The sequence below is a fragment of the Planomonospora sp. ID67723 genome (assembly GCF_015711605.1).
Taxonomy (GTDB): Bacteria; Actinomycetota; Actinomycetes; order Streptosporangiales; family Streptosporangiaceae; genus Planomonospora_A.
This window is the reverse complement of record NZ_JABTEZ010000003.1, coordinates 1-56447: the sequence shown is the minus strand read 5'-3', so window position 1 is coordinate 56447 and position 56447 is coordinate 1. Positions and strand designations below refer to the sequence as shown.

The window sequence follows — 56447 nt, the reverse complement described above, 5'->3', positions numbered from 1 at the left end:
AGGTGAGGCCGAGGGTGAAGCCGGTGTCCCGGTCATCGTCCGCGACGAGGGGGCCGTGGGCCGCGAGGGCGGGGTAGCGCTCCCGGTTGGCGTGCAGGTGCTCCCGGGCGGCCTGCCGTACCTCCTGCTCGTCGTCGGCCGGCCAGGTGGCCTGCATCAGCCCGGAGCCGATGACGTAGTTGGACAGGCCGTACGCCGCGGCGGTGAGGTGCGGCTCGGTGATCCCGGCCTCCAGGAGGGTGGCGTACAGGAACTCGCTGCGGGCCAGCACGTTGGGGCCCAGCATCGGGCGGCCCAGCAGCGCCGCCGACCAGGGATGCCGCAGCAGGACCGCGCGCCATCCGTTGATCAGTGCGGTGATGTCGGCACGCCATCCCCGGCCGCCCTCCGGCGGGATCTCGACCTCGGCGAAGATCATGTCGAGGGCGAGGTCGAGGACGTCGTCCTTGGTCTTCACGTGCCAGTACAGCGTGGTGGAGCCGGTGCCCAGCCGTTCGGCCAGCCGCCGCATGGTCAGCCGGTCGGCGCCTTCGGCGTCCAGGAGGGCCACGGCCTCTTCGACGATCCGATCCCGGCTGAGCGGCGGGGCGTCGCGTCCCGCCCGCGATGGCCGCAGCCACACGCCTCCTGGCGCTCCTGAGCGTCGTGTTCCCGGCTCCGCCCTGTTCGTGTCCACGGGATGAGTCTAGTATGGCAATCGAGTACCGGATCGTTGGTCTAGTGACTGGAACATCGATCCGGAGGCTGCGTCCGAGCGGAGGGAGGAGCGCGGTGGCGGGGCATGTCGAGGTGGACCGGCTGACCTACGCGCTGCCGGACGGGCGGCTGCTGCTCCACGAGGTGTCGTTCCGCGTCGGTGACGGGGTCAAGGCCCGCCTGGTGGGGCCGAACGGCGCGGGCAAGACCACGCTGCTGCGGCTGATCGCCGGAGACCTGCGGCCGGACGACGGCCGCGTGGTCTCCTCCGGGGGGCTGGGGGTGATGCGGCAGTTCATCGGCGGCGTGCGCGATGGCCGGACGCTGCACGATCTGCTGCTGTCGGTGGCCCCGGACCGGGTCCGAGCCGCCGCCGCGGCCCTGGTGCGGGCGGAGTCGGCGATGGCGGCTCGCGACGACGAGACGGCGCAGCTGGCCTACGCGCAGGCGATCGCCGACTACGCCGACGCCGGCGGCTACGACATGGAGGTCGTCTGGGACACCTGCGCCACCGCCGCCCTGGGCCTGCCCTACGGCGCGGTACGGGACCGGCCGGTGGCCACCCTGTCGGGAGGCGAGCAGAAGCGCCTCGTCCTGGAGGTTCTGCTGCGCGGCCCCGACGAGGTGCTGCTGCTGGACGAGCCCGACAACTACCTGGACGTGCCCGGCAAGCAGTGGCTGGAGGCCCGTCTGCAGGCCACGGCCAAGACCGTGCTGCTGGTCTCCCACGACCGCCGGCTCCTGGCCGACGCCGCCGACCGCATCGTGACCGTGGAAGATCGCGGCGTCTGGGTCCACGGCGGCGGCTTCGCCACCTACGCCAAGGCGCGCGAGGAGCGCATCGCCCGGCTGGAGGAGCGGCGTCGCCGCTGGAACGAGGAGCACGCCAGGCTCAGGCAGCTGGTGCACACCCTGCAGCAGACCGCGGCCAACAACGACGCGGTCGCCTCGGCCTACCGGGCCGCGCGCACGCGGCTGGGCCGATTCGAGGAGGCCGGCCCGCCCGAACGACCGCCCAGGCAGCAGAACGTGCGGATCCGGCTGCGCGGCGGCCGTACCGGCAAACGCGCCGTCATCTGCGAGAACCTGGAGCTCACCGGCTTGATGCGGCCGTTCGGCGCCGAGGTCTGGTACGGCGAGCGCGTCGGGGTGCTGGGCTCCAACGGTTCGGGCAAGTCCTGCTTCCTGCAACTGCTGGAACAGGCCGCCGACGGTGCGGTGCCCGCCGTACGGCACAGCGGCTCGGTTCGGCTGGGAGCCCGGGTGGTACCCGGCCGGTTCGTGCAGACCCACACCCGGCCGGACCTGCACGGCCGCGCCCCGGCCGAGCTGATCACGACGGGCTGCGCGCTCACCCTGAACGAGGCGATGGCCGCTCTGGCCCGCTACGAACTGGCTCCCGCCGCGAACCAGCGGTTCGAGACCCTGTCGGGCGGCCAGCAGGCCCGGTTGCAGATCCTGCTGCTGGAGCTGTCCGGCGCGACCTTGCTGCTGCTCGACGAGCCGACCGACAACCTGGACCTGGCCAGCGCCGAGGCTCTGCAGCAGGGCCTGGCCTCCTTCTCCGGCACCGTGCTGGCCGTCACCCATGACCGCTGGTTCGCCGCCGACTTCGACCGCTTCCTGGTCTTCGGCGCCGACGGAACCGTCTACGAGAGCACCGAACCGGTCTGGCACGAGGGCCGGGTCGAGCGGGCGCGTTGAGGTCGCGAGCCGTCGAGCGGCGCCCCGGAGAGGGCCTGGGATCGGAGGATGGCGGCAGAGCTCCGGCGTCAGGCCGCGGAGCCGGCCAGGAGCCGGAGCAGCAGGTCCCGCAGGAGCAGGCGGTCGTCGCCGGGGAGCGCGAACAGCTGCGCCTCCTCGGCGCCGAGACCGTCGCCTGTCGGCCGGAGCTCAGGAGAAGACGGCGTGCAGCCCGGTGACCGCCTCCGGACCGTAGCTGACCGAGCCCACCGGTACGCGGTCGCCGACTTCCTTGATCACGCGGGCCGTCCATTCCGGGCCGAAGGCCCCGCACAGCTCGATGAGCTGCGCGCCGTCCGCGACGAGCCGCGCCGCCACCGCCGGCCCCTGTGCCGGCTGTCCGAGGCCGACCAGCACGGTGCGGACGGTGCCGGTCTCCACGACGCACACGTCGCGATCAGGGTCGCAGCCGTCGGCGACATAGAGGAATCCCCAGTTGGTGAGTGCCATGCCCTGCCTTCCTTCGAATCGGGCGAACGCCGGCCAGCTAACCGGGGATCCCGGCCGCCCGTCCACGAGGCAGGTCCTCACCGGCATGAGGCCGGGCCTCATCCGCCAGGCGAGCGGCGAGCGCACCGATCGGACCGGCGGCGCAGTGTGAGGGATTCCACACCAAGGCGAGCTGCAGCCTCGGGGCACCGGGCAGCGCAGACCAGACCAGCCCGTCGCCGGCCTCCCAGGGAGGGCGGATCGCAACGATCGGGCCGCCATGGTGCAGCTCGGCCTGGAACAGCCCTCGTCGCGGCGGGCCGGCGCGCACGTTCCGGGGCCGCCAGCCGGCCGTGCGGAAGGCCTCGAGCGTCGCGTCGTGGTAGCCGGGAGCCAGCTCCCGCGCGAACCACAGCAGGTCCTGACCGTCCAGGTCGGCCCAGGCGAGATCGGTGCGTCCGGCCAGCGGATGCCCTGACGACACGAGCATCCCCAACGGTGCGTCCACGACCGTCATGGACCGCAGGCCGGTGCCGTCGACGGGCAGGACGACCAGGCCCGCATCGAGGTCCCCGCTGTGCAGCGCCTCCAGCTGCCGGGACACCGGAAGGTCATGAAGATCGGCGTTCACGGATGCCCGCAGCACGGCGACGAGGCCGGCGGGTGAGCCGGGCGTCACCCCGACGCGCCAGACCTGATCACCGTGGATCGCGAGCCGGACGGCACGAGCCCCGGCCTCGGCGGCCTCCAGCGACCGGACCGCATGCGGCAGCAGCGCCCGTCCCGCGGCGGTGGGCTCCATACCGCGCGGCGTCCGCCGGAACAGCGCGGTGCCGATCTCGCGCTCCAACGCGATGATCTGCTGGCTGAGCGAGGTCGCCCTGATGCCGAGGATCTCCGCCGCACGCGTCAGATGCTCCTGTTCGAGCACGACGCGGAAGTACCGCAACTGCCGCAACTCCACATGATCACTCTATGTGCCGCCGCGGCGCGGGCCGGCGGCCGGGCCCCTTCCCTCCGGAGGGCTCGGGCCGCTCAAAGGAGCGCCGGGGCCTCCTCCGCCGGGGTGCAGCGCCCGACCTGAACGTCCCGGGAAGGAGGAGTCATACCGATCGGACGACAGCCCCGTCCCCGGCGGAGAGGAGAGGGCGCATGACGGGCACGACCCCCTGCGTCGGAGGCGGAGGACTCACGCCCAGGAGCGGACGGGCAGCCCAGCGCGGAGCCGGTCGAGGAACCTCTCGACGACGATTGAGCCGTAGTCGGGGTCGACCACCTCAGGAACGAACCACTCGGCGATGTTGTCCCTGGTGAACTCCGCGTCGGAGAAGGATCCGTGGTTGTCCACATGCCGGGCGCCTGGGGCGGTGATCCGCAGATCGTGATCAGAGTTGATCACCCAAGGCGTCTCGACCCTGCCTGCTTCCAGGATGCCGTGGTTGTAGTACCCGTAGACCAGATGCGTGAAGACGCCGTCCTGGATGTAGATCTCGGCGTCACCGCCCTCCAGTGTCTCGGCCCGGGTGGTGCCCTCTACGTAGAGGCCCGGGGTGTTGTCGTACAGGGCGATCCGACCGCTCACCGTGAGGTCCCCGGTGATCACGACGATGCCGGTCTCCTGCCCGCCGAGTTCGGTGAGGGCCTCCAGGAAGTCCCCGCTGAGCACGACGTCGCCGTCGAAGAACAAGACCGTGTCGTAGTCGCCCTGGAAGCAGACGGACAGGGATCCGTCCAGTCGCGCGTCAGCGTCGGCGAAGGCGAGGCGTTCAGGGGACGCAGCGGCGTTCACGCCCACAACCATAGCCGCTCCCGAATCCGCCGCATGAACGGCCAGGTCGCCCCCTATGAGCTTGCTCCACCCTGTTTCCACAGGCAGAAGACGCTATCTGGCGAGATCCCCCGACCGGTACGGCCTCTGGAAGACCCTGCACGAACGGCTGCGCCGGTGGAGTGCCGACGGCACCGGGGAACGGGTCTCCGAGCGCCCCGGGACCGGCGCCAGGCCGGCCCGCCCACCGCGGGTAGCCCGGGCGGGCGGACCTGATCGGGCGCCGGGCCCGGCGGCATGATGGCGGGCCCGGGTGGCGGGGGGATCGACCGCCACCTCGCACCTCACGACTGCACCTCGGTGCACCAGGCTTGCCGCGTCGGCGAGCAGGCGGAAATCCTTGCGAGGAGTCGCGGGAGAGGCCTTGGGCGGAGCCGTGCAAACGGCGAGATCCCGCCCGATCGAGATGATCGGACGGGATCTCGTCAACGTGCTCCAGGCCGTTTCGAGAACGGCCCTGAAGTGGAGCTATGGGGATTCGAACCCCAGACCTCCTCCATGCCATGGAGGCGCGCTACCAGCTGCGCCATAGCCCCTTGTGCTGTGCGGAGCACCCCTGCGGAGTGCGGCACAGGAGAAATCTTAGCCGACCGCGGGCCGGTCTCGCGCCATCGTTTCCGGACCGTGTCAGCCGGAGAGGATCCCGGGGTGATGTCACGCGGAGAGAGCCGTGATACGTCCTAGGATCATGGCCGTCGAACGCTTCGAGGAACACCGCGACCTGCTGACCGGGGTCGCCTACCGGATCCTGGGCACCGTCGCCGACGCCGAGGACGTCGTGCAGGAGGCCTGGCTGCGCTGGTCCGGTGCAGACACCGCCGCGGTCGACAACGACCGGGCCTACCTGATCAAGGTGACCACGCGGCTCGCCATCGACCGGCTGCGGCGGATCGCGTCCCGGCGGGAGAGCTATGTCGGGCAGTGGCTGCCCGAGCCGGTCGTCACGGCCGCCGACGTGGCCGAGCGCGTCGAGCTGACCACGTCGGTGGAGCTGGCGCTGCTGGTGGTGCTGGAGACCCTGTCCCCGCTGGAGCGGGCGGTGTTCGTGCTGCGGGAGGCGTTCGCCCTGCCGTACGCGGAGATCGGCGAGGCGATCGGCCGCAGCGAGGCGACGGCCCGGCAACTCGGACGGCGGGCCAAGCAGCATGTCGAGGAGGGGCGGCCGAGGTTCGACGTGGACCGGGTCAGGCGTCGCGAGATCACCGAGCGATTCATCGGCGCCTGTTCCGACGGTGATCTGGACGGCCTGATCGCGATGCTCGCCGCAGACGCCACGCTGGTGGCCGACGGCGGCGGGAAGATCAAGGCCCCGCTGCGGACCATCGCCGGCCGCGAGAAGGTCACCCGCTTCCTCACCTCGATCGCGACCGAGGCGGGCGTCCGGTGGTTCATGGACGCCGTCGGCGCCGCGGCGGCCGACGGCCTCACCGTGCAGTTCTCCGACGTCAACGGCGCCCCGGCGGCCGTGGTGACCGCCGGCGGGCGGGTGGTCACGGTGTTCTCCCTGGTCATCAGGGACGGCCTGATCGAGACGATCTACATGATCGCCAACCCCGAGAAACTGTCCCGCCTGTGACGTCACGAACGCCCCCGCCGGCTGCGTCGTGACGGCATGAGACGAGAAATCACCATCATCGGCGGCGGCCTCGCCGGGCTGACCGCGGCCATCGCGTGCGCCGAGGGCGGCGCCGCCGTCACCCTCCACGAGGCCCACCGGGTTCTGGGCGGGCGGGCGCGCTCGTCGGCCGCGCCGTACATCGCCAACGACGGCACGCACGTCTTCTACTCCGACGGCGAGCCGTGGCGCTGGATGGCGGCCCGCGGGCTGGTCCAGCCCTTCCGCAGACCCGCGCTGGGCGAGCTTGCGCGGGGCCGGTTCCGGTACGGCGGCCGCCTCACCCTGACCCCGCCCTGGTCGCTGGTGAACGCACTCACCAAGCGCAGGGTCGTGGCCCCGGTGGACCGGGACTTCGGGAGCTGGGCCACCGAGCGCTTCGGCGAGGAGGCGATGCGGACGGCCTGCGGGCTCGTCGGCGTCATCACCTACGACGCCGATCCGGGGCGGCTGTCGGCTGCGTTCGTCTGGGAGCGGGTGCTGCGGGCGAGCTCGCCGCACTACCCGGCCCCGCGCTACGTCGTCGGCGGCTGGCAGCGGGTGGTCGAGCGCATGGCCGACCACGCGCGCGGGCTCGGTGTGCGGATCGAGACCGGCTCCCGGGTCGACCGCCTGCCGGAGGACACTCCTGTGATCGTCGCGACCTCGCTGGACGCGGCCAGGACCCTCTTGGGTGACGAGTCCCTGCGCTGGGAGAGCGGCCGGGCGGCCCTGCTCGACCTCGGTCTGGCCAGCAGCCCGCGGGACGTGTTCTTCGTCTCGGACCTGGACGAGGGCGGATTCGTCGAGCAGTACGGCATGGTGGACCGCACGCTCGCCCCGGCCGGGCACACGCTCGCGCAGCTGGAGGTGCCGCTGCGGGCGGGAGAGACGAAGGCCGGGGGGATCACCCGGCTGGAGCGGCTGGCCGATCTCGCCCTGCCCGGCTGGCGGGAGCGCGCGACCTGGCGGCGGGAGGCGGTGGCGAACGGCCGGAGCGGGGCCCTGGACCTGCCCGGCACGTCGTGGCGGGACCGCCCGGCGATCGGCCGGGGCAGCGGTGTCTGGCTGGCCGGGGACTCGGTCGCCGCTCCCGGCATGCTCAGCGAGGTCTCCTCGCACAGCGCCCTGACCGCGGCGGCGGCCGCCCTGCGCGCCTCCGGCCTGCGGGTGGCGGCCTGAGCACCCGGCCGCCCGTGTCCTCCCCGCCGCGCTCCGGCCGGCCGGGATCAGGACGGCCGGGATCAGGACAGCCGGGATCAGGACGGGGAGAGGGAGGTGAGCATGGTCAGCTCGGAGCCGTCGGCGGACAGCTCCAGGGCGACGGTGGCCGCGCCCAGCTCGCGGGTGCGCGACAGGTGGGTGCCCCCGCAGGCGATGGCCACCTCGTTCTCGGGCAGCTCGCAGTGCCAGGTACGGCGCGCGGTCAGCTCCGCGCCGGGGCTCTCGACCCGGACCGGGGCGTCGGCCGAGATCCATTCCTCGAGCCGGTCCCCGGCCCGCCGGGCGATCTCCGGGAGCTCTTCGGCCAGGCCCTCGGCGGAGAAGCCCTTGCGGCGCAGGGACTTGCCCAGCCGGTAGACGTCGCGGCTGCCGTACGGCTCGATCCGCGAGGAGGTGATGGCCGTCTGGTCGAAGTCGGGGCTGCCCAGCCCGTCGGCGGGGACCTCCTTGCGCCAGCGGTCGGCCAGCGCCGCGTTGAGTGCGAGGGCGGCCAGGTGGCAGGCGGTGTGCCCGGCCGACAGGGCCTGGCGGCGCCCGGTGTCCACCGCCAGCTCGACCAGCCCTTCCGGCGGGCCCTCCGGGAGCGCGTCGATGACGTGGACGACGAGCCAGTGCCAGCCCGGAGCGCCCCGGCGGACCGGGATGCCCGCGCCGAGGTGGACGGTCTGCCCGCCCTCCTCCACGGCCCCGGTGACGCAGTCGGTCACCGGGATCCCGCCGATCGTGCCGGTGTCGGCGGGCTGGTCGGGCCAGGTGTGGTCGAGGGGGTGGAACGGGGTCTCGGCGACGATCACCCCGTACCGGTCCCCCACCGGCACGATCCCCACGACGGACGAGCGTCCCCGGGTCTCCCCCGCCGGATAGGTGACCAGCGTCGATGTCTCGATCTTCATGCCCTCATGATGCCAGTACGGCCTGCGCCGCCCCCGAGGAGGCGCAGGCCGTACCCCCCTCCCGGAGGGGTCAGCGGACGGGGGTCCGTTCGTCCTCCAGGTAGCGGGCGCGACCTGCGTACCAGCCGACGGCGAACTGCACCGCGATCACCACGAGCAGGAGCGCGAAAGGAGCCGTCCAGCCTCCGGTCGACTCGTGCATCACACCGACGACCAGCGGGCCCGCACCCGCGATGAGGTACCCGGCGCTCTGCCCGAAGGCCGACAGCGCGGCGGTGGCCTCGGGGGTGCGGGTGCGCAGGGCGAGCATGGTCAGCGCGAGCGGGAAGGAGCCCATGCCGATCCCGACCAGGACCGTGAAGAGCCAGGCCCAGGAGACGGGCGCCAGCCAGAGGCCGAGGAAACCGGCCGCGTAGAGCGCCACGAACACCGCCACCACGGGCCGCTGGTCAGCGAACCTCGTGGCGACCGAGGGCACGATCATGGAGACCGGGATGCCGATCGCGGTGAAGACGCCCAGGAGCAGCCCGGCCTGGCCGGTGGTGAGACCGCCGTCGGTGAGGATCTTCGGCAGGAAGCCGAACATGATGTAGGCCACCATGCTCTGGGTGCCGAAGTACGCGGCGACCGCCCAGGCCAGCCTGCTGCGCACCAGCGTCCTCATGCCGAGGCGGGCCGCCCCGGCGGGACGCTCCGGCTCGCTGCGCAGCAGCACGAGCCAGGGCAGGGCGGCGACGGCGGCCAGGGCCGCCCACACCCCGAGCGCGACGTGCCAGTTGCCGTCGGCGGCCCGCTCGATCGGGACGGTCGCGGCGGCGGCGAGCATGGTGCCGACCGCCAGAGCGGTGGTGTAGACGGTGGTCATGGTCCCGGCCCGGCCCGGGAAGTGGCGCTTGACCAGCGTGGGGATGAGCACGTTGCCCACCGCGCCGCCGGACAGCGCCACGGCGCTGCTGACCAGGAAGACCCCGGCCGAGTCCACCATCGCGCGGGTCAGCAGGCCGGCGCCGAGGGCGAGCAGGCCGAGCAGGAGCAACCGGTGCTCCCCGAGCTTTCTCGCCGTCGCCGGGGTCACCGCGCCGACCGTGGCGAAGATGAGCACCGGGAGTGTGGTGAGCAGGCCGACGCCGGCGCCGGACATGCCGAGACCGGCGGAGATCTGGTCGAGGACGGGCCCGACGCTGGTGACCGCGGTGCGCAGGTTCAGTGCGGCGAGGACGATTCCCAGCACGAGCAGCCAGGCGAGGGATCCCGGCGTTCCATCGGTGCGGCCCCGGCTCTCATGGGTGAGCACGCTCATGCGGGTTCAGTCCTCCATACAGTCATAGATTCATGGGATGATTGGCTGACCCAAACTGTAACAGGACTGAAACCATGATTTGTTCCTGATGGGGGAAACCTTGACAAAGTGGAAGCCCGGACCCCTCACCCTTGACAGGGAGGAGCCCGGGCCTGTTATGCCGGGGAATCCGTCAGAGCTGGCGGCCGGAGGTCGGCGGGAGCTGCTCGCCCGGGAGCGGACCGGGCCCCCGGTCCTGCGGCCCGGGGACGTCTCCGCGCCACGCACCCGTCTCGGCCCCGCGGGACTCGATGAACGTCTTGAAACGCTCCATGTCACCGCGGACTCGCAGGCGGACGATCTGCAGCCAGTCGCCGACCGTCTCGGCGAAGCCCTCCGGGTCGTACTCCATCTGGAGCGTGACCCGGGTCGTGTCCGGCGTGAGGTGGTGGAAGGTCACCACGCCCGCCTGGTGCGGACGCTCCACCGACTTCCAGGCCACCCGCTCGTCGGGGTGCTGCTCGGTGATCTCCGCCTCGAACTCGCGACGGACGCCGGCGATCTCGACGATCCACGCCGTGCGGGTGTCACTGAGCTGCTTGACCGACTCGACGCCCTCCATGAACTCGGGGAAGCTCTCGAACTGCGTCCACTGGTTGTAGGCCGTCCTGATCGGGACGTTCACATCGACGGACTGTTCGATGGTGCTCACTATCCTGCCTTCCTGTTGGGGTCGGGAAGGCTGCCTCTGCCCGGTTCGGGACGGGCCTAACCAGATGCCGTCACTTGCGGCGCGAGAGCCAGAAAAGGCCGAGCAGGGGCAGGACCAGCGGGATGAAGACGTAGCCGCTCCCGAACCCGGACCAGACCGTGGCCTTCGGGAAGGCCCCGGGATCCACCAGGCTGAGCGTGCCCACGATGAGCACCCCCGCCAGCTCGACGCCGCAGGCGACCAGCGCCAGCACGCGGTTCCCCCTGGCCAGGGCCACCGCGAGCACGAGGTAGACCAGGGCCGCGAAGGCCGACAGCACGTAGGCCAGCGGGGCGTCGTCGAACTGCCGCGCGATCTGCACGGCCGCCCGCGCCCCCGCGGCGAGAGCGAAGATCCCGTAGACCGCGACCAGGACCCGGCCCGGCCCGGCGCCGACCGTCCCGGCGCCCTCGGTTCCGGAACCCGTGGCTGCGGAGGGCGTGGTGGACCGGGCCTCGCCGGCCTCGTCGACTCGCTCGTTCATGCCGTCCCCTGCCAGAGCTGCAGCATCCGCCCGACCATGCCCGGGATCGCGAAGCCCGCGACCGCGATCACGGCCGGGCCCCAGCGCGAGCGCTCGCCCACGCCCCAGAAGGCGGCGACCGGCGGGATCACCACGGTGCCCGCCATGTAACCGATCAGCGTGGCCGTCTCGGCCGGACCCTCGCCCCGGACCAGCGCGGCGATCAGGAACCCCGCCTGGACGAGCAGGCCGAGCTCCAGCACGCCGAGCGCGATGAGGAGCACGTTGCCCATGGCCTTGTTCATCGCGGTCGTCAGCAGGCTGACCAGCGCGATCACCAGCGCCAGCACGATCAGGCCGGTCGCGAGCGGGCCGATCATAGGGTCACCAGGAGGTTTGCGGACATGAGCAGTAGGGTACTGCCCGTCCACGCCGCCCCCCGATCCGAGGCGCCTACGCTGGAACCATGGAGAGAATCCTGGTCAGCGCCTGCCTCATGGGGCGGAAGGTCCGTTACGACGGGGCCGCCAAGACCAGCGGCGACGCGCTGCTGGCCGACTGGCGGCAGGAGGGCCGTCTCGTGCCGTTCTGCCCGGAGGTCGAGGGCGGGCTGCCCGTCCCCCGCCCGGCCGCCGAGATCGAGAGCGGTGCCGGGGGCGCGGCCGTGCTCGCCGGCGCCGCCCGGGTGCTGACCGCGGACGGGGGCGACGTCACCCAGGCGTTCCTCGCCGGGGCCCAGGCCGCGCTCGCCGTCGCCCGGTCCTTCGACATCAAGATCGCGGTTCTCAAGGAGGGCAGCCCTTCCTGCGGCGCCCTGAGCATCTTCGACGGCGCCTTCCGCGGCCGTCGCCTGCCGGGCCGGGGCGTCACCGCCGCGCTGCTGGAGCTGCACGGCATCGCGGTCTTCACCGAGGACCACATCGCCGAGGCGGGGGCACGGCTCCGCGAGATCGACGGGTCCGCGGAGCCCGCGGCCCGGTGAGAGGGACCCTCCGGGCCGTCCCCCCGCGGGCGGAGGCCGGCCGGGGACCGCGCTCCGCCCGCCCCGCCGTACCGCGACGGGCGGCGGGTCAGTACTCCCAGGTGTCCGTTCGGTTCTCGTGGCCGATGCAGAAGGCCGCCGAGCCGCTGTCACCCTGGACCAGGTCCACCCGGATCCAGCCGTCGGCCTGGGCGATCCTGGTCTGGTAGCCCGAGTTCGGCACGGCGGATACCAGACGGCAGGCGCCGTTCTCGATGGTGAACGAGACCGTTCCGCCCTTGACCTGCACCACCCGGATGTCCTGGTTCGCCGCCGCGGCCTGAGTGGTGGGTCTGGGAGCGGCCGTGGTCGCGGCCGGCCGGGGAGCCGCCGAGGTGGCGGCAGGCCGGGGAGCGGCCTGGGTGGCGGGTCTGGGAGCGGCTGTGCTCGCGGCGGGCCGTGGAGCGGCCAGCAGGGACGGGGTACTGGCCGAAGCGCGCGGCCGGACGGGGTCGGCGGTTCGCGCCGGGACCGATCGGGCCGGCTTCGGCCGGGCGGTGGGCGAGGAATCGCGCCCGGCCTGGCGCTCCGTCTCGGCCAGGGCCGTCGGCGTGCCGAGGAGGGCCACCGGGTCGGCCGACGAGTCCGAGGGCAGCGGGGCCGCGCCCGTCCTGCTGTCGGCGGCGCTGAGCGGCTCGATCCTCACATCGTCGAAGACCCCGCGGTACAACACGTCCCGGACGCCGAACCAGGCGATCGAGATCGCCAGGACCGTGGCGCCGAACCATCCCGCAAGGAAACGAAGCTTCTGCCGCATGCGGTGAATTATTACCCCAAATGTCTCTTTGTTCACTACGGTTACACCTCATGGCGACCGTTCTCGTAGTGGAAGACGACGAGTATGTGCGCTCCGCGATCATTCAGGAACTGAGCAGGCGCCAGCATGCCGTGCGCAGCGCGGGGCGGGCTCTCGACGCGTTGCGGGAGATCACCCAACGTCCTCCGGACGCGGTGATCCTCGACCTCGGCCTGCCCGACCTGGACGGGTCCGAAGCGCTGAAGATGATCCGCAGCGTCTCCGGCGTCCCGGTCATCGTCGCGACGGCCCGCGACAACGAGGCGGAGATCGTCCGGCTGCTGGAGGCCGGAGCCGACGATTACCTGGTCAAGCCGTTCTCCGGCGACCACCTGAACGCCCGGCTGGACGCGGTGCTGCGGCGGGCGCGGACCGCGAGCCCTCCGCAGGTGCTGCACATCGGCGATCTCGCGGTGGACCTGAACCGCCGTGAGGCCACCGTGGGCGGCGCGCCCCTCACGCTGACGCGCCGGGAGTTCGACCTGCTGGCCTACCTCGCCGCGCGGGCCGACCGGGTCGTCTCCCGCAAGGAACTGCTCACCGAGGTCTGGCAGCAGTCCTACGGCGACGACCAGACCATCGACGTCCACCTGTCGTGGCTGCGCCGCAAGCTGGGCGAGAGCGCCTCCGCCCCGCGCTACCTCCACACCGTGCGCGGTGTGGGCGTCATGCTGATAGCACCCCCGCCATGAGACGGACCCTCGCCCTGCTCGCGCTGGCCGGGGCCTCGATGATCGCTCTGGCCTTCCTCGTCCCCCTCGGGCTCTTCGTCAAGGAGAGCGCCGAGGGCCGGGCCCTGGCCGAGGCCGAGCGGCAGGCGGCTGCGCTCGTCCCGGTGCTGGCGATCACCGTCAACCCGCAGCGGCTGCCCCACGCGCTGGTCAGCACCGGCGCGGGGGACCGCATCGCCGTGCACCTGCCGAGCGGCGGCGCGGTCGGCACGGTCCGCGCACCCGCGCCGACCGTGACCGCCGTCTCCCGGCTTGCGCGGGCCGTCACCGCCGAGACCGACACCGGGGTCCTCCTGCTGCGCCCTGTCGCCCTGGACGGCGGCCGGACGGTGGTGATCGAGATCTTCGTGCCCTCCGAGGAGCTCACCCGGGGCGTCCCCACGTCCTGGGCGGTGCTGACCGGGGTCGCGGTGATGCTCGTCGCGGGCTCGGTGCTGGTCGCCGACCGGATGGGCGTGCGCGTGGTGCGCGCGGCCCGCCGCCTGGGCCGGGCCGCGGGCGCGCTGGGCGCCGGAGACCTCACCGTGCGCATCGATCCCGAGGGCCCTCCGGAGCTGGTCGCCGCCGGAGAGGCCTTCAACACCATGGCCGACCGGGTGGTCCAGCTGCTCGCAGCCGAGCGCGAGATGGCCGCCGACCTGTCGCACCGGCTGCGCACGCCGCTGACCGCCCTGCGGCTCAGTCTCGACCACCTGGGACCGGAGGCGGAGCAGAGCCGCCGCTCCCTGAGCCGTCTGGAATCCGAGGTCGACCAGATCATCGCCGCGGCCCGGGCGCCCTCCCGCGCCCCGGAGTTCGTCTCCTGCGACGCCGCGGAGGTCCTCCGCGAGCGGCTGACCTTCTGGTCCGCCCTGGCCGAGGACCAGCAGCGCCCCTGGGAGCTGATCGGCGCGGACGCGCCCGTCCGGGTCCCGGTCGCGGCCACCGAGCTCAGCGCCGTCGTGGACGCGTTGCTCGGCAACGTGTTCCGGCACACCCCTGAGGGCTCGGCGTTCACCGTGACCCTGCACCAGGGCTCCGGCACGGTCGGCATGCTGATCGCCGACGCGGGGCCGGGCATCCCCGACCCCGCGGCGGCGCTGCGGCGCGGGGCCAGCGGGTCGGGCTCCACCGGGCTCGGCCTGGACATCGCCCGCCAGCTCGCCGAGACCTCCGGCGGTGACCTGCGGATCGACGCCTCCTCCCTCGGCGGCGCCAGGGTGCAACTGTGGTTCCGCACCGACCAGCGGGACCGCACGCCGCGCGTGGCCCGGCGCCTGGTCCGCAACCGCTGGTCGCGTGCGGCCCGGCGGGCGATCTCCAACCGCTGGTCGGGAACGGCCCGCACCCCCTGACCGATCGCGCGGGCGCCCCGCCCCGCCCCGCACCGTCGCAGCCCGGCGCGCCGACGGCCCGGGGTCCGGGGTCCGGGGTCCCGCGGCCGTGGACGCGCCGAGCAGGGCGAGCGCCTCCTCGCGGGTCATCGAAGCGCCCCGCGCGAAGGCGTTGCCGAACTCCTCGTCCCCGAGCCGGGCGCGGGCCTCCGCCGTCAGGCGGGCCACGTCGTCGCCCCCCGGCCGACGTCCCGCGCAGCGCCGTACCGGCACCGAGCAGCAGTGCCGCGCGGTCCCCCTCGCCGTCCAGCAGCGCGATCCCGGAAAGCGCCTCGGCCAGCACCGCCACCGTCCCCGTGTTCTGGTGGCCCGCCGCCAGCGCCCGGCGGTACCACCCAAGGGCGGTGGCGGCGTCCCCGCCGGCCTCCCCGACCAGCCCCAGATCGATCATGATGAGGGCGCGGACCTCCTCGAACCCGAACCAGCCCGCCGGACACGCGGCCAGCGCCGCCTCCAGCAGCCGCGCCCCGGCGAGGTCGCCCCGGATCCGGGCCAGCCGCCCCAGGACGTGCTCCGCCTGGGCGAGCACGTCCGCCGCTCCCGCCCTGCGGGCGATCTCCGCCGCGTTCTCGGCGTCCCGGCGGGCACCCTCGGCGTCGCCGGTGCGCGCGCGCAGTGCCGCCCGCCTGCAGAGCCGCTCCGCCACCTCGTCGTCGGCACCCAGCTCGCGGGAGCGCGCCGCGCTCTCGTCGATCAGCTCCAGTGCCCGGCCGAGATCACCGCGCATCTCGGCGATCCTGGCCAGCTCCGCCTGGACGAGTGAGAGGCCCCACCGCTCGCCGGCCGCGCGGAAGCCGTCGAGCGCCTCGTGCAGTTCCCGCTCGCCCTCATCGATCCGCCCGCCGTACAGCAGCATGAGCCCGTCGCCGACGTGGCCCAGCGCCTGGCTCCAGGGATCCGATCCGACGAGGAAGCGCTGGTCGGCCACCGGCTCCAGGGCGGCGGCGTGCGGGTCGGCTCGGGTGATCCGCGATCTGTGACCTCCGAAGTTGCGGTGCCGGCCGACGGGACAGCGGGGCCGTTATCGGGGATGCTCGGACCACAGGCTCCAACACAACGGGAGCTGTTCGGAAGGAAGCGTTCATCATGAGTGCAGCCGAGCTCGAAGAACTCAAGTCACGGCAGCAGAAGACCTGGGCCAGCGGCGACTACGGCAAGATCGCCTGGCTCACCGTCCCGATCGCGGACGTGCTGTGCGACGCGGCCGACCTGCGGGCGGGCTCGACCGTCCTGGACGTGGCGACCGGCACCGGTCACGTCGCGCTCGCCGCAGCGCGCCGCTTCTGCGCGGTGACCGGCATCGACTACGTGCCCGCACTGCTGGAACAGGCCCGCCGCCGCGCCGAGGCCGAGGATCTCGAGATCGAGTTCCGGGAGGCGGACGCGGAGAGCCTGCCGTTCGCGGACGCCTCTTTCGACTACGTGCTCTCGGCGATCGGGGTCATGTTCACCGCCGATCACCAGCGGGCGGCGGGCGAGCTGCTCCGGGTGTGCCGGCCCGGCGGGCGGGTGGGCCTGGCCAGCTGGACGCCGGCGGGCTTCGTCGGCGAGATACTCAGGACCGTGAGCGGCCACGCGCCTCCGCCTCCGGCGGCCCGGCCGCCGACCCGCTGGGGTGAGGAGGGTACGGTGCGCGAGCTGTTCGGCGACGGCGTCTCCGCACTGACGTTCGTCACCGCGCATGTGACGCAGCGGTTCCTCTCACCGGAGCACTTCGCCGACTTCTTCGTCACGAACTACGGCCCGACGCTCAAGGCGGCCGAGCGGCTCGACGACGCGGGACGGCGGGCCTTCCGCGACGACCTGGCCGCCATAGCCGCCAAGTCGAACCGCACCACGGACGGGACCGTGATCAGCGACTGGGAGTACCAGATCTCCGTCGCGACCCGGGTCTGACCTTCAACGGCGCGATCCCGCCCGATCGAGGTGATCGGACGGGATCTCGTCGATCCGGCCCGGCGAGAGGCGTGCGCGGGCCTCAGTCGTGATCTGCAGGGCAGAGATCGCGCGGATCGGTGACTTCCGCTGGCCGCGACGCCGTAGGTCGCGAGCGTGATCCGTCACGCGTCCCCAGACGGCCTGCCCGAAGCCGTACCGGGAAAGCCCCCGCCTGCGGCTTGAGGTTCCCGCGCGGCAAGGTTCTAGATTCGGCGCATGGCGGACGGACCCGAACTGATCACGGTCGGCCGGCTGGCACGTCGTGTCGGTCTGACGGCAAAGGCGCTGCGCCACTACGACCGCATCGGCCTGCTGGTGCCCGCCCTGGTCGAGCCCGGCAGCGGATACCGCTACTACGGGCCTCAGCAAGTCGCCCACGCCCGGCTGATCCGGCTGCTGCGCTCGGTCGACGTGCCCCTGGAGCAGGTACGGGCGTGTCTGGCGGCGCCGGATGACCAGGCCGAGATCCAGCGGGTGCTGGCCCGGCACCGCCGCCGCCTGCAGGCACGTCTGGACCGGACACGCGGGGACCTGCACCGCATCGATCACCTTCTCGAGGACGGAGTCATGATGCTCATGGCAGACCACACGGACCCGCACGGCTTCGCCGAGGCGGCGGGTGGACAGCGGCAGCTGGCCATCGACTTGTTCAACGGAGTATGGCGATTGCTGGAGAAGGAGGGCCGCACGGCCGACGACGACGATCAGATGCTGCACATGGCCCATGCCTCGCGCTACCACTGGGGCCAGGTCGGTGCTCCGGTCAACCGCAGCCGGGGCGAATGGCAGTGCTCACGGGTGTATGCGGTCCTGGGACGCGCCGAGCCGGCACTGCATCACGCCCGCCGCAGCCTGGAAATCTGCCGCGCCCACGGTATCGGGGATTGGGATCTGGCCTTCGGCTACGAGGCCCTGGCCCGTGCCAGCGCGGTGGCCGGTGACCGGGAGCAGGCCCGCGCGTGGACCGAACAGGCACTGGCGGCCGCCGAAGACATCACACAAGACGAGGACCGTGAACTGCTGCTCACCGACCTGGAGACCATCCCCGCCCAACCGCGTTTTTGGTGACACCCCCGCATGCGTGGGGGTGAGCCGCCCTCACGCTCCGGGGAAACGGTGAGATCCCACCGACGCCGCTCGCACCGTGCGGGCCAGGACCGTCCGCTCCGGCATCGCCGTACGGCCGGGCCCGCTCCCCCCGCCCGGCCGGCTCAGCACCTGACCGAGGGCTGCCGGCCGACGGCCGCGCCGTGGGGCAGATCAAGGTCTGGAGCGGGCCGGCAGGCTGCTGATGCGCACCGCGAGCTCGCGCGGGCGATGATCACTGGAGTCCACCAAACCGGCTTGGGCCCCACTCGGCGATCTCCAAGGTTTTGATCGTCAGTGAGCTCCGACCCCACCTGCGGTGATCGGAGAGGTGGTTTCACTTGAGGTGACAGGCTCGATTGCCAGACGACACCAGTCTCCCAGGGAGACGGCCGATCCCTCAGCGGATGAACCGGACCTGCGGGTAGCGAGGCGAGGAGTGCCGGAGCAGGTGGTTGTCGAGGTGACGTAGATGAAGGTCGAAGAACGCTCGCACGTAGTCGCGTTGTGCGTGGATGGCGCGGTATGGGTCGAGGGTGCCGATTGCTTGCGCGACTTGGCTGGGTGTGAGCCCGAGGCTGGGCGCGGCCTGGGGCAGGAGCGTTTCGAGATCGGTGAACGAGGTGTGGGTGGAGCCCATGAGGGCCAGTTCGCGTTTCCAGCCGTGCTGACTGGCCCAGAACTGGTCCCAGCTGGGATCTTCCGGACCCGGACCGGGGTCGCTGCCGAACAGGAGGAAGGGCCGGCCGGTGCCCGCGGTGGCGGGTGATAAGAGGCTGCCATCCAGGTTGACGCCGGCCTGCAGGCGCCGGTCGGCGCGCATGGCGGCGGCGGCCGTGGCGCCGCCGAGGGAGTGGCCGAGTATGCCGACGCGGGGCAGGCGGAACGCGCCGGTGAGGGTGGGGGGCAGGCGCCGCCGCCCGGCGTCGATGTTGTGCCCGGCGTTGAGCGCCGTGAGCCGATCCAGCACGAACCGGGTGTCCGCGGTCCGCACCACCAGGGCCTTGCCGATGAGGGCGTCGTCGACGTCATCGGTGATGGCGAAGCTCTCCACGCGCCCACCGGGGAACTCGACCCGGTCGGCGTCGTAGGTGTGGTCGACGGCCACGACGAGGTAGCCGTGGCTGGCCAACTCCTCGACCAGAAGGGTGCCGAGGCAGCGGTTGCTGCGCAGGCCGGGCGAGTACACGACGACCGGCCGCCCGCACCGGCCGCGGTCCACCGGTGCAGCCACCCGGGCGTGGGAGGTCGGCAGGAGCAGCGTGCCGGGTGGGATGCCCTGTGCCTGCTCGAAGAAGGGGACGGCGGCGGGTGACATCCACGGCGCGAACGGGTGGCCATGGGCGGCGCGCGCGGGGTACCAGAGCTGGACCATGAGTTCCCGGGCCGGACGGGAAGGCTGCCATGGATCGACGCGTGCCCGGTCGACCAGATGTAACCAGACCGTGCCGATCGGGTGGGGGCCGCTCGGTGCGGACAGCGTGAGCCGCACCGGAGCCGGCGTGCGGGCTTCTGCTGCGGGACCGGGTAAAGCCGCGGCGCGTCGGGGCTGGGCGGCGGCCGTGGTGGCCATCGCAATGGGGACGATGGCCGACGCCGCGGCAGCGCCGAGCAGCGAGCGTCGGGTCAGGTTCAGGGGTCGCCTCTCGTTCACCATGGCGAAAATGTAAGGTGTGCCTTCCATCAAGTCAAGGATGCTTGACTGTGTGGAAGGGGTGCTTTACCTTCATGCCATGGCGAAACAGCAGGACCAAGTGACGCGCGCGGCCCGCCGCGCTGTCCTCATCGACGGCCTACCCGTGGCGATCCTGGGCCCTGTGGCCCTGGCCCTGGGCAGTGATCCCGACCAGAGCGCCGCTCAGAAGGCCTGGTGGATTGCGGCTACCGCCGTGTTCACGCTCGCCGTGGCCTGGGTCTTGCTGCGGGCGTTCCGGCGTGCAGACGAATACCTGCGCAAGATCCAGCTGGAAAGCATGGCCATCGCCTTCGCGGCAGTGCTCGTGGCGCTGCAAGTGGCCACCCTCCTCGACGCCGCGGGCGTCATCCAGCTCCATCAGCTCATGCAGCTGATCCTCCTCGGCGGGATGGCCATCTGGCTTGTGCTCGCCGACCTGCGCACCCGCCTGCACCGATGAAGGCGCCGCGCCCGTGAAGAACCGACTACGCGAACTGCGAGCAGCCCGCCGGTGGAGCCAGGCCGACCTGGCCGACCGGTGCCATGTCTCCCGACAGGCGATCAACGCCATCGAGACCGGGCGATACGACCCCAGCTTGCCCCTGGCGTTCACCATCGCCGACGTCTTCGACCTGACCATCGAGGAGATCTTCCTGCCCGACCGGGCGGACACGACGAACGACCCGGCCCGACCCTGAACGCCTCAGGCCGGCTTCCAGCCGGTCGGCGCGAGCGACCGGGCAGGGACGCAGCCACCGTTCTCCGCTGGGACGCCACGTCCAGCAGATTGCAGCGCTGACGGCCACACCCCGCTCGCCTGTTCCCCGGCGGCGGCCGCCGGCGTCACGGTGAGCCGTCGGCGGCCGGGAGGGTGAGGGTGAGGCGGGCGCCGCCGGGGTTGCCGGCGGCCGCACCAGCCGGGGAAACGACGAGATCCCGCCCGATCGAGGTGATCGGACGGGATCTCGTCAACGTGCTCCAGGCCGTTTCGAGAACGGCTCCGAAGTGGAGCTATGGGGATTCGAACCCCAGACCTCCTCCATGCCATGGAGGCGCGCTACCAGCTGCGCCATAGCCCCTGGTCACCGCTCCGAGTGCTCTCGTTGCGGCGCTTCGGAAGCATATAGGGACAACCTCCCGTTCACCTAATCGACGGGCGTACGGCTCGCGCCTGTCATGCGGGATGCGAGCCGTACGCGCGGTCAGGCCGGGATGGCCTCGGGGTTGTCGTCGCTCTGGATCGGCTCCGGCAGGGTCCCCGCGTTGTGCTCGAGCAGGCGCCAGCCCTTGCGGCCCTCCTGCAGCACCGACCACGAGCAGTTGCCCAGGCCGCCGAGGGCGGGCCAGTGCTCCTCGGGCAGGCCCATCAGCCTGGCGATGCCGAGCCGGATCGCCGCACCGTGGGAGACCACGACCAGTAGCCCGTCGGGACTGAGCCGCTCGGCCCAGCGGCGGATCGAGGCGGACACCCGCTTGGCGACGTCGGTGACGTCCTCACCCCCGGGGGCCTCCCAGGCGGCGAACTCCCGGGGCCAGCCCGTGGAGATCTCCTCGCGGGTGAGGCCCTCCCACTCGCCCCCGCCGCGCTCGCGCAGGTCCTCGTCCACGGCCACGGTCAGGCCGGTGACGCGGGCCAGCGCGTCCGCGGTGTCCGCGGCGCGCTGGAGGTCGGAGGCGACGATCAGCTCGGGGCGGAGCGTGGCGAGCATCGAGGCCGCGCGGGCGGCCTGCGCGATGCCGGTCTCGTCCAGCGGGATGTCGGTGTGGCCCTGGAAGCGATGCTCGACGTTCCACAGGGTCTGGCCGTGCCTCAGGCAGACGACGCGGCGGCTCATGCTCCGCCCTCGCCGCGCGCTCCGGGCTCCGGGCGCACCGGGCCGGTCACCCGGACCCCGGCGGCTCGCTCGTGCCGTACCGTCACTGAGCGTCCTCCGGGGCGGTCGTCCGGGCACGCTGCGCGGCGACCTGGGTCACGACGTCCGGCAGGGAGATGGCGGGGCAGTCCTTCCACAGCCGCTCCAGGGCGTAGAAGGTGCGGTCCTCCTCGTGCTGGACGTGCACGACGATGTCGACGTAGTCCAGGAGGACCCAGCGCCCCTCGCGCTCCCCCTCGCGGCGCACGGGCTTGGCGTCGGCCTCGAGCCGCAGCCGGTCCTCGATCTCGTCGACGATGGCACGGACCTGACGGTCGTTGGTGGCGGAGCAGAGCAGGAAGGCGTCGGTGATGACGAGCTGCTCGCTCACGTCATAGGCGAGGATGTCGTCGGCCAGCTTGTCGGCTGCGGCCTCGGCGGCGAGCCTGACGAGCTGAACGGATCTTTCGGTTGCGGTCACGGTGTGGATTAGTCCTCCGGTAGTCGGCTTCGTCACCCCTAAGGATGCCCGGTGTGGCACGCGTTAAGAGCGGGCACGGATACAACGCCTATCGTGTGCCACCCGATTCCGCGCCGCAAACGGAAATCGGCGGCGGGGAGCCGCACCGGGTCAGGCTTCTCCGCGCCGCGGTCGTCCGTGATCGAGCAGCCGTGCCAGGCGCGCACCGTGTGGCGCCGCGCCTGGCCTGGTCACTCGGAGATGACGGCGTCTCGTGGACCTCCGTAGACGGGGTTTCTGTCATAGCGCTCCTCCGTGACGAGAAGGCGGATCACCCCCTTGGCGTTCTCCTCCGCCTCCCAGACGCTCCAGTCGTCACCGACGGGCTCTTCCTGCGTGCGCTCCTCACCGAAGCCCCCGGGATTCCCCGGCGGGATGGCCATGATCAGGAAGACGACTTTCTTGCCGCGCCTCCTCAGCTCCGGCAGGACCTCGCCGACGGTCTTCTCGTCCACGCGCATCCCCTCGAGCGAGCGGCCCTCCACCGTCGCCGTACGGAATTCCGGCGTGTAGACCTTCGGCTTGGGAGCGGGAACGGGTTCGCAGGGCGCCACCGGGCCCTCCATGAGATAGGTGGAGGTGCTGGAGCCGTGCCCGCCCGGAGTGGAGCTGATGGTCCAGACGAAGGTCTGGCCGGGCCGGAACAACCTCGTGTTGATCTGCATCTGCCAGCCCTCCTTCTCTCCGGGAATGTTCTCCGGCAGGCTGTACAGGCCCTGGGGGATGTCCTCCACATGCTTGCCACGCGGTCCGCGGCACACCTGCCCGTAGGGAAGGTGGTCGACGATGGCGGGAACGTTGAGCTCCTTCAACCGCTTCTCCAGCCCGAGGGCATCATGGAAATCACGGACCTGGATGGTCACCATCCCGTCGGCGGTCCGGGTGACGGCATAGGAGCCCGGCACACCGGGACCGTCCTCCAGCAGGCTCGGGCCCACCACGACACCCGCGGCGAGCGCGAACGAGGCCGCCAGGCCCAGGGCCCGCCGCCGGGCGGCGTATCCGCGGGTCCTGACCGGCGCGGCCGGCTCCTCCGAGGTGATCACGGCCAGCAACGCCCGGGCCCCTGCACCGGTCGGGTCTCCTCCCTGCGCGCCGGGCGCGACCCTGGCCAGCGACTTCACCGCGTCGATCTCGTCGATGTTCTTCACAGCGGCCTCTCCGCCGGGACGAACCGGCTGTCTGACGTGAAGTGGACATCCGCCTCGGCGAGCGCTCGGGAAAAGCGTTTGCGGGCACGGTGGAGCCTGATGCGCACGGCATTGCGCGACAGCCCGAGTGCCGTCGCGATCTCCTCGCGGTCCAGGCCCTCCCAGGCGACCAGCGACAACAGCTCGCGGTCGTCGTCGGACAGGGTCCGGAAGGCCTGGCCGATCGCCGCGCGCTCGATCCCGCTGTCCAGGGAGTCCCCGTACAGGTCCGCCAGCTCGGCATCGAGCTCGACCATCCGGGCCCGTCGGCGGTTGTCGCCTCGGTGGTGGTTGGCCAGCACCTTGCGTGCCACGCCGTACAGCCACAGCGTGGCCTCCGCCCCCGCCGGCAGCTCGTCGACCCGGCGCCAGGCGACCGCGAAGGTCTCCGCCACCACGTCGGCCGCGTCCTGCGGCGAATCGCAGCGGCGCGCGGCGTATGCCGTGATCCGGCCGTAGGCCTGGTTGTAGACGGCCTCGAATCTGGCCAGCCGCTCGTCATTCACGGGCGGTTCCCATGGCAGGTCTCCTCATCGGTTCACGTGACGGACACCTCTGTCTATGTACGGCACCGGCTCATCATTTCCGGCCGCCGTGGAAAAGCAGGCCCTTGCGGTGCCTGCGGACCGGGTCGCTTCTGCTCGCCGGCGGGCATCCGCGGAGGCGCCTTCCCGCATACGCGACTCCGGGTCCGCCCTGCCCCCGCGGATCCGGGTGATCTCCGATGCGTGATCAGTCCGCCTGCGAAAACAGCTCGATCATGGAGATGAGCAGCGATTACGCTTGCGGGCGTCTCGCATCGTTTCTCGCCGCTTTCGGCACTCCCGCGGAACAGCGACGGAACAGAGCGGAATCTTGGAGGCGCCCATGGCGATGCCCAGGAAAGGCTCACGGTCCATCAGCGTCGATGGCACCGCCTTCCGCTGGCGCATCCGGCACAGGTCCACCCACTGCCGAGGCAGCGGCTGGAGTCCCCTCACCGTCGCCGTCGAGCGGACCGAGGAGCCAGGATGTGTTCTCTTGGTGTCACTCCCCTGCGCCCGACCGGACAACTGGCTCGGAGAACGGACGATCGCGGTCCGCCCTGCCCTCGTGGCCGGATGCATCCGGCGAGCCGTCGAACAAGGATGGGACCCCGGGCGACCGGGCCCGGCGTTCGCCCTCACCGTCACCGAGGACGAACTAGCCGCGCTCCTGGGCGGGCCGCCTCAGTACCTGATCCCCTTCCTCTGGGGCATGATCCCTGAAGGCGGAGGCATCAGGGACCTCCCGCGATGCACCGAGATCTGGAGCCGAGACGAAAAGAGCACCAGCCGGGCAGCCTCTGACGCTCCATAGGGAAGGGCGGGCACCTCGTCAACGGCGTCTTCGCCGATGCGCCCTCCCTCGGGGGCGGGTGCCGAACGCCCCGGTCAGTCCTCGATCCGCTGGTAGAGCCCGCGCTTGTTGATGTACTGGACGATGCCGTCCGGCACGAGATACCAGATCGGCTCGCCCGCGGCGACCCGCTCCCGGCACTCCGAGGACGAGATGGCCAGGGCCGGGATCTCCAGCAGGCTGACCCGGCCCTCGGGCAGGCCGGGATCGTGCAGGTGGTGGCCGGGGCGGGTGGCGCCGACGAAGTGCGCGATGGTGAACAGCTCCTCCACGTCCCGCCAGCTCAGGATCTGGGAGAGGGCGTCGGCGCCGGTGATGAAGTACAGCTCCGTGTCGGGGCCGTAGAGCTCGGCGATGTCACGCAGCGTGTCGATGGTGAAGGTCGGGCCCGGCCGGTCGATGTCCACCCGGCTCACCGAGAAACGCGGGTTGGAGGCGGTCGCGATGACCGTCATCAGGTAGCGGTCCTCGGGGGCGGAGACCGCCTGGTCGGCCTTCTGCCAGGGGCGCCCGGTCGGCACGAACACGACCTCGTCGAGTTCGAAGTGGTGCGCGACCTCACTGGCGGCGACCAGGTGGCCGTGGTGGATCGGATCGAAGGTGCCGCCCATAACGCCCAGACGGCGCTTCCCCCGGCTGATCGGCGCGTTCATCATGGAACGGACCATACGCGTAAGCCGTACAGAGGTTTTAATCACCCCCCGCGCGTGACACGCGTACCCGACGTAGCATGCCGGACATGACCACCACCCCGGATCGCAACCGCGTGCAGCTTCCCGGCATCAGCTCCCGTGCCTACGAACACCCCGCCGACCGGTCCGCACTGGTCGCTCTCCGTTCGCTCAGCGGGTTCGACACGGTCCTCAAGCAGATGTCCGGTCTGATCAGTGAGCGCCGCCTGCGCCTGATCTACCTCGCCTCCGCGGTGCGCACGAGCGACACCCAGTTCCGCGCCCTGCACGACATGGGCCGCGACGCGGCCTACGTGCTCGACCTCCACCGCATCCCGGAGGTCTACGTCCAGCAGAACCCGCAGGTCCAGGCCAAGGCCATCGGCTTCGACGACCCGTTCATCGTCGTCACCACCGGCCTGCTCGACCTGATGGACGAGGAGGAGCAGCGCTTCGTCATCGGCCACGAGACCGCCCACATCCTGTCCGGTCACGCGGTCTACCGCACCATGCTGGACATCCTCACCCGCCTGGCCACCCGCGTGGCCTGGATCCCGCTGGGCTACATCGGCCTGCGCGCGATCGTCGCGGGGCTGGAGGAGTGGCACCGCAAGTCCGAGCTCTCCGCCGACCGCGGTGGCCTCCTCGTCGGGCAGGACCCCGACGCGGCCCTGCGCGCGCTGATGAAGCTCGCCGGCGGCTCGCGCCTGCACGAGATGAACATCGAGGCCTTCCTCGACCAGGCACGCGAATACGACACGGCGGGCGACGTCCGCGACGGCCTGCTGAAGGTCCTCAACCTGCTCGGCACCACCCACCCGTTCGCGGTCTCGCGGGTCGCCGAGCTCGACAAGTGGCGCCGCAGCGGCGAATACGAGGGCATCCTGCGCGGCGACTACCCGCGCCGCGCCGACGACTCCAGCGCCAAGGTCTCCGAGGAGGTCAAGGCCGCGGCCCGCTCCTACCGCGAGTCCTGGTCGCAGTCGCAGGACCCGTTCATCGGCGTCCTGCGCGATGTGGCCGAGGGCGCGGTCAACGCCGGGGAGCGCATCTTCAACCGTTTCTCCCGACGCGACGGCAACTAGACCGCTTCGCTAGCGGCGCCCCGTCTTCTGCACCGCCAGGGCCGCCTCCCCGGCGAAGGCGGCCTGACGTCCCGATCCGGGGCGGGTCCCGCAGGCCCGCTCCGAACGGGTCACAGGACCAGTGCCACGACCCGTACGGCCGCCGCGCACAGGGCGACGAACCCGCCGAGGACGGCCAGCGCCCGCAGCCCCTCCCTGCGAAGTTCGGGCAGGCCGGAGCCGACCCGCTCCACCTCGCGGCCGATGATCCCGCCGCAGACCACCCCGAACACGACGCCCGCGACGGCGACCGGGGCGGGGCGCTGCCACCAGTCGAGGGGCAGCGCCCCGCCCAGGGCCAGCCAGAGCGCGAAGGCCGCCAGCCCGGCCGCGGGCAACCCCGGCCAGACCGCGGCACTCGCCAGCGATCCCGCGAAGGTCAGGGGGAAGCCCAGGACCCGCAGGGCGCCTCGGACCGGGGCGGATCTACGCTTCCTCACCAGCCAGTGCCCGACCCAGACGGTGCGGGCCAGGACGGCGAAGAACCCGGTGACTGCGAAGGTCGCCACCGGCCAGATCACCGAGGCCACCACGCAGGGCACAGCCAGCAGGGCGAGGACGACCAGCGCCACGTTCCCCGCCGGCAGCGGCCCCGCCGAGCCGGCGGGCGCCGCCTCGGCCGCCAGGGCGCTGTCCGCCTGTCGCCCCCTGGAGGCCGACCGGCTGATCCTCGGCCCCGCCGCGGAGACCCGCCGGGGCTCCCTTCCCTCGGCCACGAGCCGCGTGCCGCGCGAGGGCTCCCGTTCCGGCCCGGGTTCGGCGCCGCCGCTCTCGGTCTTCGTCCCGGCCTTGCGCGTTCCCGCCCGCTCGCCCGTCTTCTCTGCGGCGGGTTTGGCGGGCTTCGGCGGGGACGGCGGCTCGGCGGGGGCGGCCTTCCTGGCGGACCCGGGGACCCTCGCGGGTGCCGCGGGCTTGCGGGGCTCCGGGGACGTCGCGCGGGCCAGGCGCGTGAGACGGGCGGAGAGGAGGGCCGCGGTGGGGCGTTTGGCGGCCTCGCGGTGGAGCGCGGCGCGCAGCAGCGGGAGGAGGGCGGCGGGGACCCCGGCGAGATCCGCCTGGCCGTTGAGGATGGCGTACATCTGCGCTTCGACCGTGCCCCGGCCGAAAGTGGGGCGGCCGGTGGCGGCGAAGGCCACCGTGGCCGCCCAGGCGTGCACGTCGGCGGGTGCGCCCACCGGCTCGTCCGCGAACAGCTCGGGGGCGGCGTAACCCGGGGTGCCGAGGAAGGTGCCGGTCATGGTGAGCCGGGTGGCGTCCAGAACCTGTGCGATGCCGAAGTCGATGAGGACGGGCTCGCTCGACGGGCCGATCAGGACGTTGGCGGGTTTGAGGTCGCGATGGACCACCCCGGCCGCATGGATGATCGCCAGTGCGGCTGCCAGCCCCTGGGCGAGGACGATCAGGTCGGCGCCGTCCAGCGGGCCGGCCTGCCGTACCCGGTCGAGCAGGGTGTCGCCCTCGATGTGCTCCATGACCAGGTAGGGCCGGTCACAGATGAGATCGGCGTCGAGGACCCGGGCGACATAGGGGCTTTCGACCCGGCGCAGCGCGCGGACCTCCCGCTCCAGGCGGATCCGGGCCTCGGAGTCGGCTTCGATCGCGTCGTGGAGCATTTTGAGCGCGACGTTCTCGCCCCGGCGCGTGGTGGCGAGGTAGACCTCGCCCATCCCACCCCTGCCGAGGCGCTCCACCAGCGTGTACGGGCCGACGCGCCCGAGTCTGCCCCGACCTCCACCCATAGGAGACCACACCATAGCGGGCGGGCACGACGAAACCCCGGCGGCGCGCCGTAGACGGGGGAACGGGCCGAGGACGCCGGGAGGCGGGCGCGCTACGACCGGCCCGCGGGCTCGCGGCCCGCGGGGACGAGCAGGCTCTCCAGCTCGGCGACGGGTCCCTCGGACAGGTCCGGGCGCCCCTTGCGCCGCCAGTTCACATGCCCCCGGCTCTCCAGGAACAGCATCAACCGGTCGGCGCCGAGCACCACCACGACGATGAAGAGGAATGCGATCACGATCTCCACGCGGAGAGTCAAGCCCGGCCCGCCGCGATCGCCGCGGACGACACGCGACTACATGCCGTGAACGGCGAGCCGCTTTACCAGATCATCGACGAATCTGCGGAGCACCAGCCTGACCACCGGCCCCTGCCCGGGCAGGCGGCCGCGGAAGCGCGACCGCCACCGGATCGTGGTCCCGCCGCCGGGGAGCGGCTCCAGCGTGACGTCGGCGCGGTAGTCACGGGCCGGGACGCCCTCCAGCAACTCGTAGGCGAAGTGCCAGGAACCGGGGTCGAAGGCGACCACCCGCTCCCGGGTGATCTTGTTCCCGCGCCGGAGCACCCGGACCGCCCCGACGCCGTCGCGCTCGGGGGAGCCGGGCGATTCCAGCTCGACGGCGTCGAAGGGCGCCCACCCGGTCCAGGTGGAGACGTCCGTCAGGACCGCCCAGAGGCGGTCGGGCGAGGCGGGCGAGACATATGCGACGTCGATACGCTGTTCTGCCATGGTCCAGTGATATCCCGTCCGGCTTGCGCCCCGCTTGCCACCGGCTGCACGGGCTCACGGGCCCGCGGCGGCGCTGCGCGTCACGGCTCAGCAGCTCGAGCCGTCTCCCCCGCAGGAGGCGATGACGGTGCCCGTGGAGGTGCGAAGGTGGCCCTCGCCGGTGTAGACCCACTTGGTGGAGGTCAGCTCCGGCAGGCCCATCGGGCCGCGGGCGTGCAGCTTCTGTGTGGAGATGCCGATCTCCGCGCCGAAGCCGAACTCGCCGCCGTCGGTGAAGCGGGTGGAGGCGTTGACCGCCACGGCCGCGGAGTCGACCAGCGCGACGAACCTGCGGGAGGCGCTGACCGACCGGGTGACGATCGCGTCGGTGTGGCCGGAGCCGTACTGCCTGATGTGGGCGACCGCGTCCTCCAGGGAGCCGACCACGGCGGCGGCGATGTCCAGCGAGAGGTACTCGGCGCCGAAGTCCTCCTCGGTGACGGGCACCACCGTGCCACCGGCCTCCTGACCGTAGGAGGCGATCCGCGCGTCGCCGTGGACCGTCACGCCCGCCTCGGCCAGTGCGGCCAGCGCGCGCGGCACGAAGGCGTCGGCCACGTCGGCGTGCACCAGGAAGGTCTCGGCCGCGTTGCAGACCGATGGCCGCTGGACCTTGGCGTTGAGCAGGATCTCCAGAGCCAGGTCGAGGTCGGCGTCGGCGTCGACGTAGACGTGGCAGTTGCCCGTACCGGTCTCGATGACCGGGACCGTGGACTCCTCCACCACCGAGTTGATCAGCGAGGCGCCGCCGCGCGGGATCAGCACGTCGACCAGGCCGCGCGCCTTCATCAGCGTCTTGACCGACTCACGCGTCTGGCCGGGCACGAGCTGTACGGCTCCTGCGGGGACGTCGGTGCCCGCGAGGGCGTCCTGCATGACCTTCACCAGTGCCGTGTTGGAGGCGTAGGCGCTGGAGGAGCCGCGCAGCAGGGTGGCGTTGCCGCTCTTGAGGCAGAGCGCGGCGGCGTCGACCGTGACGTTGGGGCGGCCCTCGTAGACGATGCCGATCACGCCGAGCGGCACCCGGATCTGGCGCAGCTCCAGCCCGTTGGGCAGGGTGTTGCCCCGGATCACCTCGCCGACCGGGTCGGGCAGGTCGGCGACCTGGCGGACGGCCTCGGCGATGGCCTCGATCCGACCGGCGTCCAGGCTGAGCCGGTCGATCATGTATTCGGAGGTGCCGTTCTCCCTGGCCTTGGCCACGTCGAGGGCGTTGGCCTCGACGATCTCGGCGGACCTGGCCACCAGCGCGTCGGCGATCGCCCGGAGCGCGGCGTCCTTCGGCGCCCGCGGCAGCGGGGCCAGCTCGGCGGCGGCCTCTTTAGCCGCCAGGGCTACCTTCAGGAAATCTGCGGAAGTCTCAGAAGTCGGCATGAGATTTCCCGACAAAACGGCCATGTGGCGCTCCATAGGGAGAACTAGTGGGTGGGCTCCAGTATGACGATGTCGTCACGGTGGATGAGTTCGCGTTCATATTCCGGACCGAGGCTGCTGGCCAGCTCTCGGGTGGACCGGCCCAGCAGGCCGGGGATCTCTCCGGCGTCGAAGTTGACCAGGCCGCGGGCGACCACGTGGCCGTGCGGGCCGCACAGGTCCACGGGGTCCCCGGCGGCGAACTCGCCTTCGACCGCGGTGACCCCGGCCGGAAGCAGCGACTTGCGGCGGCCGACGACGGCCTCGACCGCTCCCTCGTCCAGGTGCAGCCGGCCGCGGCCGGTGGTGGCGTGGGCCAGCCAGAGCAGCCGGGTGCCGGGGTGGCGGCCGTCCGGGTGGAAGTAGGTGCCGATGTCGGCTCCGGCGATGGCCTGGGCGGCGTGCGCGGCGGCGGTCAGCACGACCGGCACACCCGCGCCGGTGGCGATCCTGGCCGCCTGGACCTTGGTGATCATCCCGCCGGTGCCGACCGCGCCGCCCTTGCCCAGCTCGACCCCGGCGAGGTCCTCGGGGCCGCGCACGTCAGCGAGCCTGCGCGCGCCGGGACGGCGGGGATCGCCGTCGTAGAGGGCGTCCACGTCCGACAGCAGCACCAGCGCGTCGGCGCGGGTCAGGTGGGCGACCAGCGCAGCGAGCCGGTCGTTGTCGCCGAAGCGGATCTCGTCGGTGGCCACGGTGTCGTTCTCGTTGACCACCGGGACGATGCCCAGCTCCAGCAGGCGGTTCAGCGTGCGCTGGGCGTTGACGTGGTGTGCGCGGCGCATCATGTCGTCGGCGGTGAGCAGCACCTGGCCGACCCGCAGGCCGTACCGGGCGAAGGACGAGGTGTATCGGGCGACCAGCACCCCCTGGCCGACCGAGGCGGCGGCCTGCTGGGTGGCGAGGTCGCGGGGACGGGCGGACAGACCGAGCGGGCCGAGGCCGGCCGCGATCGCGCCGGAGGAGACCAGCACGATCTGCGTGCCGGTCCCGCGCCGGGCGGCGAGCACGTCGACCAGGGCGTCCACCCGGTCGACGTCGATCGTTCCCTGCGGGGTCGTGAGCGAGGACGAACCCACCTTCACGACGAGACGTGAGGCCGTACGGATCCGGTCGCGCGGGGCGGTCACGGGAGGCACCTTTCTCGGTTCTGGCGAGGCCAGGGGTGGCGGACGGGAGGAGGCTATCCGAGCCGGTTGTCCGTGCCGCGCGGGCCCTGGTGCACGGCCTCCGCGTTGAGCGTGGGCTGCCAGTCGAAGATGTAGCCGCTCTCCATCGACCCGATGATCACCTCGGCCCCCGCCTTGGCGCCGGCCTTGGTGAGCTCCTCCTCGACGCCGAGGCGCTCCAGCCGGTCGGCGAGGTAGCCGACCGCCTCGTCGTTGGTGAAGTCGGTCTGCCGGATCCAGCGCTCCGGCTTGACACCGGTGACCTGGAAGGTGCTGTCGTCGATCTTCCGCACCGTGAACCCGGCCTCGCCGAGCTGCCTGGGCTTGATGACCAGGCGGGTGGGCTCGGCGACGGGGGCCGCGGCCCGGGCGGCGGCGACCATCTCGCCCATGGCGTAGGTCAGTTCCTTGAGCCCCTCGTGGGTCGCCGCGGAGATCGAGAAGACCCGCAGGCCGCGCTCCTCCAGCATGGGCCGGACGATCTCGGCCAGCTCGCGGGCGTCGGGCACGTCGGCCTTGTTGAGCACGGCCAGCCTCGGCCGGTCCTCCAGTTTGCCGTACGCCGCCAGCTCGGCCTCGATCGCCTCGTAGTCGCTGATCGGGTCGCGGCCCGGCTCCATGGTGGCGCAGTCGATCACGTGCACGAGCGTGCTGCACCGCTCGACGTGGCGCAGGAACTCGTGACCGAGCCCCCTGCCCTCGGAGGCACCGGGGATCAGACCGGGCACGTCGGCGACGGTGAAGATCGTGTCTCCGGCGGTGACCACGCCGAGGTTGGGCACCAGCGTGGTGAACGGGTAGTCGGCGATCTTCGGCCGGGCGGCGCTGAGCGCCGCGATGAGGGAGGACTTGCCCGCGCTGGGGAAGCCGACCAGCGCCACGTCCGCGACGCTCTTCATCTCCAGCATCACGTCGAGCTCGTCGCCGGGCTCGCCGAGCAGCGCGAACCCGGGGGCCTTGCGCTTGGCGGAGGCCAGCGCCGCGTTCCCCAGGCCGCCGTGGCCGCCCTCGGCCACCACGTAGCGGGTGCCCACGCCGACCATGTCGACGATGACCTCGCCGGTGGCGGCGTTCTTGACCACGGTGCCGTCGGGCACCGGGAGGATGACGTCGCCGCCGTTGGCCCCGTCCCGGTTGGAGCCGGAGCCCTGCTTGCCGTTGTCGGCCTTGCGGTGCGGACGGCGGTGGTACTCCAGCAGGGTGGCGGTGTTTGCGTCCACCTCCAGGATCACGTCGCCGCCCCGGCCGCCGTTGCCCCCGTCGGGGCCGCCGAGCGGCTTGAACTTCTCCCGATGGACAGAGGCGCAGCCATGTCCCCCGTCACCGGCCTTGATGTGCAGGACCACCTGGTCCACAAAGTCCGGCATGTCTGCTCTCCTACCCCCATCTGCGGGAACCCCGCTCGTCGCGGGAAACCTCGCCTCTCGGCGGGACTCCCCGCCTCACAACGCAACAGGGGTGGACCGCGGAACGCGATCCACCCCTGTCTTCAACGTCTGCCGGTGCGGATCTACTCCGCGACCGGGACGATGCTCACCGCGCGGCGACCGCGCTTGACGCCGAACTGCACGTGGCCCGCGGCCAGCGCGAACAGCGTGTCGTCACCACCGCGGCCGACGTTGTCGCCCGGGTGGAAGTGGGTGCCACGCTGGCGGACGATGATCTCACCGGCGTTGACCAGCTGGCCGCCGAAGCGCTTCACGCCGAGCCGCTGGGCGTTGGAGTCACGGCCGTTCCGAGTGGACGACGCGCCCTTCTTGTGTGCCATCTCGCAAAACTCCCGAAACTCAGGCCTGGTTGATGCCGGTGATCTTCACCTGGGTGTACCGCTGGCGGTGACCCTGGCGCTTCTTGTAACCACTCTTGTTCTTGTACTTCAGAATGCGGATCTTCGGACCCTTGGTCTCGCCGAGAATCTCGGCGGCGACCGAGAACCGGCCGGCCTCGGTGGTCACGTCGCCGTCGTTGACGACGAGCACCGTCGGCAGCGTAACCGTGGAACCGACCTCGCCGGCGACCTTGTCCACCTCGAGGACGTCACCGACGGAGACCTTCTGCTGCCTGCCGCCGCAACGAACGATCGCGTACACCGCGGAACCCTTCTTCTGACTACATGCTCGCTGGATGCTGCGCCCGCATCCGGCTATGGTCACCGATTTGACCGACGAACCAGGTAGGCGCGCGAACAGGGCGCGCCACGAGCGCACCGATTAATCAGGGTACCGGACTACGGTGCCCTGGTCGAACCGGGCGGAACGTCGGGGTGCCGGCGCGACCGGAGCGCGCCGGCGTTCACCGGAACCGACCATGCCGTGCCCCGCGGCCCTTGCCTGCCACGGGGCACCGGCTAGTCGGCCGGCTTGGCCTTGCGGGAGCGTCTCCGCCCCCGGCCGGAAGCCTGTGCGGCTTGCGCGTCCTCATCCGGGACGTCGGCAAGCGCATCTGTGACCGTATCACGCCCGGACTGGTCACCGGCCGCGACGGCACTGCCGGCCTCCTTGCCGATCTTGTCCGCCACCGCCTTCTCCACGGCCATCTTGCCCTGGGTGCCGCGCGGCTCCGGCTTGCCCTCGACCGGCTCCGCCGAGATGTGCAGGCCTCGGCCGTTGCAGCACTCGCAGACGTTCGAGAACGCCTCCAGGAGGCCCTGTCCGACCCGCTTGCGGGTCATCTGGACCAGACCGAGGGAGGTGACCTCGGCGACCTGGTGCTTGGTGCGGTCGCGGGCCAGGCACTCCAGCAGCCGCCGGAGCACCAGGTCGCGGTTGCTCTCCAGCACCATGTCGATGAAGTCGATGACGATGATGCCGCCGATGTCCCGCAACCTGAGCTGGCGGACGATCTCCTCGGCCGCCTCCAGGTTGTTGCGGGTGACGGTCTCCTCGAGGTTGCCGCCCTGCCCGGTGAACTTGCCGGTGTTGACGTCGACGACGGTCATCGCCTCGGTCCGGTCGATCACCAGCGAGCCGCCGCTGGGCAGCCAGACCTTGCGCTCCATCGCCTTGGCGATCTGCTCGTCGATCCGGTAGGCGGCGAAGACGTCGCCGTCCTCGTCCCACCGGGTCAGCCGCTCGGCCAGATGCGGGGCCACGTAGCGGACGTACTCGTCCACCGTGTTCCACACCTCGTCACCCTGGACGACCAGCGAGGCGAAGTCCTCGTTGAACACGTCGCGGACCACCCGGACGGTCATGTCGGGCTCGGCGGACAGCAGCTCCGGCGCGCTGGCCGACTTGGCCTTGCGCTGGATGTTCTCCCACTGGGCCGACAGCCGGGCCACGTCGCGGCCGAGCTCCTCCTCCGACGCGCCCTCGGCCGCCGTGCGGACGATCACGCCGGCGTTCTCCGGCATGACCTTCTTCAGGATGCCCTTGAGCCGGGTGCGCTCCTTGTCGGGGAGCTTGCGGCTGATCCCGGTCATCGAGCCGTCGGGCACGTAGACCAGGTAGCGACCGGGAAGGCTGACCTGGGAGGTCAGGCGGGCGCCCTTGTGCCCCATCGGGTCCTTGGTCACCTGGACGAGCACCGACTGCCCCGACTTCAGGGCCACCTCGATCCGCTTGGGCTGCCCCTCCAGGCCGGCGGTGTCGAAGTTGACCTCACCGGCGTACAGCACCGCGTTGCGGCCCTTGCCGATGTCGACGAACGCCGCCTCCATGCTCGGCAGGACGTTCTGCACCTTGCCGAGGTAGACGTTGCCCACGTAGGACTGGCTCGCCTCGCGGTCCACGTAGTGCTCGACGAGGACGTCGTCCTCCAGCACCGCGATCTGGGTGCGGCCACCGGTGCGGCGGACCACCATCATGCGCTCGACGGACTCCCGGCGGGCCAGGAACTCCGACTCGGTGATGATCGGCGGGCGCCGGCGGCCCAGCTCGCGGCCCTCCCTGCGGCGCTGCTTCTTGGCCTCCAGCCGGGTCGAGCCGCGCACGCTCTGCACCTCGTCCATCGAGGTGCCGCGCCCGGCGCGGGGAGCGCGGATGCGCACCACGGTGTTCGGCGGGTCGTCCTGGATCTCGGCGACGTCGTCGGTGCCCCTGCGGCGGCGCCGGCGGCGGCGGCGCGAGCTGCCGGCCTCCCCGGCCTCGTCTTCCTGCCCGGGCTCGGCGGCCTCCTCCTCGCCCTGCTCGGCCTCGCCGTCCTCGGCCTCGTCCAGCTCGCGGCCCTTGCCCCGGCCGCGGCCGCCCCTGCGGCGGCGCCGGCGGCGTCCGCCGGCCTCGTCGCCCTCGGCCTCGTCGATCTCCTCGTCCTCGGGCTCCTCCTCGGCCTCGGTCTCGGCCTCGACGGGCTCGGGCTGGCGCTCCACGCGCTCTGCGGCGGGGCGGGACGGCGACTCGGCCCGGTACGGGTCGGGAGCCTGGAACAGCGGCTGGAACACCGCCGCGGGCGCCTGGAAGGTCACCGAGGGCACCTCGGCGCGTCCCCGGGAGGACAACCCGAACGGGTCGGCGAACAGGTCGTCCGGATCCTCGACGACCTCCTCACCGCCGGGTTCGTCGTCCAGCGGCTCGTCGGCGGGCATCGCCAGCAGCAGCGCCGCCGCGACCTCCTCGGCCTCGGCGGTGGACAGGTCCAGGGACGGTTCGAGCGCGAACGGCTCCGCTACGGGCCGCGCGTCCTCCTCGGTCTCCTGGACGGCCTTCTTGCGTGTGCGGGTCCGCTTTACGGGCGCCGCCGCGGCGGGCTCCGGGGCGGGCTCGGCGACCGGCGCGGGAGCCTCCTCCTGCGCGGGCTGCACGGCGTCCGTCTTCTTGGCACGGCCACGCCGCGTGGTGGCCGTACCGGCCGCGGTGTCCGCGGTGGCCGCCTTGCGCCGGGTGGCGCGCTTGGGAGGCGCCTCCTCCACGGCGGCACCCTCCTGTGCGGGCGCGGCCTCCTGTGCGGGCGCGGCCTGCGCGACCGGCTCAGCGGTCACGACGGCCGGCGCGGGCTCCGGTTCCTCCGGTGGAGGTCCGGCGGGCCGGCTGGCGGATCGCCTGCGGCGTGTCGGCTGAGCAGCCTGTTCCGTTATGTCCCCGGCAGGGCCGTTGGCCCCGACGTTGGGCTCGTTGTCGAGCATGCGGGCGTTCTCCCGTCAGCTCCCGGGCACGTCTCCGCGCCGCGCGGGAGCTCTCGTCTCTCGCTGTCCGCCGGGCCTGAGCCCGGCGCCAAGTCCTATAGGTCGCCGTCGACGTGCTCGCCCACCGGTCCCGTTTCGCCGCCGCGCGTAGCATCGCGGTCAAGGCCGAACGGGTCGGCGGGGCCACCGATGCGCACGTCCAGCGGCCCCTGCGCCAGCCTGGTCACCTCGGGGGGTGACGGCGGCGCGAAGTCGGCCACGAGACGCAATCCGGTGAGGACGTCGTCGGGTCGAACGGCAGGAGTTGCGTGCCGTACAACCATGCGAAGTATGACACATGACTGGCCGGACGCCTGACCTGCTGTTGTCTCTCCTCCTTCGATGGCGTGCAAGTCCAGCACCGCCTCTCGCGCGTCGAAGCGGCGCATTCCCTTCTTGGTCAGGCGCTCGACCTCGATCCGTTCGGCGGCGTTGAAGCTCTCCACCGCCTTCCCCGCCAGGGCCGGATCGGCACCCGGCAGCCGGATCTCCCACGCCGAGCACTCCAGCCGGTCGGCCAGGCTCCCGGCCGTCGCCGCCACGACGTCGAGCACGTCGAGGCCGGGCGGGAGCGAGGAGTCCAGATCGGCGCGAAGCCGGTCGGGATCGCACTCCCGCGTCACGCCGATCTCGAGGTACTCGGCCTCGCTGGCGACCCCGGTCGGGGCGGCCGCCCCCACGTAGGAGATCTTCGGATGCGGTGAGAAGCCCGCGCTGAACGCCACGGGGACATCCGCGCGCCGTACCGCGCGCTCGACGGCCCGGGAGATGTCACGGTGGCTGGTGAAGCGCAGGCGTCCGCGCTTGGCGTAGCGCACGCGCAGGCGCTGCACCACGGGCGCGGGCGGAGGCCCATCGGGAGCGGGTTTCAGAGTGGTGCCGTCCTTTCCGAATCGTGGCCGTCGTCTCGGAGCAGGCCGCGCTCACGCACCGCCCACTATGGACAACCGCCGGTGACGAAGGCTTCTTCCCGGACCAGGGGCGGAGCCCCGGCCCGGGGCTCCGCGCCGGGCCCTACACGACCGTCAGCGGCAGGAGTTTCCGGCCGGTCGGGCCGATCTGGATCTCGGTGCCCATCGTGGGACACACGCCGCAGTCGTAGCACGGGGTCCAGCGGCAGTCCTCGACCTCGACGTCGTTGACCGCGTCCTGCCAGTCCTGCCAGAGCCACTCGCGGTCGAGCCCGGCGTCGAGGTGGTCCCAGGGCAGGACCTCGTTCTCCTCGCGCTCGCGCGTGGTGTACCAGTCGACGTCCACCCCGGCCTTGGCCGCGGCGTCCATCCAGCGCTGGTAGGAGAAGTGCTCGCTCCAGCCGTCGAACCGGCCGCCGTCCTCCCACACCGCGCGGATGACCCGGCCCACCCGGCGGTCGCCCCGCGACAGCAGGCCCTCCACGATCGAGGGTTTGCCGTCGTGGTAGCGCAGGCCGATGGCCCGGCCGTACTCCTTGTCGCCGCGCAGCGCGTCCTTGAGGGCCTTGAGCCGGCGGTCCACCGTCTCGTGGTCGGCCTGGGCCGCCCACTGGAACGGCGTGTGCGGCTTGGGCACGAACCCGCCGATGGAGACCGTGCAGCGGATGTCGCGCGACCCGGTCGCCTCCCGGCCCGCCTGGATGACCTTCTTCGCCAGGTCGGCGATGCCGAGCACGTCGGCGTCCTCCTCGGTGGGCAGGCCGCACATGAAGTAGAGCTTCACCTGCCGCCAGCCCTGGGTGTAGGCCGTGGTGACGGTCCGGATCAGGTCCTCCTCGGTGACCATCTTGTTGATCACCTTGCGCATGCGCTCGGAACCGCCCTCCGGGGCGAACGTGAGACCGGACCGGCGGCCGTTGCGGGAGAACTCGTTGGCCAGATCGATGTTGAAGGCGTCGACCCGGGTCGAGGGCAGCGAAAGCGAGGTGTTGGTGCCCTCGTAGCGGTCGGCCAGCCCCTTGGCGATGTCGCCGATCTCGGAGTGGTCGGCGCTGGACAGCGAGAGGAGCCCGACCTCGTTGAAGCCGGACGCCTTGACGCCCGCCTCGACCATGTCGCCGATCGTGGTGATCGACCGCTCCCGCACCGGACGGGTGATCATCCCGGCCTGGCAGAAGCGGCAGCCCCGGGTGCAGCCCCGGAAGATCTCCACGCTGAACCGCTCGTGCACGGTCTCGGCCAGCGGGACCAGCGGCTTCTTCGGATAGGGCCACTCGTCCAGGTCCATGACCGTGTGCTTGTGCACCCGCCACGGCACGCCCGACCGGTTCGGCGCGACGCGCTGGATCCGGCCGTCGGCGTGGTAGTCGACGTCGTAGAACCTGGGGACGTAGACCCCACCGGACTCGGCGAGCCGCATGAGCAGCTCGTCGCGTCCGCCGGGCGAGCCCTCGGCCTTCCACTCGCGGATGACCTCGGTGATCGCGATGGCGATCTGCTCCCCGTCGCCCAGCACCGCGGCGTCGAGGAAGTCGGCGATCGGCTCGGGGTTGAAGGCCGCGTGGCCGCCCGCGAGCACGATCGGATCGTCGTCACCGCGCTCGGCGGCCTCCAGCGGGATGCCCGCCAGGTCCAGCGCGGTGAGCATGTTGGTGTAGCCCAGCTCGGTCGAGAAAGAGAGGCCCAGCACGTCGAAGGCCCGCACCGGCCGGTGCGCGTCGACCGTGAACTGCGGGACGCCCTCGGCGCGCATGAGTGCTTCCATGTCGGGCCAGACCGCGTAGGTCCGCTCGGCGAGCGTCTCCGGCAGCTCGTTGAGGATCTCGTAGAGGATCTGGACGCCCTGGTTGGGCAGACCCACCTCGTAGGCGTCGGGGTACATCAGAGCCCAACGGACCGTGGCCTCGTCCCAGTCCTTGACGGTCGAGTTGAGCTCACCCCCGACGTACTGGATCGGCTTGCTCACCTTGGGCAGCAGCGCTTCCAGGCGGGGAAACAAGGACTCAACAGACATGTGTTCAAGGGTATCCGCTAAAACGGATGCCACAGGCGGTCGTCACCCGCTCGCAGGGAGTCAAGCCGGTGCCGCAGCTCCCCCGCGGCCGCCTCGTCGCGGTGGGCGTTGCGCAGCACCGCCGTGAGGGTCTGCAGCTCCCGCATGTCGCGCATCACCGGGTAGCCCTCCCAGGCGGTCAGGTCGTGGCCGTACGCCCGGCTGAAACCGGCCCGCTGCTGCTCGGTCAGCCCGAACCGCACACCCTGCAGCGTGGGGATCAGGTCGGTCTCCCTGGGGCCCGCGCACACCGAGTCCCAGTCGCACAGCAGCAGCCCGCCCGCGGTCCTGATCAGGTTGCCCCGGTGCGCGTCGCCGTGGACGAGCCCGTACGGCAGGGCGAACCGCACCCGCTCGTAGTAGGCCTCCGCGAGCTCGTCGCAGCGGCGCAGCAGCCAGGCGCGGTCGTCCTCGCCGAGCAGGCGCCCGGCGTCGATCGCCCGCCGCACCGGTCCGAACGGGTCGTGGGTCGGCAGCTCGAACGGGACCGGCGGCAGCTCGTGCAGCAGCCGCAGCAGCGAGCCGAGCTCCGCCGGCTCCGGTGCCGGCCCGACGTGCTCCTCGTGGTGCCAGAAGGTCACCAGGAACCCCCCGGCGGCGACCGGCTGCCTGACCTCCAGCGGCCGGACCGTGGGAAAGCCCTGCTCGGCGAGCCAGCGGGTGACCCGGACCGAGGTCGTCAGCCGGTCGTACTTGCCCGGCGCCGCCGCCTGCGCCAGCCGTACCACCACCCCTTCGGCGGGCAGGTGGTAGACGGCGTTGGCGAAGTCCCGCAGCAGGGTGACGTCCCCCGTGCCCAGCCCCGCCTGCCCGCATGCCAGGCGGAGCGCGGCGCCCGTCCGGCCGAGGAGTTCCCCTTCGGCGGCGATCGTCATGTCATCGGTTCCTCTCGGAGATCGCGTGCCGGGCCTGCTGCGGCAGGCCCACGGCGCAGAAACTCTCGATCTGCCGCGCGATGCGCTCCCCGCCCCGCTGGGCGGAGACCAGCGCGCGACCGGTGTCCAGGGTGGCGCCCAGACTGCTGATCCGCCGGTCGGGCGGGAGCGCGAGGATGGGCTCCATCGCCTCCTCCGCGCCGGCCGGGTCGCCCTCCATCAGGTGGGCGACCACCAGGTGGGCGCCGGCCATGGACTCGCAGCCGTAGGAGCGGTTCTCCGGCTCCCCCGCGGCGTAGAGGGACAGCGAGTCCCGGGCCGCCTCGATGGCCCGCCCCGGGTCGCCCAGGTGCAGCTGGGTGACCGCCGCGTAGTAGCGCTCCTTGGCCGGGCGGAAGGCGAACTCCCCGCCGATCTCGTCGTGCAGTTCGTCCCTCCCGGCCGTGCGGGCGTCCTGGGCGCGGGCGAGCGCCTCGGCGGCCTCGCGGGTGCGGCCCAGCATCGCGTAGGACCGTGCCCGCAGCATGTGCAGCCGGGTCGCGCCGGAGCCGGCGTGCAGATGGGTCAGGCCCTCCTCGGCGTATCGGGCCGCGTCGCCGTAGCGCTTGTCCCACAGGGCCACCGAGGACTGCATGCCCCGTGCCCAGCCCATCAGCGCCGGGTGCCCGGCGACCTTGCCGTAGGTCCAGGCCGCCCGGGCGAGGGTGTCGGCGGGGATCAGGCGATCCATGTCCATGCTGACGTTGGCCATCAGCCCGCACAACGCGCCGGTCAGGAAGTAGAGCTCTCTGGCCTGCTGCGGATGGATGCGTTTGTCCAGCGCCCTGCGGGTGCGCTCCTGCAGCTCCCGCATCTCCACGAACAACGGCAGCGGGGCCTCGGAGACGTACCGCTTGCCCACCCAGATCACCTGGGTGCGCAGCCGCTCCAGCGCGCCGGAACCCAGCTCGCTGGCTTCGGCCTGCTCGGCGTGGCTGCCCGCCTCGTCCGCGGCCGTGGCGATCAGGTCCAGCGCGGGCGGGGCGGTGCGCAGCCCCTCGGGCGTGTAGTCCTGGGCGAAGCCGAGCTGGACCGGCCCGGTCTCGAACAGGCGGCAGAGCAGGTCGGTGTAGTCGCGGTCGGGCCGCGAGCCCGCCTCCCACTCCCGCCAGGAACGCTCGCTGAGCCCGCGCCGTTTGATCCGCTGCCGGTCGCACATGGCGTGGAAGTGCTCGATGGCCTCCTCCACCGTCCAGCCGTGCGCCAGCCTCCAGCACTTGAACCTGGTCTGCTGGGGGGCGCAGGCGTGGATCTCGTCCACCATCCGCTGGATGACGGCCACGGACGGCGGGCCCTGCAGCGCGGCCAGCGTGCGGTTGCGGATGATGGTCGCGTAGGCCAGCGTGGCGCGGTCGCCGCCGCGGGAACTCTGGGTCATCGGCTCTCCCGGCCGTCGTTGCGGGGGGTCGTCTTCACGCGGCGCTCCGGCGTCTCCACGGGAAAAGGGGAATGTCTCCACGCTAGTGTCCCGGCGGGCGCCGGGTGGACTGAGAACCCGTCTCCTCCTGCGGAGGGCGGTCCTCGGGCGGTCGCACGGGGACCGCTCCGTCACGAAGGGGCGCCGTCCTGGCGGAAGGGCACGACCGTCCCGCCGTTGCGGAGCTGGGCCAGGAAGAGCTGCCCGCACAGGCTGCTCGGGGTCTCGGCGAACCAGACCGCCGGCGGGCTGCCCGCCGAGACCGCCGCCCACCTTCCCTTGCTGAACACGATCCGGTAGTCGGGGAACGCGGTGCGCAACAGCTCAAGCGCGCGCTGCCGCTCGGCGAGCTCCGATATCACGGCCCCTCCGTCATCGTGAGTTCCGGCTTCGTTCCCAGAATGTTCGCTTGACGGGGAAAAGGCCAGTGAGAGCCGGGGACCGCGCACATGCGGACGGCTCTCATGTAACGGAGCCGCCCTGCCGTACGGCGGGCAGGCTAGAACCGGTGCTCGTGCATGTGGATCGCCTGGAGGATCCCGACGGCGATCATGTTGGCGAAGGTCGCGGTGCCGCCGTAGGAGACGAACGGCAGCGGGAGGCCGGTGATCGGCATGACCCCGATCGTCATGCCGACGTTGATGAGGACCTGGAAGCCCAGCCAGCACACGATCGTGCCGGCCACCAGCATGCCGAACCGGTTCTCGCACAGCCGGGCGATCCGCAGGCCCCGCAGCAGCACCACCCCGAGCAGCACCACCACGGTGACCGAGCCCAGGAACCCGAACTCCTCGCCCGCCACGGTGAAGACGAAGTCGGTGTGCTGCTCGGGCACGAACCGGCCCATGGTCTGTCCCCCGCCGAACAGCCCTTTTCCGAACAGCTGCCCCGAGCCGACGGCGTTCACCGACTGGGTGCTGTTGTAGCCGACGCCTCGCGGGTCGGTGGAGGGGTCGACGAAGGCGGTGAACCGGGCGACCTGGTACGGCTCCAGCACGTCGAGGAACCACACGGCCGCTCCCCCGGCTGCCACGGCGGCGGCCAGGGCGACGACCCAGCGCTTGCGGATTCCGCTGAGGATCAACGCGCCCGCCGTGATCACGCCCAGGACCATCGTGGTGCCGAAGTCGGGCTGCGCCATGACCAGGCCCATGGTGAGCCCGGCCACCCCCAGCGCGATCACCACGTCCAGCCCGCGGGGCCGGTCGCTTCCCACCGCGGGCTGGGCCAGCAGCATGGAGAGCGCGAGCACCAGGCCGAGCTTGGCGAACTCCGAGGGCTGCAGGGCGAACCCGCCGCCCAGCATGATCCAGGAATGGGCTCCGTTGACCTCCGACCCGACCGGCGTTATCACCAGGACCAGGCCGAGCGCGGCGGCGCCGTACACCAGCGGTGAGTAGGCCCGCAGCGCCCGGTGGTCCACCGTGGCCGCCGCGACGGCCAGCGCGGTCCCGATGCCGAGGTTGAGCAGGTGCTTCTTGAGCAGGCCCGTGCTGCCGGGCGCCCACGTCCTGGTGGACGACCAGATCAGCAGCGTGCCGATCATGGCGAGCGCGGCCACCGCGACCACCAGCGGGCCGTCCATCCGCCACACCGGCGAGGAGGCTCCCGCCAGCCCGCGGGTGCGGAACCGGCGCGGCGGGAAGTTCATCCGGATCACCGGACCTTCCCCCGTCCCGCCTTGACCTTCCGGACGACCGTGCCGTCCGGCCCGATCACCGGGGGCGCGGCCGCGGGCGCCCAGCCCGGCAGCGCCGCCGGAGCCCGCTTGCCCTCGGGTGTGAACCCGTAGATGCCCTCGTAGATCTTCCGTACGGCCGGGGCCGCGGCCTCGCTGCCCAAGCCGCCCTGGGAGACCATGACGACGACCACGAACCGGGGGTCGTGCACCGGCGCGAACGAGGCGAACCAGGAGGTGTCCGCCTTGCCGTACACCTCGGCGGTGCCGGTCTTGCCGCCGATCTTCACCTTCTTCATGGGGAAGCCGAGGAACGCCCCGGCCGCTGTGCCGTCGGCGGTGACCTGGCTCAGCGCCCGCTTGATATAGGCCCGTTCGGCAGGGGAGATCGGCAGCTTACCCGTGACCGGCGGCTCGATCTCCCTGACCTTGGTGCCGTCCGGCCGGACCAGCATCCAGCCCACCCGGGGGCTGCGCAGCCTGCCGTCGGTGACCAGCGCCGCGTAGGCCGCGGCGAGCTGGATCGGCGTCACCAGCACGTCGCCCTGGCCGATGGAGAAGTTGGCCGCGTCACCGGGGCGCAGCTGGTCGCCCTCCTGGCAGTTGTCGCGCGCCAGCGCCTTGAGGAAGGCGGCCCGGCCGGCGTCGGTCCTGGCGACCTCCGGATAGCCGGTCCTGGCGCGCCTGCAGTTTTCCTCCTTGGTGGCGACCCACGTCTCCTTCTTCCAGGCCCGGTCCGGGATCCTGCCGGGAGACTCGCCCGGCAGGTCGATGCCGGTCGGGCGGCCGAAGCCGAAGGCCCGCGCCGTGTTCGCCATGATCTCCTTGGGTTTGCCCCTGGGCTTGCGGCCGCCGTCGCGCGTGTACTGCTCGAAGGCGGCCCGGTAGAAGATCGTGTCGCACGACTTCACCAGGGCCGTGTGCAGGCTCAGCACGCCCAGCGCCCGGCCGCGGAAGTTGTTGAACGACCGGCCGCCGACCATGAAGGAGCCGGGGCAGTTGTAGCGGCCGTCGATCGGGTAGCCGGCCCGCAGCATCGCCGCGACCGACGACATCTTGAACGTCGAACCGGGCGCGAACTCCCCCTTGATGGCCCGCGACACCAGCGGCTGGCCCGACCTCTTCGACAGCAGACGCCGGTAGTCCTCCTCCTCGATGCCGCCGGTCCAGACCCCCGGGTCGTAGGTCGGCGCGCTGGCGATCGCGACGACCCGGCCGCTCCTCGCGTCCAGCACCACTCCTGCGGCCCCGTCGGCCTGCGGCGCGGCCTCCATCGCCTCGGCTATCGCCTTCTCCGTCACGGCCTGCACCCTGGCGTCGATGCTGGTGATGAGCATGTCCCCGGGCCTGGCCGCCACCTGCTCCTCCGTCCCGAGCACCCGGCCCAGCCGGTCCACCTGCACCCGCTTGCGCCCCGGCGTGCCGCGCAGCTCCCGGTCGTAGACCGACTCCAGGCCGTCCCGGCCCGACACGTCCACCCCCGAGAACTCCGCCTTGAACCCCTCGCGCCTCTCCAGCTCCTCCTTCGTGACCGGCTGCAGGTAACCCAGCGCCTGCACCCCCGCGCTCCGGCCCGGATGATCCCGTACGGCCTGCACGCTGGTGACGATCCCGGGGAACCTCTCCTGCCGCTCCATGATCTGCAGGGCCTCACGGGTGCTGACGTCGCCGTCGACCGGGACCGGCTGGTGCGGCGAGCCGGCCCAGCACGGCTTGGAGACCGTGGGGCCGCACGGCCGGATCCGCCGGGTCAGGTCCGCCGGGTTCCGGCCGAGCACGGCACCCAGCCGCGCCATCACGGCCTTGCCCCCGTCCTTCATCTTGACCAGGGCCGTACGGTCCACCGAGACCACCAGCGCGGTCCGGTTGCGCACCAGCAGCCGTCCCGTCGAGTCGAGGATCTGTCCCCGTACGGCGGGCACCACGACGTCGCGCGTGCGCGTCTCGGTCGCCGCCGCCACGTACCGGGGACCGTCCACGACCTGCACCTGCCAGAGCCGCGCGCCGAGCATCACCAGCAGCGCCAGCGTCAGGGCCCGCAGCGCCCGCAGCCGGCTCCTCATGCGGCTCACGAGCGACTCCGCAGGGCGGAGCTCCGCAGGGCGGTGTACCCCGGGCGGGGCACGGGCCGGACCTTGCCCCGGACCAGCCGCGCCACCGTCCACACCACCGGCGGCGCGGCCAGCACGTTGCCGGCCACCGCCGCGGGCAGCAGCTGCCGGAGCGCCTCCGCACCGGCGGGGACCTCCCCCATCAGCCCGCCGACCGCCGCCGCGACCACCGGGCCCGCGACCGCACAGCCCAGCGCCACCACCGGCCCGGCGTCCTCCCGGCTCTCCATCACGCGGCCGGCGACGTACCCGACCAGGCACAGCACCAGCGCGCGCTGGCCCGCCACGTGCGCGGCGGGCGGCAGGATGTCGTCGAGCAGCCCGGCCGCGAAGCCCATGACCGCTCCGGACTCCGCCCCGCAGACCAGCGCGTAGCCCACCACGGCGAGCAGCAGCAGGTCGGGCGCGACCCCGCCGGGCAGTGAGAACCGGTTGACGACCGTCACCTGGAGGATCATCACCACCAAGATCAGGCTCAGGGCCGTCGTGTCACGCCTCGTCATTCAGACTCCCTCTCGTCCCGGAGACTGCGATCGTTTCGGAGCGGCGGGTGTCTTCGAAGGGCCCGATGTCTTCGGAGGGCCCGATGTCTTCGAAGGGCCCGATGTCTTCGAAGGACGGGGCGGCAGGAGCGCGTCGCGCGGATCGCGGCTCGGCGGCTCCGCCACCACCCCCACCACGTCCAGCGCCGTCAGGTCGGCGTACGGCCGCGCGTAGGCGGTCCGGGTCAGCTCCCCCGGCGTCGCCTCCACCCGTTCGATCACCCCGATCGGCACTCCCGCCACGTACGGCGCGCCGCGGTGGGAGCCGAAGCTCACGATCCGCTGACCGGCTTCGAGCGGGGCGGTGGAGTCGAGCAGCCGGAACTGGAGCAGCCGGCCGTGGTCACCCGTCCCGTTCACGATCCCTATCTCGCCGCTGCCCTCCAGGCGGGCGCCGGTCGCCGAGGCGAGGTCGCTGACCAGGACCACGGTCGAGGTGGACGGCCCCACCCGGATCACCCTGCCGACCAGGCCCGCACCGCTCAGCACCGTCATCTCGGGCCTCACCCCGTCGGAGTGGCCGGCGTCCAGCTCGACGGCCTCCTCGAACCCGGGAACGCCGCGCCGGGCGATCACCTGAGCAGGAACGATCTTGTATCCACCGGTCCCCGCGGCGTTCAGCAGCCGGCGCAGCTCATCCGACCTGCGATGGTCCAGGTTCTGCGCCACGAGGCTCTGCCTGAGCCGGTCGTTCTCCCTGCGCAGCTCCTCCTCGCGCCGCTGCGCGCCGGGCGCGTCCAGCAGCGCGTCGACGAACCGGCCCGCCGGCCGCGCCACCCCGGCCCCCAGCTCCTCGACACCGCCGAACACCGCAGCGCCGATCCCCTTGAGCGGGCCGAGGGGCGAGTTCTCTCCCGTCCGGTGGTCCACGGTCATGAGCACCAGTGCCGTGGCCAGCATCAACCCCGTGATCGCCCGTGTCCGGCGTGTGTCCTTCATCAATGCCGTGGCTCCGGCACGAGAACCTGCTGCAGGGCCTCGAAGTCCTCGACGCACTTGCCCGACCCGAGCGCGACCGCGTCGAGCGCGTTGTCCACGCGGTGGATCGGCATCCCGGTCTCGTCTCTGAGCCGCTCGTCCAGACCGGCCAGGAGCGCGCCTCCCCCGGTGATCGCGATGCCCCGGTCCATCAGGTCGCCGGAGAGCTCCGGCGGACACTTGTCCAGTGTGGTCTTGACCGCGTCCACGATCGCGTTCACCGGCTCCTCGGTGGCCGTACGGATCTCGCCCGCCGACACCACCGCCGTCTTCGGCAGACCGCTGACCAGGTCACGGCCCCGGATCTCCGCGTGACCCTCCTCCGGCAACGCGCAGGCCGAGCCGATCGCCATCTTGATCTCCTCGGCGGTGCGCTCGCCGAGCATCAGGGAGTACTCCTTCTTCGCGAAGGTGATGATCGCCTGGTCCAGCTCGTCGCCGCCCACCCGGATCGACTGGCTGGTCACCACGCCGCCCATCGAGATGATGGCGACCTCGGTGGTGCCCCCGCCGATGTCGACCACCATGTTGCCGGTCGGTTCGTGCACCGGGAGGCCTGCCCCGATCGCCGCCGCCATCGGCTCGTCGATGAGGTAGACCCGCCGGGCCCCGGCCTGGTAGCCGGCCTCCTTCACCGCGCGCTGCTCGATGCCGGTGATCCCGCTCGGAGCCGCGATGACGATGCGCGGTTTGGCGAAGGGACGGCGCCGGTGCACCCGCTGGATGAAGTAGCGGAGCATCCGCTCGGTGACGTCGAAGTCGGCGATGACCCCGTTTCTGAGCGGCCGGACGGCCACGACGTTGGCGGGGGTGCGGCCGATCATCCGTTTGGCCTCGATGCCGATGGCCACGATCTTCCCCGTGGTCGTGTTGATCGCCACGACGGACGGTTCGTTGAGGACGACACCGCGGCCTCGCACGTAGACGAGCGTGTTGGCGGTGCCCAGGTCGACCGCCATGTCGCGGCCGAGGAACGCAAGCTTGCTGCCCATGGAAGGCTGCCTTCCTTCCGTCAGGTCATCGGCGAAAACTACGGAACGAATTCGAAGCGTAACCTGGCGTACCCATCTATGGGCATAATGAGCCGTCTCGTCCCATTAAAATCTCCGGTTTCCGGAAACGCGTCGGGCCTCGCCGTCCCCGGGAGGACGGCGAGGCCCGACTGCGCCGGACGACCGGAAGGCCGGACGCCGATGCCGCGGCCGCCACGACTCGCCCGCGGCGGGCGAGGGTGGCCGGACGGGTGCTAGAAGCGGTCCGGGAAGAAGATCTTGATCTCGCGGGCGGCGGACTCGGGAGAGTCGGAGCCGTGGACCACGTTCTCGCCGATCTCCAGGGCGTGGTCACCGCGGATGGTGCCCGGAGCGGACTTGACCGGGTCGGTCAGGCCGGCCAGGGAGCGGAACGCCTCGACGGCGCGGGGGCCCTCGAGCACCATCGCGACCAGCGGGCCGGAGGTGATGAACTCGACCAGCTCGCCGAAGAACGGCCGCTCGGAGTGCTCGGCGTAGTGGGTCTTGGCGGTGTCGGCGTCCAGCGTGCGCAGGTCCATCGCCACGACCTTCAGGCCCTTACGCTCGACGCGGGCGATCACGTCGCCGATGAGACCACGCGCGACGCCGTCGGGCTTGATCAGGACAAGAGTGCGCTCGGACACTGATGTTCTCCTTCGAACATTGATGACTCGCAGACTGCGGTGAACGGGCGAAGTTTACCGTCCTCCACGAGATCCCCCGTGGTCGGCGATCTCACGCGTCGGCCGGCCTGTCCTCACCGGAGTCCTCCGGCGAGGACATGGGCGAGGGCACCGCCGGCGCCTCCTGCTCGGATTCGAGCTTCACTCCCGTTCCCTGCTCCGGCTCGGGTTTCGCTCCCGCGCCCTGCCACGATCCGGGACCCGTCTCCGCTCCCTGCTCCGATGCGGGACCCGGCGTGTCCGCCGCGGCCTTCTCCTCCTCGCCGACGGCCAGGCCTGCGGCGGCCGTACCCGGTGACGCCGCCGCGCGACGGGCGAGGATCGCGCCGATCGTGATCACCACGACCACCAGCGCGCCGCCGACCAGCGCCCAGAAGTGCAGGGCGCTCACGTACGCGTCGACCAGCGCCTGGGCGGACGTGGCCTTCTTCGTGGCCTCGCTGAGGCGCAGGAGCAGGATGCCGCTGCCCAGCATGAAGCCCGCGAGGACACCCGGGAAGAACAGCGACAGCGCGAAGAGCGCGGCGCCCGCGCCCGACGGGCGCAGGGCGGAGGTGAGGGCCGTCGCAGCGCCGACCGCCAGCAGCAGGAACGGGATGATCAGAGCCGGCCCGCCGGCGGCCGGGAGCAGGAACCTGACGGCGCACAGCCCGCCCACAACGACCACGAGACCACCGGCCGCCACCAGGGGCATGACGGCGTCCTTCAGCTGCCCCGCCAGCACGGCCGCGACGAGACCGGCCGCTCCGGCGACCGCGAATGCCGGCCAGAGCCCGGAGAGCCCGGGACCGCCCAGCCCGCCGAGCCCGACATAGGTGACCTGGGCCGCCGTGGGCAGGGTGACCACCCCCACCGCCACCATCGTGTAGGCGAGAGTGCGCCCGTTCATCCCCTCGAAGGTCCCGACGGAGGCGAGTCCCAGCAGCGCGAGGACGGACAGCATCGCCGCGACGACGATGAGCTCCGGCGCCCACTCGAATGTGGCGCCCAGGGCGAGGACCACGATGCCCACGGCCGGCGTGGTGGCCATCAGCAGCCGCCCGCGCTCCGCGGCGCTCGGCCCGGGGCCCGCCGTGGCGCTCTGGCCGCTCCTCAGCCAGAGCACGAGGTAGAGCGCGGCGAGCGCGAGCGCGACACCGGTCAGCATCGGGTACGGCTGGAGCGTGATCCGCCAGGATGTGGCCTCGTCCAGGGGCCACAGGGCCATCGCCTGCGCGGCCAGAAGGCTCACCGCGAGCACGCCCGCCCACACCGCGCGGAGGAACCGGGGCCGTTCCCACACCGCCACCAGCGTGGCGGGGACCAGCAGCCCGGCGCCGATCCCGTGCGCCACGCGGAGGATCCCGACGACCAGCGGGGAGCCGGCGTAGCCGCCGGCCGCGTCGGCGAGCGCCAGCAGCGTGAGCCCGCCGACCAGGATCGGTGCGGCCCGCATGCGGCGCACGGCCACCGCGGCCAGCGGGACGGTCAGCACCATCGCCGGCAGCGCCAGCCCGTGCGCCCTGACCATGTCGATCTGCATGACATCGGGCGGCAGCAGCGCCGACACCACCGAGACGGTGTTGGGGATGGCGACGATCGCCAGTGGAAGCGCCACCGCGACGAGCAGCCCGAGGACGACGTCGAGCGGTAGGGAGGAAGTGAGTGCGCGCGCCGGGACGGTGGACCCTGCGGCCACCGCCTGCGCCGGCTTCATCTGGGGGACGGCCATGTAGGCCGACTTTAGCGGGAAGTCACGCCCTCGACACGGCGAGCGACGAATATCGCCGTAATCCACAGTGCGAGGAAGATCGCGCCGAGGAAGTACATGGTCGGGACCAGCAGCCCCGCGGCGATCGCGAGCACCTGGACGATGCTTCCCGCGACGTAGGCGAAGGGGTGTTTGAGCAGGCCGGCGACCAGAACACAGAGAACCGCCAGGCCGACGCCGACGGCCACCGCCACGGGCGGCTCGACGTCCTGGGTGTTGATCGCCACCGGGGTGGAGAGCCCCACGACGATCGCCTCCATGCCGAGCACGCTGGCGCAGAGCCTCCGCATGCCCGGGGTAACCGTGATCATCTCTTGCCTTCCGCCGTCGTCCGAGTCATCCGGCCGGGTCACTTGACCTCGGTCGCCTTGAGCAGCAGCCGCGCGTCGCCCGCGGTGACCACCGATCCGGTGATCAGCACCCCGGCCCCGCCGAACTCCCCCGCCTCGTCGGCCAGGCCGACGCCGATGTCGATGGCGTCGTCCAGCCGATCGGCCCGGCTCACCCGGTCGGGCCCGAAGACCTCCCGGGCCAGTGCCGCGAGCTCGGCCGGCTCCATGGACCGGGGGGAGGAGTTGCGGGTCACCACGACCTCGTCGAACATCGGCTCCATCAGCTCCAGGATGCCCCGCACGTCCTTGTCCCCGAAGACCGCCACCACGCCGATGAGCCTGGCGAAGCCGAAGGACTCGTGCACGGCTTCCAGCGTGGCCTGGATCCCGCCCGGGTTGTGCGCGGCGTCCACGAGCACGGTGGGACCCCGCCGTACGACCTCCAGCCGTCCCGGCGAACGCACCTGCAGGAAAGCCTGCCGGACCAGCTCGGGATCGAGCGGGTCGTCCCCGGCCGTCAGCGCCTCGGCCGCCGCCAGAGCGCAGGCGGCGTTGCTCGCCTGGTGCGCGCCGTACAGCGGGAGCAGGACCTCCTCGTAGTCAGCCTTGAGACTCTTCAGGTGCAGCAGTTGCCCGCCGATCGCCAGTTCTCTGGCGAGGACTCCGAACTCCAGGCCCTCCCTCGCCACGGTGGCGCCGGTCTCCGCCGCCCTGCGCAGCAGCACCTCGGCCGCGGGGAGCTCCTGCTGGGCCAGCACGACGGTCGCGCCGGGCTTGATGATCCCGGCTTTCTCTCCGGCGATGGTCGCCACGTCGGGTCCGAGGTAGTCGGTGTGGTCCAGGGAGACGGGCGTGATGACCGCCACGGCTCCGTCCGCGACGTTGGTGGCGTCGAAACTGCCGCCCATTCCGGTTTCGATGACCGCGACGTCCACAGGGGTGTCGGCGAAGGCGGCGAAGGCCATCGCGGTGAGGGTCTCGAAGAAGGAGAGCCTCCTGCCCTGGGCGTCGATCATCTCCAGATAGGGGGCGATGTCCTCGTAGACCTCGACGAAGCGCTCCTCGCTCAGCGGGGCCCCGTCGACGCAGATGCGCTCGCGCATGGAGACGAGATGCGGGCTCGTGAACCGGCCGACGCGGAGGTTCCGCTCGCGGAGGATGGTCTCGATCATCCGCGTCGTGCTCGACTTGCCGTTCGTCCCGGCGACGTGGATGACGGGATAGGAGTTCTGAGGGGAACCGAGGACGTCCATGAGAGCGGCGATCCTGTCGAGCGTGGGCTCGAACTTCCACTCGACGCCGCGTTCCATGATTGCCAGCTCAACCGCTCGATAGTCCACGGCTCCAGCCTACTGACCCGCGGGGAGGGTTCCCGCCCGGCCGGTCCTTCCCGCCCCGGCACCAGTCGCCCCCGCAGCGGCATCCCCGCGTGGACGACACGGGCCGTCCCCTGTGCGGCGGTGAAAGATCCCGGCGAGCCCCGGAAGAGAAGGATGCACAAACAAAAAGGGGTACCCCGGCCAGAGCACCCCCACCGCAACGCAACCGATCCTCGCAGAGGGACACCCCTGACAGGGAAAGCACGCCTCCCCGGCGGAGAACCCCGCCCCCCGGGGAAACACACCCGGAAACGTCCCCGGGAAAACACGAAGGCCCCCGCCAAAAGGCGAGGGCCCTCAATGAAAGATTGTCCGGCGGCGACCTACTCTCCCACACCCTCCCGAGTGCAGTACCATCGGCGCTGAAGAGCTTAACTTCCGGGTTCGGAATGTAACCGGGTGTTTCCCCTTCGCCATAACCGCCGTAACCCTATGAAACCATCAAACCCGCACACGAACACACGCGCGGTGTTTGCTGTTTCAGAATCGCATAGTGGACGCGGGCAAGAACCCTGGTTCCGCGCTGCTCCGGACCCGGCGAAGGATACAGAGCGCTGCAGAAACCAAGCATAAACTTTGTGGTCAAGTCCTCGGCCTATTAGTACCGGTCAGCTCCACACATTACTGCGCTTCCACTTCCGGCCTATCAACCCGGTCGTCTACCGGGAGCCTTACCCCCTCACAGGGTGGGAGACCTCATCTCAAGGCGAGCTTCCCGCTTAGATGCTTTCAGCGGTTATCCCTTCCGAACGTAGCCAACCAGCCGTGCTCCTGGCGGAACAACTGGCACACCAGAGGTTCGTCCGTCCCGGTCCTCTCGTACTAGGGACAGCCCCTTTCAAGTCTCCTGCGCGCGCAGCGGATAGGGACCGAACTGTCTCGCGACGTTCTAAACCCAGCTCGCGTACCGCTTTAATGGGCGAACAGCCCAACCCTTGGGACCTACTCCAGCCCCAGGATGCGACGAGCCGACATCGAGGTGCCAAACCATCCCGTCGATATGGACTCTTGGGGAAGATCAGCCTGTTATCCCCGGGGTACCTTTTAGCCGTTGAGCGACGGCGCTTCCACATGCCACCGCCGGATCACTAGTCCCAGCTTTCGCTCCTGCTCGACCCGTCGGTCTCACAGTCAAGCTCCCTTGTGCACTTACACTCGACACCTGATTGCCAACCAGGCTGAGGGAACCTTTGGGCGCCTCCGTTACTCTTTAGGAGGCAACCGCCCCAGTTAAACTACCCACCAGACACTGTCCCTGATCCGGATCACGGACCGAAGTTAGACGTTCAAAACGACCAGAGTGGTATTTCACCAATGACTCCACCCGAACTAGCGTCCGAGCTTCACCGTCTCCCACCTATCCTACACAAGACGCTCCAAACGCCAATGTCAAGCTGTAGTGAAGGTCCCGGGGTCTTTCCGTCCTGCTGCGCGTAACGAGCATCTTTACTCGTAGTGCAATTTCGCCGGGTCTGCGGTTGAGACAGCGGGGAAGTCGTTACGCCATTCGTGCAGGTCGGAACTTACCCGACAAGGAATTTCGCTACCTTAGGATGGTTATAGTTACCACCGCCGTTTACTGGCGCTTAAGTTCTCAGCGTCGCAGGATCCGAAGATCCCGCTAACCGGTCCCCTTAACGTTCCAGCACCGGGCAGGCGTCAGTCCGTATACATCGTCTTACGACTTCGCACGGACCTGTGTTTTTAGTAAACAGTCGCTTCCCCCTGGCCTCTGCGACCCCCACCAGCTCAGAACGCAAAGGTTCGTCACCAGCGAAGGCCCCCCTTCTCCCGAAGTTACGGGGGCAATTTGCCGAGTTCCTTAACCACAGTTCACCCGATCGCCTTGGTATTCTCTACCTGACCACCTGAGTCGGTTTCGGGTACGGGCCGCCATGACACTCACTAGAGGCTTTTCTCGGCAGCATAGGATCACCCACTTCGCCACAATCGGCTCGGCATCACATCTCAGGAACACGAGAGGCGGATTTGCCTACCTCTCTCCCTACATGCTTACCCCAGGACAACCACCGCCTGGGATGGGCTACCTTCCTGCGTCACCCCATCGCTTACCTACTACCAGATCAGGCCGGGCGTTCAGCCTCACCCACACCCCGAAGGGCGTCAGGGGCTTAAGGACCCTTAGTATCACTGGATTCGATATGGGCGCATCACAGCGGGTACGGGAATATCAACCCGTTGTCCATCGACTACGCCTGTCGGCCTCGCCTTAGGTCCCGACTTACCCTGGGCGGATTAGCCTGGCCCAGGAACCCTTGGTCATCCGGCGCAGAAGTTTCTCACTTCTGATTCGCTACTCATGCCTGCATTCTCACTCGCACGGCCTCCACAACTCGATCACTCGGCTGCTTCGCCGGCCGCACGACGCTCCCCTACCCATCCACACACCCAGACAGGAAACCCTGCCAGGCTTAAATGTGTGAATGCCACGACTTCGGCGGTGTACTTGAGCCCCGCTACATTGTCGGCGCGGAATCACTTGACCAGTGAGCTATTACGCACTCTTTCAAGGGTGGCTGCTTCTAAGCCAACCTCCTGGTTGTCACTGCGACTCCACATCCTTTCCCACTTAGCACACGCTTAGGGGCCTTAGTCGGTGGTCTGGGCTGTTTCCCTCTCGACTACGGAGCTTATCCCCCGCAGTCTCACTGCCACGCTCTCACTTACCGGCATTCGGAGTTTGGCTGACGTCAGTAACCTTGTCGGGCCCATCGGCCATCCAGTGCTCTACCTCCGGCAAGAAACACGTGACGCTGCACCTAAATGCATTTCGGGGAGAACCAGCTATCACGGCGATTGCTTGGCCTTTCACCCCTAAACACAGGTCATCCCCCAGGTTTTCAACCCTGGTGGGTTCGGTCCTCCACGCAGGCTTACCCACGCTTCAACCTGCCCATGCCTAGATCACTCCGCTTCGGGTCTACAGCATGCGACTCAAACGCCCTATTCAGACTCGGTTTCCCTACGGCTCCCCCACACGGGTTAACCTCGCCACACACCATAACTCGCAGGCTCATTCTTCAAAAGGCACGCAGTCACATCACAACCACCCGAAGATGGTTACGCTCCTACGGCTTGTAGGCACACGGTTTCAGGTACTATTTCACGACCCCTCACCGGGGCGCTTTTCACCTTTCCCTCACGGTACTAGTTCACTATCGGTCATCAGGGAGTATTTAGGCTTACCAGGTGGTCCTGGCAGATTCACACAGGATTTCTCGGGCCCCGTGCTACTTGGGATCCCCTCCAACAGTCCAACAGGTTTCGCCTACCCGGCTCTCACGGTCTACGGCAGCCCTTCCCAGAGCTTTCGACTACCCACTGGATTTATCACTGTTCACGGTCTCGGCAGAAACCGTAAGAGGGTCCCGCAACCCCGCACACGCAACGCCTGCCGGCTATCACACGCATACGGTTTAGCCTCATCCGCTTTCGCTCACCACTACTCACGGAATCACATGTTGTTTTCTCTTCCTACGGGTACTGAGATGTTTCACTTCCCCGCGTTACCACCAACCGCCCTATACATTCAGGCGGAGGCAACACCCCATGACGGGTGCTGGGTTTCCCCATTCGGACATCCCCGGATCAACGTCTGGTTGGCGACTCCCCGAGGCTTAACGCAGCCTCCCACGTCCTTCATCGGCTCCTGATGCCAAGGCATCCACCGTGTGCCCTAAAAAACTTGGCCACAAAGATGCTCGCGTCCACTATGCAAATCTCAAACAACAAACAGCAACCAGATCAGACCCGCCACCAGACCCCACCCTCACAGGCAAGCGGTATGACAGAAGACCGGTCCCGTCCAGAGGCCCAACAGACCACGAAGCCCACCACACGCAGCGGTGGACTCCGCATCCGGTCCGTTCCCTCAGGACCCAACAGTGTGTCCGGCACCAGCCGAGCCCCTGCAACCAGCGTTCCCACTCCCGCCCCTCCAAAGAGGGCCAGGCGGTACTAGCCGGTCAGCGACCCCGCTGAACCGAGTAGCCAGTGCTCCACTAATGAGCGCGCCGCGCACCAGACGTTCGCTGGTGACCGCGACATGGATCGCCGGACCCACCGTGACAGGTGGTCTCCGATGATCGGTGCTCCTTAGAAAGGAGGTGATCCAGCCGCACCTTCCGGTACGGCTACCTTGTTACGACTTCGTCCCAATCGCCAGCCCCACCTTCGACCGCTCCC

52 protein-coding genes, 2 tRNA genes and 3 rRNA genes (1 of these 57 running past the window's edge) are annotated in these 56447 nt (G+C 71.0%); 12 read left to right on the top strand and 45 right to left on the bottom strand.

What is annotated here, in order from left to right; all coding sequences use genetic code 11:
* A protein-coding gene (locus HS041_RS21935; RefSeq protein ID WP_307845414.1) for a TetR/AcrR family transcriptional regulator crosses the window boundary here: on the bottom strand, positions 1-622 show its 5' portion. The gene continues 56 nt to the left of window position 1, outside the view; the window shows 622 of its 678 coding nt (coding positions 1-622); its start codon is at positions 620-622; its stop codon lies off the left edge, out of view.
* Between the two features lie 149 nt (positions 623-771).
* On the opposite strand from HS041_RS21935, the gene HS041_RS21930 reads away from it, so the two are divergent.
* Positions 772-2400, top strand: coding sequence for an ATP-binding cassette domain-containing protein (locus tag HS041_RS21930; RefSeq protein ID WP_307845413.1), 1629 nt, complete (start codon positions 772-774; stop codon positions 2398-2400).
* Positions 2401-2589: 189 nt separating this feature from the next.
* Here the strand turns inward: HS041_RS21930 and HS041_RS21925 are convergent, their stop codons facing one another.
* The 4 genes from HS041_RS21925 to HS041_RS21910 form a co-directional block, all read right to left on the bottom strand.
* On the bottom strand, positions 2590-2889 hold the full coding sequence (locus HS041_RS21925) for a DUF6506 family protein (RefSeq protein WP_196442688.1): 300 nt from the start codon (positions 2887-2889) through the stop codon (positions 2590-2592).
* 37 nt (positions 2890-2926) lie between these two features.
* Positions 2927-3832, bottom strand: coding sequence for a LysR family transcriptional regulator (locus HS041_RS21920; protein ID WP_196442687.1), 906 nt, complete (start codon positions 3830-3832; stop codon positions 2927-2929).
* Positions 3833-4057: 225 nt separating this feature from the next.
* Positions 4058-4657 (bottom strand): hypothetical protein, encoded by a 600-nt coding sequence (locus HS041_RS21915; protein ID WP_196442686.1) that lies wholly within the window; start codon positions 4655-4657, stop codon positions 4058-4060.
* Between the two features lie 502 nt (positions 4658-5159).
* Positions 5160-5232 (bottom strand) — tRNA-Ala (locus tag HS041_RS21910).
* A 152-nt stretch (positions 5233-5384) separates the two neighbouring features.
* On the opposite strand from HS041_RS21910, the gene HS041_RS21905 reads away from it, so the two are divergent.
* Entirely contained in the window at positions 5385-6272 is an 888-nt protein-coding gene (locus tag HS041_RS21905) for an RNA polymerase sigma-70 factor (protein ID WP_196442685.1), read from the top strand.
* Positions 6273-6308: 36 nt separating this feature from the next.
* Complete coding sequence (locus HS041_RS21900; protein ID WP_196442684.1) at positions 6309-7472, top strand: NAD(P)-binding protein; 1164 nt, start codon at positions 6309-6311, stop codon at positions 7470-7472.
* 77 nt (positions 7473-7549) lie between these two features.
* Here HS041_RS21900 and HS041_RS21895 read toward each other — a convergent pair whose 3' ends face one another.
* The 5 genes from HS041_RS21895 to HS041_RS21875 form a co-directional block, all read right to left on the bottom strand.
* Complete coding sequence (locus HS041_RS21895; RefSeq protein WP_196442683.1) at positions 7550-8407, bottom strand: alanyl-tRNA editing protein; 858 nt, start codon at positions 8405-8407, stop codon at positions 7550-7552.
* Between the two features lie 70 nt (positions 8408-8477).
* The gene (locus HS041_RS21890; protein ID WP_196442682.1) at positions 8478-9707 is read right to left on the bottom strand and encodes a CynX/NimT family MFS transporter; all 1230 of its coding nucleotides are present in this window, start codon (positions 9705-9707) and stop codon (positions 8478-8480) included.
* Positions 9708-9879: 172 nt separating this feature from the next.
* Positions 9880-10398, bottom strand: a complete 519-nt coding sequence (locus tag HS041_RS21885; RefSeq protein WP_307845412.1) for an SRPBCC family protein — start codon at positions 10396-10398, stop codon at positions 9880-9882.
* 70 nt (positions 10399-10468) lie between these two features.
* Positions 10469-10921 (bottom strand): hypothetical protein, encoded by a 453-nt coding sequence (locus tag HS041_RS21880; RefSeq protein ID WP_230879548.1) that lies wholly within the window; start codon positions 10919-10921, stop codon positions 10469-10471.
* Positions 10918-11280: a hypothetical protein gene (locus HS041_RS21875; protein WP_196442681.1), complete on the bottom strand. Its 363-nt coding sequence runs from the start codon at positions 11278-11280 to the stop codon at positions 10918-10920. The genes HS041_RS21880 and HS041_RS21875 overlap by 4 nt, the downstream gene beginning before the upstream one ends.
* A gap of 86 nt (positions 11281-11366) precedes the next feature.
* On the opposite strand from HS041_RS21875, the gene HS041_RS21870 reads away from it, so the two are divergent.
* The gene (locus HS041_RS21870) at positions 11367-11882 is read left to right on the top strand and encodes a 2-thiouracil desulfurase family protein (protein ID WP_196442680.1); all 516 of its coding nucleotides are present in this window, start codon (positions 11367-11369) and stop codon (positions 11880-11882) included.
* Positions 11883-11970: 88 nt separating this feature from the next.
* Here the strand turns inward: HS041_RS21870 and HS041_RS21865 are convergent, their stop codons facing one another.
* Positions 11971-12678 carry a hypothetical protein gene (locus HS041_RS21865; RefSeq protein WP_196442679.1) on the bottom strand — a complete coding sequence of 236 codons (708 nt, stop codon included), beginning with the start codon at positions 12676-12678 and terminating at the stop codon, positions 11971-11973.
* 50 nt (positions 12679-12728) lie between these two features.
* Here HS041_RS21865 and HS041_RS21860 point away from each other — a divergent pair, with 50 nt between their 5' ends.
* The 5 genes from HS041_RS21860 to HS041_RS21840 all read left to right on the top strand — a co-directional run bounded on the left by HS041_RS21860 (position 12729) and on the right by HS041_RS21840 (position 17827).
* On the top strand, positions 12729-13409 hold the full coding sequence (locus tag HS041_RS21860; RefSeq protein WP_196442678.1) for a response regulator transcription factor: 681 nt from the start codon (positions 12729-12731) through the stop codon (positions 13407-13409).
* Entirely contained in the window at positions 13406-14782 is a 1377-nt protein-coding gene (locus tag HS041_RS21855) for a sensor histidine kinase (RefSeq protein WP_196442677.1), read from the top strand. The genes HS041_RS21860 and HS041_RS21855 overlap by 4 nt, the downstream gene beginning before the upstream one ends.
* 88 nt (positions 14783-14870) lie before the next feature.
* Positions 14871-15584: a hypothetical protein gene (locus HS041_RS21850; RefSeq protein WP_196442676.1), complete on the top strand. Its 714-nt coding sequence runs from the start codon at positions 14871-14873 to the stop codon at positions 15582-15584.
* A gap of 323 nt (positions 15585-15907) precedes the next feature.
* Positions 15908-16717, top strand: a complete 810-nt coding sequence (locus HS041_RS21845; protein ID WP_196442675.1) for a class I SAM-dependent methyltransferase — start codon at positions 15908-15910, stop codon at positions 16715-16717.
* Between the two features lie 258 nt (positions 16718-16975).
* On the top strand, positions 16976-17827 hold the full coding sequence (locus tag HS041_RS21840; RefSeq protein WP_196442674.1) for a MerR family transcriptional regulator: 852 nt from the start codon (positions 16976-16978) through the stop codon (positions 17825-17827).
* Positions 17828-18245: 418 nt separating this feature from the next.
* Here the strand turns inward: HS041_RS21840 and HS041_RS21835 are convergent, their stop codons facing one another.
* A complete protein-coding gene (locus tag HS041_RS21835) occupies positions 18246-19502 on the bottom strand; it encodes an alpha/beta hydrolase family protein (protein ID WP_196442673.1) in 1257 nt (418 codons plus the stop codon).
* Positions 19503-19578: 76 nt separating this feature from the next.
* On the opposite strand from HS041_RS21835, the gene HS041_RS21830 reads away from it, so the two are divergent.
* Entirely contained in the window at positions 19579-19980 is a 402-nt protein-coding gene (locus tag HS041_RS21830; protein WP_196442672.1) for a hypothetical protein, read from the top strand.
* Positions 19981-19993: 13 nt separating this feature from the next.
* Positions 19994-20218, top strand: coding sequence for a helix-turn-helix transcriptional regulator (locus HS041_RS21825; RefSeq protein WP_196442671.1), 225 nt, complete (start codon positions 19994-19996; stop codon positions 20216-20218).
* A 145-nt stretch (positions 20219-20363) separates the two neighbouring features.
* On the opposite strand, the gene HS041_RS39420 is transcribed toward HS041_RS21825, so the two are convergent.
* The 7 genes from HS041_RS39420 to nadD form a co-directional block, all read right to left on the bottom strand.
* Positions 20364-20492, bottom strand: a complete 129-nt coding sequence (locus tag HS041_RS39420; protein ID WP_255530049.1) for a hypothetical protein — start codon at positions 20490-20492, stop codon at positions 20364-20366.
* A 34-nt stretch (positions 20493-20526) separates the two neighbouring features.
* Positions 20527-20599 (bottom strand) — tRNA-Ala (locus HS041_RS21820).
* Between the two features lie 123 nt (positions 20600-20722).
* Entirely contained in the window at positions 20723-21355 is a 633-nt protein-coding gene (locus HS041_RS21815) for a histidine phosphatase family protein (protein WP_196442670.1), read from the bottom strand.
* Positions 21356-21437: 82 nt separating this feature from the next.
* Positions 21438-21854 (bottom strand): ribosome silencing factor, encoded by a 417-nt coding sequence (gene rsfS, locus HS041_RS21810; RefSeq protein ID WP_196442669.1) that lies wholly within the window; start codon positions 21852-21854, stop codon positions 21438-21440.
* Between the two features lie 230 nt (positions 21855-22084).
* Entirely contained in the window at positions 22085-23044 is a 960-nt protein-coding gene (locus tag HS041_RS21805; protein WP_196442668.1) for a hypothetical protein, read from the bottom strand.
* Positions 23041-23589, bottom strand: a complete 549-nt coding sequence (locus HS041_RS21800; RefSeq protein ID WP_196442667.1) for an RNA polymerase sigma factor — start codon at positions 23587-23589, stop codon at positions 23041-23043. The genes HS041_RS21805 and HS041_RS21800 overlap by 4 nt, the downstream gene beginning before the upstream one ends.
* Before the next feature lie 906 nt (positions 23590-24495).
* Positions 24496-25116, bottom strand: a complete 621-nt coding sequence (nadD, locus tag HS041_RS21795) for a nicotinate-nucleotide adenylyltransferase (protein ID WP_196442666.1) — start codon at positions 25114-25116, stop codon at positions 24496-24498.
* A gap of 74 nt (positions 25117-25190) precedes the next feature.
* Between nadD and HS041_RS21790 the strand changes: the two genes are divergently transcribed.
* The gene (locus HS041_RS21790; protein ID WP_196442665.1) at positions 25191-26216 is read left to right on the top strand and encodes a M48 family metallopeptidase; all 1026 of its coding nucleotides are present in this window, start codon (positions 25191-25193) and stop codon (positions 26214-26216) included.
* Positions 26217-26326: 110 nt separating this feature from the next.
* Here the strand turns inward: HS041_RS21790 and HS041_RS21785 are convergent, their stop codons facing one another.
* The 26 genes from HS041_RS21785 to HS041_RS21660 form a co-directional block, all read right to left on the bottom strand.
* The gene (locus tag HS041_RS21785; RefSeq protein ID WP_196442664.1) at positions 26327-27994 is read right to left on the bottom strand and encodes a protein kinase domain-containing protein; all 1668 of its coding nucleotides are present in this window, start codon (positions 27992-27994) and stop codon (positions 26327-26329) included.
* Between the two features lie 92 nt (positions 27995-28086).
* Positions 28087-28278, bottom strand: coding sequence for a hypothetical protein (locus HS041_RS21780; protein ID WP_196442663.1), 192 nt, complete (start codon positions 28276-28278; stop codon positions 28087-28089).
* A gap of 48 nt (positions 28279-28326) precedes the next feature.
* Complete coding sequence (locus HS041_RS21775; RefSeq protein WP_196442662.1) at positions 28327-28761, bottom strand: SRPBCC family protein; 435 nt, start codon at positions 28759-28761, stop codon at positions 28327-28329.
* 87 nt (positions 28762-28848) lie between these two features.
* Positions 28849-30174, bottom strand: a complete 1326-nt coding sequence (locus HS041_RS21770) for a glutamate-5-semialdehyde dehydrogenase (RefSeq protein ID WP_196442661.1) — start codon at positions 30172-30174, stop codon at positions 28849-28851.
* Positions 30175-30218: 44 nt separating this feature from the next.
* On the bottom strand, positions 30219-31343 hold the full coding sequence (gene proB, locus HS041_RS21765; RefSeq protein WP_196442660.1) for a glutamate 5-kinase: 1125 nt from the start codon (positions 31341-31343) through the stop codon (positions 30219-30221).
* Between the two features lie 53 nt (positions 31344-31396).
* Positions 31397-32749, bottom strand: coding sequence for a GTPase ObgE (obgE, locus tag HS041_RS21760; RefSeq protein WP_196442659.1), 1353 nt, complete (start codon positions 32747-32749; stop codon positions 31397-31399).
* Positions 32750-32892: 143 nt separating this feature from the next.
* On the bottom strand, positions 32893-33150 hold the full coding sequence (gene rpmA, locus HS041_RS21755) for a 50S ribosomal protein L27 (protein ID WP_012893687.1): 258 nt from the start codon (positions 33148-33150) through the stop codon (positions 32893-32895).
* A 19-nt stretch (positions 33151-33169) separates the two neighbouring features.
* Entirely contained in the window at positions 33170-33472 is a 303-nt protein-coding gene (gene rplU, locus HS041_RS21750; RefSeq protein WP_196442658.1) for a 50S ribosomal protein L21, read from the bottom strand.
* A 257-nt stretch (positions 33473-33729) separates the two neighbouring features.
* Positions 33730-36441 carry an Rne/Rng family ribonuclease gene (locus tag HS041_RS21745; protein ID WP_196442657.1) on the bottom strand — a complete coding sequence of 904 codons (2712 nt, stop codon included), beginning with the start codon at positions 36439-36441 and terminating at the stop codon, positions 33730-33732.
* Between the two features lie 95 nt (positions 36442-36536).
* Entirely contained in the window at positions 36537-37316 is a 780-nt protein-coding gene (locus tag HS041_RS21740) for a TIGR03936 family radical SAM-associated protein (RefSeq protein ID WP_196442656.1), read from the bottom strand.
* A 178-nt stretch (positions 37317-37494) separates the two neighbouring features.
* Positions 37495-39405, bottom strand: a complete 1911-nt coding sequence (locus tag HS041_RS21735; protein ID WP_196442655.1) for a TIGR03960 family B12-binding radical SAM protein — start codon at positions 39403-39405, stop codon at positions 37495-37497.
* A 17-nt stretch (positions 39406-39422) separates the two neighbouring features.
* Positions 39423-40319, bottom strand: coding sequence for a phosphotransferase family protein (locus HS041_RS21730; RefSeq protein ID WP_196442654.1), 897 nt, complete (start codon positions 40317-40319; stop codon positions 39423-39425).
* 1 nt (position 40320) lies between these two features.
* Positions 40321-41736, bottom strand: a complete 1416-nt coding sequence (locus HS041_RS21725) for an NsdA family TPR-like regulatory protein (RefSeq protein WP_196442653.1) — start codon at positions 41734-41736, stop codon at positions 40321-40323.
* Positions 41737-41906: 170 nt separating this feature from the next.
* Positions 41907-42137, bottom strand: coding sequence for a hypothetical protein (locus tag HS041_RS21720; RefSeq protein WP_196442652.1), 231 nt, complete (start codon positions 42135-42137; stop codon positions 41907-41909).
* Between the two features lie 137 nt (positions 42138-42274).
* Positions 42275-43426: a rod shape-determining protein RodA gene (rodA, locus tag HS041_RS21715; RefSeq protein ID WP_196442651.1), complete on the bottom strand. Its 1152-nt coding sequence runs from the start codon at positions 43424-43426 to the stop codon at positions 42275-42277.
* A gap of 5 nt (positions 43427-43431) precedes the next feature.
* Complete coding sequence (gene mrdA / locus HS041_RS21710; RefSeq protein ID WP_196443490.1) at positions 43432-45516, bottom strand: penicillin-binding protein 2; 2085 nt, start codon at positions 45514-45516, stop codon at positions 43432-43434.
* 5 nt (positions 45517-45521) lie between these two features.
* On the bottom strand, positions 45522-46067 hold the full coding sequence (gene mreD / locus HS041_RS21705) for a rod shape-determining protein MreD (protein WP_196442650.1): 546 nt from the start codon (positions 46065-46067) through the stop codon (positions 45522-45524).
* Positions 46068-47045: a rod shape-determining protein MreC gene (mreC, locus tag HS041_RS21700; protein WP_196442649.1), complete on the bottom strand. Its 978-nt coding sequence runs from the start codon at positions 47043-47045 to the stop codon at positions 46068-46070.
* Positions 47045-48076, bottom strand: a complete 1032-nt coding sequence (locus HS041_RS21695; protein ID WP_196442648.1) for a rod shape-determining protein — start codon at positions 48074-48076, stop codon at positions 47045-47047. The genes mreC and HS041_RS21695 overlap by 1 nt, the downstream gene beginning before the upstream one ends.
* Before the next feature lie 254 nt (positions 48077-48330).
* Positions 48331-48741, bottom strand: a complete 411-nt coding sequence (ndk, locus tag HS041_RS21690; protein ID WP_196442647.1) for a nucleoside-diphosphate kinase — start codon at positions 48739-48741, stop codon at positions 48331-48333.
* A gap of 91 nt (positions 48742-48832) precedes the next feature.
* On the bottom strand, positions 48833-50491 hold the full coding sequence (locus tag HS041_RS21685) for a hypothetical protein (protein WP_196442646.1): 1659 nt from the start codon (positions 50489-50491) through the stop codon (positions 48833-48835).
* Between the two features lie 11 nt (positions 50492-50502).
* Positions 50503-50841, bottom strand: a complete 339-nt coding sequence (locus HS041_RS21680; RefSeq protein ID WP_196442645.1) for a DUF4233 domain-containing protein — start codon at positions 50839-50841, stop codon at positions 50503-50505.
* A gap of 38 nt (positions 50842-50879) precedes the next feature.
* Positions 50880-52172, bottom strand: coding sequence for a bifunctional folylpolyglutamate synthase/dihydrofolate synthase (locus tag HS041_RS21675; protein WP_196443489.1), 1293 nt, complete (start codon positions 52170-52172; stop codon positions 50880-50882).
* A 379-nt stretch (positions 52173-52551) separates the two neighbouring features.
* Positions 52552-52668, bottom strand: a 5S ribosomal RNA gene (gene rrf / locus HS041_RS21670).
* A gap of 151 nt (positions 52669-52819) precedes the next feature.
* Positions 52820-55953, bottom strand: a 23S ribosomal RNA gene (locus tag HS041_RS21665).
* 408 nt (positions 55954-56361) lie between these two features.
* Positions 56362-56447, bottom strand: a 16S ribosomal RNA gene (locus tag HS041_RS21660); the annotation flags it as partial.

Excerpts from the sequence above, each read along its gene's own strand:
- HS041_RS21905 (WP_196442685.1), top strand. The coding sequence starts at position 5,385 with ATGGCCGTCGAACGCTTCGAGGAACACCGCGACCTGCTGACCGGGGTC.
- HS041_RS21730 (WP_196442654.1), bottom strand. The coding sequence starts at position 40,319 with ATGACGATCGCCGCCGAAGGGGAACTCCTCGGCCGGACGGGCGCCGCG.
- HS041_RS21835 (WP_196442673.1), bottom strand. The coding sequence starts at position 19,502 with ATGGTGAACGAGAGGCGACCCCTGAACCTGACCCGACGCTCGCTGCTC.
- HS041_RS21845 (WP_196442675.1), top strand. The coding sequence starts at position 15,908 with ATGAGTGCAGCCGAGCTCGAAGAACTCAAGTCACGGCAGCAGAAGACC.
- HS041_RS21790 (WP_196442665.1), top strand. The coding sequence starts at position 25,191 with ATGCCGGACATGACCACCACCCCGGATCGCAACCGCGTGCAGCTTCCC.
- HS041_RS21865 (WP_196442679.1), bottom strand. The coding sequence starts at position 12,678 with ATGCGGCAGAAGCTTCGTTTCCTTGCGGGATGGTTCGGCGCCACGGTC.
- HS041_RS21770 (WP_196442661.1), bottom strand. The coding sequence starts at position 30,174 with ATGCCGACTTCTGAGACTTCCGCAGATTTCCTGAAGGTAGCCCTGGCG.
- HS041_RS21870 (WP_196442680.1), top strand. The coding sequence starts at position 11,367 with ATGGAGAGAATCCTGGTCAGCGCCTGCCTCATGGGGCGGAAGGTCCGT.
- HS041_RS21890 (WP_196442682.1), bottom strand. The coding sequence starts at position 9,707 with ATGAGCGTGCTCACCCATGAGAGCCGGGGCCGCACCGATGGAACGCCG.
- HS041_RS21725 (WP_196442653.1), bottom strand. The coding sequence starts at position 41,736 with ATGACCCAGAGTTCCCGCGGCGGCGACCGCGCCACGCTGGCCTACGCG.
- rodA (WP_196442651.1), bottom strand. The coding sequence starts at position 43,426 with ATGAACTTCCCGCCGCGCCGGTTCCGCACCCGCGGGCTGGCGGGAGCC.
- HS041_RS21745 (WP_196442657.1), bottom strand. The coding sequence starts at position 36,441 with ATGCTCGACAACGAGCCCAACGTCGGGGCCAACGGCCCTGCCGGGGAC.
- HS041_RS21675 (WP_196443489.1), bottom strand. The coding sequence starts at position 52,172 with ATGGAACGCGGCGTCGAGTGGAAGTTCGAGCCCACGCTCGACAGGATC.
- HS041_RS21685 (WP_196442646.1), bottom strand. The coding sequence starts at position 50,491 with ATGGCCGTCCCCCAGATGAAGCCGGCGCAGGCGGTGGCCGCAGGGTCC.
- HS041_RS21735 (WP_196442655.1), bottom strand. The coding sequence starts at position 39,405 with ATGTCTGTTGAGTCCTTGTTTCCCCGCCTGGAAGCGCTGCTGCCCAAG.
- HS041_RS21855 (WP_196442677.1), top strand. The coding sequence starts at position 13,406 with ATGAGACGGACCCTCGCCCTGCTCGCGCTGGCCGGGGCCTCGATGATC.
- HS041_RS21840 (WP_196442674.1), top strand. The coding sequence starts at position 16,976 with ATGGCGGACGGACCCGAACTGATCACGGTCGGCCGGCTGGCACGTCGT.
- HS041_RS21880 (WP_230879548.1), bottom strand. The coding sequence starts at position 10,921 with ATGAACGAGCGAGTCGACGAGGCCGGCGAGGCCCGGTCCACCACGCCC.
- HS041_RS21815 (WP_196442670.1), bottom strand. The coding sequence starts at position 21,355 with ATGAGCCGCCGCGTCGTCTGCCTGAGGCACGGCCAGACCCTGTGGAAC.
- HS041_RS21875 (WP_196442681.1), bottom strand. The coding sequence starts at position 11,280 with ATGATCGGCCCGCTCGCGACCGGCCTGATCGTGCTGGCGCTGGTGATC.
- nadD (WP_196442666.1), bottom strand. The coding sequence starts at position 25,116 with ATGATGAACGCGCCGATCAGCCGGGGGAAGCGCCGTCTGGGCGTTATG.
- obgE (WP_196442659.1), bottom strand. The coding sequence starts at position 32,749 with ATGCCGGACTTTGTGGACCAGGTGGTCCTGCACATCAAGGCCGGTGAC.
- mrdA (WP_196443490.1), bottom strand. The coding sequence starts at position 45,516 with ATGAGGAGCCGGCTGCGGGCGCTGCGGGCCCTGACGCTGGCGCTGCTG.
- HS041_RS21860 (WP_196442678.1), top strand. The coding sequence starts at position 12,729 with ATGGCGACCGTTCTCGTAGTGGAAGACGACGAGTATGTGCGCTCCGCG.
- HS041_RS21695 (WP_196442648.1), bottom strand. The coding sequence starts at position 48,076 with ATGGGCAGCAAGCTTGCGTTCCTCGGCCGCGACATGGCGGTCGACCTG.
- rpmA (WP_012893687.1), bottom strand. The coding sequence starts at position 33,150 with ATGGCACACAAGAAGGGCGCGTCGTCCACTCGGAACGGCCGTGACTCC.
- HS041_RS21830 (WP_196442672.1), top strand. The coding sequence starts at position 19,579 with ATGGCGAAACAGCAGGACCAAGTGACGCGCGCGGCCCGCCGCGCTGTC.
- mreC (WP_196442649.1), bottom strand. The coding sequence starts at position 47,045 with ATGAAGGACACACGCCGGACACGGGCGATCACGGGGTTGATGCTGGCC.
- HS041_RS21785 (WP_196442664.1), bottom strand. The coding sequence starts at position 27,994 with ATGGGTGGAGGTCGGGGCAGACTCGGGCGCGTCGGCCCGTACACGCTG.
- HS041_RS21925 (WP_196442688.1), bottom strand. The coding sequence starts at position 2,889 with ATGGCACTCACCAACTGGGGATTCCTCTATGTCGCCGACGGCTGCGAC.
- HS041_RS21680 (WP_196442645.1), bottom strand. The coding sequence starts at position 50,841 with ATGATCACGGTTACCCCGGGCATGCGGAGGCTCTGCGCCAGCGTGCTC.
- HS041_RS21895 (WP_196442683.1), bottom strand. The coding sequence starts at position 8,407 with ATGAAGATCGAGACATCGACGCTGGTCACCTATCCGGCGGGGGAGACC.
- HS041_RS21900 (WP_196442684.1), top strand. The coding sequence starts at position 6,309 with ATGAGACGAGAAATCACCATCATCGGCGGCGGCCTCGCCGGGCTGACC.
- mreD (WP_196442650.1), bottom strand. The coding sequence starts at position 46,067 with ATGACGAGGCGTGACACGACGGCCCTGAGCCTGATCTTGGTGGTGATG.
- HS041_RS21775 (WP_196442662.1), bottom strand. The coding sequence starts at position 28,761 with ATGGCAGAACAGCGTATCGACGTCGCATATGTCTCGCCCGCCTCGCCC.